Annotated in this window: 46 protein-coding genes and 1 pseudogene; 19 read left to right on the forward strand and 28 right to left on the reverse strand. The window is 38.3% G+C overall.

The window, feature by feature from the left end; genetic code table 11:
* Positions 1-588 precede the first annotated feature (588 nt).
* Positions 589-1821, reverse strand: a complete 1233-nt coding sequence (gene tyrS, locus WBW42_RS17950) for a tyrosine--tRNA ligase (protein WP_025469049.1) — start codon at positions 1819-1821, stop codon at positions 589-591.
* 61 nt (positions 1822-1882) lie between these two features.
* Here tyrS and WBW42_RS17955 point away from each other — a divergent pair, with 61 nt between their 5' ends.
* Complete coding sequence (locus tag WBW42_RS17955) at positions 1883-3010, forward strand: anhydro-N-acetylmuramic acid kinase (protein WP_032057554.1); 1128 nt, start codon at positions 1883-1885, stop codon at positions 3008-3010.
* A 127-nt stretch (positions 3011-3137) separates the two neighbouring features.
* A complete protein-coding gene (locus tag WBW42_RS17960; RefSeq protein WP_032012805.1) occupies positions 3138-3980 on the forward strand; it encodes an alpha/beta fold hydrolase in 843 nt (280 codons plus the stop codon).
* Positions 3981-4040: 60 nt separating this feature from the next.
* On the opposite strand, the gene erpA is transcribed toward WBW42_RS17960, so the two are convergent.
* The 4 genes from erpA to WBW42_RS17980 form a co-directional block, all read right to left on the reverse strand.
* Positions 4041-4376 (reverse strand): iron-sulfur cluster insertion protein ErpA, encoded by a 336-nt coding sequence (erpA, locus tag WBW42_RS17965; RefSeq protein ID WP_002115421.1) that lies wholly within the window; start codon positions 4374-4376, stop codon positions 4041-4043.
* Between the two features lie 124 nt (positions 4377-4500).
* Positions 4501-5505: a putative solute-binding protein gene (locus tag WBW42_RS17970; RefSeq protein ID WP_005804873.1), complete on the reverse strand. Its 1005-nt coding sequence runs from the start codon at positions 5503-5505 to the stop codon at positions 4501-4503.
* 351 nt (positions 5506-5856) lie between these two features.
* Positions 5857-6864, reverse strand: a complete 1008-nt coding sequence (locus WBW42_RS17975) for a putative solute-binding protein (protein WP_002115480.1) — start codon at positions 6862-6864, stop codon at positions 5857-5859.
* Between the two features lie 255 nt (positions 6865-7119).
* Positions 7120-8124 carry a putative solute-binding protein gene (locus WBW42_RS17980; protein ID WP_032057552.1) on the reverse strand — a complete coding sequence of 335 codons (1005 nt, stop codon included), beginning with the start codon at positions 8122-8124 and terminating at the stop codon, positions 7120-7122.
* 253 nt (positions 8125-8377) lie between these two features.
* On the opposite strand from WBW42_RS17980, the gene WBW42_RS17985 reads away from it, so the two are divergent.
* Positions 8378-10306 carry an ATP-binding cassette domain-containing protein gene (locus tag WBW42_RS17985; protein WP_005804875.1) on the forward strand — a complete coding sequence of 643 codons (1929 nt, stop codon included), beginning with the start codon at positions 8378-8380 and terminating at the stop codon, positions 10304-10306.
* Between the two features lie 50 nt (positions 10307-10356).
* On the opposite strand, the gene WBW42_RS17990 is transcribed toward WBW42_RS17985, so the two are convergent.
* The 6 genes from WBW42_RS17990 to dnaA form a co-directional block, all read right to left on the reverse strand.
* The gene (locus WBW42_RS17990; protein WP_032012808.1) at positions 10357-11283 is read right to left on the reverse strand and encodes a TolB-like translocation protein; all 927 of its coding nucleotides are present in this window, start codon (positions 11281-11283) and stop codon (positions 10357-10359) included.
* A 135-nt stretch (positions 11284-11418) separates the two neighbouring features.
* Positions 11419-11811 carry a cytochrome b562 gene (gene cybC / locus WBW42_RS17995; protein WP_032057551.1) on the reverse strand — a complete coding sequence of 131 codons (393 nt, stop codon included), beginning with the start codon at positions 11809-11811 and terminating at the stop codon, positions 11419-11421.
* A 35-nt stretch (positions 11812-11846) separates the two neighbouring features.
* A complete protein-coding gene (gene gyrB, locus WBW42_RS18000) occupies positions 11847-14315 on the reverse strand; it encodes a DNA topoisomerase (ATP-hydrolyzing) subunit B (RefSeq protein ID WP_002115497.1) in 2469 nt (822 codons plus the stop codon).
* A gap of 52 nt (positions 14316-14367) precedes the next feature.
* Positions 14368-15450, reverse strand: coding sequence for a DNA replication/repair protein RecF (gene recF, locus WBW42_RS18005; protein WP_002115479.1), 1083 nt, complete (start codon positions 15448-15450; stop codon positions 14368-14370).
* A 14-nt stretch (positions 15451-15464) separates the two neighbouring features.
* Complete coding sequence (gene dnaN, locus WBW42_RS18010) at positions 15465-16613, reverse strand: DNA polymerase III subunit beta (RefSeq protein WP_002115478.1); 1149 nt, start codon at positions 16611-16613, stop codon at positions 15465-15467.
* A gap of 97 nt (positions 16614-16710) precedes the next feature.
* Positions 16711-18120, reverse strand: coding sequence for a chromosomal replication initiator protein DnaA (gene dnaA, locus WBW42_RS18015; RefSeq protein ID WP_002115442.1), 1410 nt, complete (start codon positions 18118-18120; stop codon positions 16711-16713).
* Positions 18121-18802: 682 nt separating this feature from the next.
* Between dnaA and rpmH the strand changes: the two genes are divergently transcribed.
* The 5 genes from rpmH to mnmE all read left to right on the forward strand — a co-directional run bounded on the left by rpmH (position 18803) and on the right by mnmE (position 22902).
* Positions 18803-18937 carry a 50S ribosomal protein L34 gene (rpmH, locus tag WBW42_RS18020; RefSeq protein ID WP_000831329.1) on the forward strand — a complete coding sequence of 45 codons (135 nt, stop codon included), beginning with the start codon at positions 18803-18805 and terminating at the stop codon, positions 18935-18937.
* Positions 18938-18966: 29 nt separating this feature from the next.
* Complete coding sequence (gene rnpA, locus WBW42_RS18025) at positions 18967-19359, forward strand: ribonuclease P protein component (RefSeq protein WP_005063921.1); 393 nt, start codon at positions 18967-18969, stop codon at positions 19357-19359.
* A 10-nt stretch (positions 19360-19369) separates the two neighbouring features.
* Positions 19370-19690 carry a membrane protein insertion efficiency factor YidD gene (yidD, locus tag WBW42_RS18030; RefSeq protein ID WP_003656027.1) on the forward strand — a complete coding sequence of 107 codons (321 nt, stop codon included), beginning with the start codon at positions 19370-19372 and terminating at the stop codon, positions 19688-19690.
* A 5-nt stretch (positions 19691-19695) separates the two neighbouring features.
* Positions 19696-21456 (forward strand): membrane protein insertase YidC, encoded by a 1761-nt coding sequence (yidC, locus tag WBW42_RS18035; RefSeq protein ID WP_002115440.1) that lies wholly within the window; start codon positions 19696-19698, stop codon positions 21454-21456.
* Positions 21457-21546: 90 nt separating this feature from the next.
* Positions 21547-22902: a tRNA uridine-5-carboxymethylaminomethyl(34) synthesis GTPase MnmE gene (gene mnmE / locus WBW42_RS18040; protein WP_032012812.1), complete on the forward strand. Its 1356-nt coding sequence runs from the start codon at positions 21547-21549 to the stop codon at positions 22900-22902.
* Positions 22903-22950: 48 nt separating this feature from the next.
* On the opposite strand, the gene WBW42_RS18045 is transcribed toward mnmE, so the two are convergent.
* A complete protein-coding gene (locus WBW42_RS18045) occupies positions 22951-23214 on the reverse strand; it encodes a metal/formaldehyde-sensitive transcriptional repressor (protein WP_009392876.1) in 264 nt (87 codons plus the stop codon).
* Between the two features lie 42 nt (positions 23215-23256).
* On the opposite strand from WBW42_RS18045, the gene dmeF reads away from it, so the two are divergent.
* Together dmeF and WBW42_RS18055 are read left to right on the forward strand one after the other, a co-directional pair.
* Entirely contained in the window at positions 23257-24231 is a 975-nt protein-coding gene (gene dmeF / locus WBW42_RS18050; RefSeq protein ID WP_080779872.1) for a CDF family Co(II)/Ni(II) efflux transporter DmeF, read from the forward strand.
* A gap of 95 nt (positions 24232-24326) precedes the next feature.
* Positions 24327-25025 (forward strand): DsbC family protein, encoded by a 699-nt coding sequence (locus tag WBW42_RS18055; RefSeq protein ID WP_005804888.1) that lies wholly within the window; start codon positions 24327-24329, stop codon positions 25023-25025.
* Between the two features lie 52 nt (positions 25026-25077).
* Here the strand turns inward: WBW42_RS18055 and WBW42_RS18060 are convergent, their stop codons facing one another.
* From WBW42_RS18060 to WBW42_RS18095, 8 genes are all read right to left on the reverse strand, one after another.
* Entirely contained in the window at positions 25078-25329 is a 252-nt protein-coding gene (locus tag WBW42_RS18060; RefSeq protein WP_002115476.1) for a GlsB/YeaQ/YmgE family stress response membrane protein, read from the reverse strand.
* Positions 25330-25501: 172 nt separating this feature from the next.
* A complete protein-coding gene (hpt, locus tag WBW42_RS18065) occupies positions 25502-26029 on the reverse strand; it encodes a hypoxanthine phosphoribosyltransferase (protein WP_002115408.1) in 528 nt (175 codons plus the stop codon).
* A gap of 214 nt (positions 26030-26243) precedes the next feature.
* On the reverse strand, positions 26244-27569 hold the full coding sequence (guaD, locus tag WBW42_RS18070; RefSeq protein WP_032057547.1) for a guanine deaminase: 1326 nt from the start codon (positions 27567-27569) through the stop codon (positions 26244-26246).
* A gap of 56 nt (positions 27570-27625) precedes the next feature.
* Entirely contained in the window at positions 27626-28681 is a 1056-nt protein-coding gene (locus tag WBW42_RS18075) for a Rieske 2Fe-2S domain-containing protein (protein ID WP_032057545.1), read from the reverse strand.
* Between the two features lie 291 nt (positions 28682-28972).
* Entirely contained in the window at positions 28973-30133 is a 1161-nt protein-coding gene (locus WBW42_RS18080) for a glutathionylspermidine synthase family protein (protein WP_032012816.1), read from the reverse strand.
* 21 nt (positions 30134-30154) lie between these two features.
* A complete protein-coding gene (locus tag WBW42_RS18085; RefSeq protein ID WP_032012817.1) occupies positions 30155-30520 on the reverse strand; it encodes a hypothetical protein in 366 nt (121 codons plus the stop codon).
* Positions 30521-30708: 188 nt separating this feature from the next.
* The gene (locus WBW42_RS18090) at positions 30709-31665 is read right to left on the reverse strand and encodes a TerC family protein (RefSeq protein WP_017386224.1); all 957 of its coding nucleotides are present in this window, start codon (positions 31663-31665) and stop codon (positions 30709-30711) included.
* A 318-nt stretch (positions 31666-31983) separates the two neighbouring features.
* The gene (locus tag WBW42_RS18095) at positions 31984-32580 is read right to left on the reverse strand and encodes an undecaprenyl-diphosphatase (protein ID WP_032012819.1); all 597 of its coding nucleotides are present in this window, start codon (positions 32578-32580) and stop codon (positions 31984-31986) included.
* Positions 32581-32716: 136 nt separating this feature from the next.
* On the opposite strand from WBW42_RS18095, the gene WBW42_RS18100 reads away from it, so the two are divergent.
* Positions 32717-33967 (forward strand): low temperature requirement protein A, encoded by a 1251-nt coding sequence (locus tag WBW42_RS18100; RefSeq protein ID WP_032057544.1) that lies wholly within the window; start codon positions 32717-32719, stop codon positions 33965-33967.
* 67 nt (positions 33968-34034) lie between these two features.
* Here the strand turns inward: WBW42_RS18100 and mpl are convergent, their stop codons facing one another.
* On the reverse strand, positions 34035-35408 hold the full coding sequence (gene mpl / locus WBW42_RS18105) for a UDP-N-acetylmuramate:L-alanyl-gamma-D-glutamyl-meso-diaminopimelate ligase (RefSeq protein WP_032012823.1): 1374 nt from the start codon (positions 35406-35408) through the stop codon (positions 34035-34037).
* 240 nt (positions 35409-35648) lie between these two features.
* On the opposite strand from mpl, the gene WBW42_RS18110 reads away from it, so the two are divergent.
* The 4 genes from WBW42_RS18110 (at position 35649) to WBW42_RS18125 (ending at position 39920) form a co-directional block, all read left to right on the forward strand.
* Complete coding sequence (locus WBW42_RS18110) at positions 35649-36011, forward strand: DMT family protein (protein WP_075384089.1); 363 nt, start codon at positions 35649-35651, stop codon at positions 36009-36011.
* Positions 36012-36294: 283 nt separating this feature from the next.
* Complete coding sequence (purE, locus tag WBW42_RS18115) at positions 36295-36810, forward strand: 5-(carboxyamino)imidazole ribonucleotide mutase (protein ID WP_002115451.1); 516 nt, start codon at positions 36295-36297, stop codon at positions 36808-36810.
* A gap of 9 nt (positions 36811-36819) precedes the next feature.
* A complete protein-coding gene (locus WBW42_RS18120) occupies positions 36820-37941 on the forward strand; it encodes a 5-(carboxyamino)imidazole ribonucleotide synthase (protein ID WP_002115409.1) in 1122 nt (373 codons plus the stop codon).
* Positions 37942-38627: 686 nt separating this feature from the next.
* Positions 38628-39920, forward strand: coding sequence for a lytic murein transglycosylase (locus tag WBW42_RS18125; protein WP_032057542.1), 1293 nt, complete (start codon positions 38628-38630; stop codon positions 39918-39920).
* A gap of 63 nt (positions 39921-39983) precedes the next feature.
* Here WBW42_RS18125 and WBW42_RS18130 read toward each other — a convergent pair whose 3' ends face one another.
* From WBW42_RS18130 to WBW42_RS18155, 6 genes and pseudogenes are all read right to left on the reverse strand, one after another.
* A complete protein-coding gene (locus tag WBW42_RS18130) occupies positions 39984-40358 on the reverse strand; it encodes a hypothetical protein (RefSeq protein ID WP_014207668.1) in 375 nt (124 codons plus the stop codon).
* 101 nt (positions 40359-40459) lie between these two features.
* Positions 40460-41470 (reverse strand): annotated as a pseudogene (locus WBW42_RS18135) (M57 family metalloprotease).
* Between the two features lie 96 nt (positions 41471-41566).
* The gene (locus tag WBW42_RS18140; protein WP_005072548.1) at positions 41567-42472 is read right to left on the reverse strand and encodes a matrixin family metalloprotease; all 906 of its coding nucleotides are present in this window, start codon (positions 42470-42472) and stop codon (positions 41567-41569) included.
* Between the two features lie 329 nt (positions 42473-42801).
* Positions 42802-44742 (reverse strand): molecular chaperone DnaK, encoded by a 1941-nt coding sequence (gene dnaK, locus WBW42_RS18145; protein WP_002115449.1) that lies wholly within the window; start codon positions 44740-44742, stop codon positions 42802-42804.
* 119 nt (positions 44743-44861) lie between these two features.
* A complete protein-coding gene (gene grpE / locus WBW42_RS18150) occupies positions 44862-45416 on the reverse strand; it encodes a nucleotide exchange factor GrpE (RefSeq protein ID WP_002115470.1) in 555 nt (184 codons plus the stop codon).
* Between the two features lie 162 nt (positions 45417-45578).
* On the reverse strand, positions 45579-46472 hold the full coding sequence (locus WBW42_RS18155; protein ID WP_032006002.1) for a LysR family transcriptional regulator: 894 nt from the start codon (positions 46470-46472) through the stop codon (positions 45579-45581).
* A 106-nt stretch (positions 46473-46578) separates the two neighbouring features.
* Between WBW42_RS18155 and WBW42_RS18160 the strand changes: the two genes are divergently transcribed.
* Both WBW42_RS18160 and WBW42_RS18165 read left to right on the forward strand, forming a co-directional pair.
* Positions 46579-47445 (forward strand): MBL fold metallo-hydrolase, encoded by an 867-nt coding sequence (locus WBW42_RS18160; RefSeq protein ID WP_032057541.1) that lies wholly within the window; start codon positions 46579-46581, stop codon positions 47443-47445.
* A gap of 390 nt (positions 47446-47835) precedes the next feature.
* The gene (locus tag WBW42_RS18165; protein ID WP_000733015.1) at positions 47836-48066 is read left to right on the forward strand and encodes a hypothetical protein; all 231 of its coding nucleotides are present in this window, start codon (positions 47836-47838) and stop codon (positions 48064-48066) included.
* 169 nt (positions 48067-48235) lie between these two features.
* Here the strand turns inward: WBW42_RS18165 and WBW42_RS18170 are convergent, their stop codons facing one another.
* Complete coding sequence (locus tag WBW42_RS18170) at positions 48236-48562, reverse strand: hypothetical protein (protein WP_032057539.1); 327 nt, start codon at positions 48560-48562, stop codon at positions 48236-48238.
* Positions 48563-48772: 210 nt separating this feature from the next.
* Between WBW42_RS18170 and WBW42_RS18175 the strand changes: the two genes are divergently transcribed.
* Together WBW42_RS18175 and WBW42_RS18180 are read left to right on the forward strand one after the other, a co-directional pair.
* Positions 48773-49843: an alpha/beta hydrolase gene (locus WBW42_RS18175; protein ID WP_032057538.1), complete on the forward strand. Its 1071-nt coding sequence runs from the start codon at positions 48773-48775 to the stop codon at positions 49841-49843.
* Between the two features lie 157 nt (positions 49844-50000).
* Complete coding sequence (locus WBW42_RS18180) at positions 50001-50558, forward strand: peptidylprolyl isomerase (protein WP_032057536.1); 558 nt, start codon at positions 50001-50003, stop codon at positions 50556-50558.
* The last annotated feature ends 328 nt before the right edge of the window (positions 50559-50886 follow it).

The raw sequence follows: 50886 nt of genomic DNA on the forward strand, positions 1-50886 counted from the left end.
ACCAACTTACCATCAAATTCATCACTTAAAGCAACCAACTTAATCACAAGTAACTGTTTTTCAACAAGTTTCTATCTGCATCACCGCCGATGGATGTGCATTATAGACCATTACATTCTCTTTGCAAGGGGTATTTCAGCCTTTTTCACTTGAGTGCCGTTTTTTTCTACTATTTTGCGAAAAAAGTCATATATATGGCTTTTTTTTGGGCATTTTTACTGCCTTTTATTAGTTTTATATTTAAGAATTTGGGAAATTTTTAATTTCCTATGTCTTTAATAGACGGTTATAGACATATATAGTCCCTTAAATCTAAAGATTCCAAAGATTCCAAAGATTCCAAAGATTCCAAAGATTCCAAAGATTCCAAAGATTCCAAAGATTCCAAAGATTCCAAAGATTCCAAAGATTCCAAAGAAATAATAGAGTAAACACTCTATTCCCAGCTATATTTCTTCTTGCTTTTAACTTACTTCATTTATTATTAATTATGTTTAGATGGTTCCACGTGGAACGCTTAATTGGTTTTGTGATCCAGAAATAAAAAAAGCAGGATTACTCCTGCTTTTTTAATCTATAAATTTTTTATTAGTCAGTGAAAGTTACACGTGCAATTGCTTTTTTACCTGATTGAATAATAAAGCTTCCGTTTTCTTTTACAGAGAAGCTTGCATCAACAGCATTCCAGTCAACTTTTACCGCACCACGAGCTACCGCATCTTTTGCCGCAGCTGCATTCGGATTTAAGCCTGCTACACGTAAAATCGTAGCAATAAAGATTTCTCCTCCAAACTCACCAAGTGAAATAGTCACTTCTGGTGTGTCTTCAGGTACTTCACCTTCTGTAATACGGTTACCAGCACTCTTATGGGCATTAGCAGCAGCTTCTGCATCATGGAAGCGTTCAACTAGCTCAAGCGCAAGAATACGTTTTACTTCTTGCGGATTACGACCAGCAGCAATTTCATCTAATAGAGCTTTGATCTCATCAAGAGATTTGAAGCTTAATAAATCGAAATAGCGTTCAATTAAAGAGTCTGGCATTGATAAAACTTTTTGGTACATTGCCCCTGGTGTATCAAATACACCAATATAGTTACCTAAAGATTTAGACATTTTATTTACGCCATCTAGACCTTCTAGAATCGGCACGGTGATACACACTTGAGATTCTTGGCCATAACGGCTTTGTAAAGTACGACCCATAAGTAAGTTAAAGGTCTGGTCTGTACCGCCTAACTCAACGTCAGCTTCAAGCGCAATTGAGTCATAACCTTGAACTAAAGGATATAAAAACTCATGAATTGCAATCGGCTGATGATTGCTATAACGCTTAGTAAAGTCATCACGCTCTAACATACGTGATACAGTTTGCTGGCTTGCTAATTGAATAAGGTCAGCAGCAGACTTTTGATTAAACCATTCTGAGTTAAAACGTACTTTTGTTTTATTCGGGTCTAATATCTTGAATACTTGCTCTTGATAAGTTTTAGCGTTGGCTTCTACTTGTTCACGTGACAACGGCGGACGAGTTGCGCTTTTGCCAGTTGGGTCACCGATCATCGCTGTATAGTCACCGATCAAGAAGGTAACTTCATGGCCCAAGTCTTGGAAAGTTTTTAGTTTATTAATAAGAACCGTATGTCCTAAATGTAAATCTGGTGCTGTAGGATCAAAACCAGCTTTAATTTTAAGAGGGCGATTCTCTTTAAGCTTTTTCAGTAAATCTTCTTCTGAAATAATTTCGTGCGTGCCTCGTTGGATGAGGGCAAGCTGTTCTTCGGCGGGCAAGAAATTTGACATCACAAAACCTAAACACATCAGTTATTCAATTTGTGCGATATACTAACATTTTTTCAGCGTCTTGCAGGGGAAGTTGCATATGAGCGCAATCTATATCGGCGTAATGACTGGCACTAGTATGGATGGTGTGGATATTGTAGCGGCTTCATTTGAGCCACTACAGCTTCATGCCACTCTTACAGCTCCATTCGAACCCGAGTTACGTGATGAGCTTATGGCATTGACTTTGCCCGATGACAATGAAATTGACCGCATGGGTAAAGCTGATGTTGCTCTGGCCAAAATGATTGGTGATGGGATTAATACTCTTATTGAGAAGCACCAATTAGACCGTAGCCAAATTAAAGCAATTGGGTCGCATGGGCAAACCATTCGTCACCGTCCAGAACATGGCTTTACGTTACAAATTGGTGATCCAAACATTATTACTGAAATTACTCAGATTCCGGTTGTTTCAGATTTCCGTCGTAGAGATATGGCAGCAGGTGGTCAAGGCGCGCCATTGGTTCCGGCTTTCCATCAAGCATTATTTCAACATCCAAGTATTCATCGTGTAATTTTGAATTTGGGTGGTATTGCTAATGTGAGTATGCTGCCTGCCAATAACAGTGACGGCGTATTTGGTTTTGATACAGGTCCTGCAAATATTTTGATGGATGCTTGGTGCCATCGCCATACAGGTCATCCATATGATGAAAATGGTGATTGGGCTGCCTATGGTCACCCTATTCGCTCTTTACTCGACCGTCTTCATGCGCATGAGTATTTTTCTAAAGAACCACCTAAGAGCACAGGACGTGAAGACTTTAATATTGATTGGTTAGATGATCAGTTAATCGATTGGCGAAATGATTTAACTTATGACGAGTTAGAAGATACACCTGAAAACATCCAAGCTACCCTATTAAAACTTACTGTGCGTGCTATTCAAAAAGCGATTTATCGTTCTGAGATGGAAACAGGCGAAGTGTATGTTTGCGGTGGTGGAGCTTATAACTCTTATTTACTAGAACAGTTACGTTGGCGTTTACGTAAACATAATTGGTCTGTTCAACCTACCGATGTGTTAGGACTTTCCCCTACTTGGGTCGAGGCTACAGCATTTGCATGGTTAGCAATGCGCTTTGTAGATGGTTTAAGTGGAAATTTGCCAGCAGTCACAGGCGCTTCGGATTTCAGAATCCTAGGTACGATCACGGCAGTATAAAACTATTTATTGATTTGTTTGGTTAGATTCGACCTCATAGCACATTTACTGACCCGAAATGCTGTTATTTAAATGAGCATAAAAACTCATGATAAATGCCGATAAAAATAATTTAAGGCATGTTTGTATGGATCTAACTAAACGTATTCATCAATACACACGTGGGGCTTGGACATTCGATGTGATTGATTCAGGCCCTATAGATGGTCCTCTCGTTGTTTTATTGCATGGTTTTCCAGAAACTGCTCATAGTTGGGAGCAGACTTCGGAATTATTGCATGAGTATCAATTTAGAACACTTGCGATTCATCAACGTGGTTATAGTTTAAATGCTAGACCTCAAAGCCGATTTCAATATTCCTTGAGTGAACTTGTAGAAGACGTAGCAAGTTTAATTAAACAGCTTGGCCAGCCAGTTTATTTAATGGGGCACGACTGGGGCTCGGCAATTGCGTCAGGCGTTGCTATGAAGTATCCACAATATATTCAACATCTCACTTTAGTTTCTGTGCCCCACCAAGCTGCATTTTTAAAAGCTTGTTTAAGCAGTAGACAACTTTTTAAATCTTATTATTTTGCAATTTTTCAGTTACCGATTCTGCCCGAACTTTTATTTAAAAAGATACCTAAATTGGGTCGTAAGTTTCTAAAGTCATCAGGCATGACTGAACAGCAAATTGCGATATTTGAGGCTGAGTTTATAAAGGAAAATAGATTAACCACGGCGTTGAATTGGTATCGTGGCTTTTTTTGGGACAAACCTCAAAATCCGTTTAAAGCCATAGATGTCCCCACTCTTTTTATTTGGGGTAAACATGATATTGCCGTTACAGAAAAAAGCGCCGAGCTAAACTCACATTATTTTAAAAATAGTTATGAAGCAGTTTTTATGAATGCGTCGCACTGGATTCCATATCAGAATGCACCTGAACTGGTACAATACTTTTTAGAATCTGTCCGTAAAAAATAATGATTTGATCAATAAAAAAACCTCTCAAAATAGAGAGGTTTTTTAAATTTTAAAATTCTTTTAAATCGAGAATGAAGAACCACAACCACATGTTGTTGTTGCATTCGGGTTTTGTACGATAAAACGCGAACCTTCAAGACCTTCTACATAGTCAACTACTGAACCAATAAGGTATTGGTAACTAAGTGAGTCAACCAGCATTTTTACATCGCCATTTACGAATTCTGCATCATCTTCATTTACGCTTTCAGCAAAATTAAAGCCATACGAAAACCCTGAACACCCGCCTCCTGTTACATACACACGTAACATGAGATCGTCATTCCCTTCACTATCACGGAGTTGGCGTACCTTATTGGCAGCATTATCTGTCAAAACTAGAGCTTGGGCATTCATGATGATTGTTCCTCGGATTTTGCTGTGCCTTTCAAAATAAAAAAGACCCTATATTGAGTATAGCATAATCAATATAGGGTCTGTCTTCGAAGTTTAAAGCGAATCTTGAGTATTTTTATCAAGATTATTTGTAATTCTCATCCTGTAAGCCACATTCGAAGTTTTTAGCATCTTGCTTACAACGGAATTGCCATAGTAATTTCATCATGCGTTTATCGTAGACACCGCGTTGTGTAAGGTTAATTCGAGACTCACGCATAAGCTTTTGGTAACCCGGTTTATCGGCTGCTGGGACATCCATCCAGTATTTTTGTGGAATATCAGCTTTCATCTTACCCAAGATGGTAAAAGCACGTGGTAGCTGACCCGAAACCCATTCCCTAGATTTCTGGCCAAAACCAGCTGGGAACTTATCAGGTCGGATAATAATATTTCCTGTGACCTGTAAGATTGGATAATTCACGATCGCACCTTTTGTTCCTAAACCTTTTTGTAGTTCTAAAGGCTTAAATGCTGCTGCTGGCGCACCAATAATATCAACTTGATGGTTATTAAATTTCGCACCAAAATTTGTTACGTCAGCACTCACAGCCTGTGCACCTACCTGCTGAACCATAATTTTTTGAGCTTCATCATAGTCAAGAACAGCAATTTTCTTACCGGCGGCTTTCGCTACCGTATTGATGCTGCGATCATTTACTAAAAGGTAAGCATCACCAACTGGAATAACACCCACAACCTCATAGCGACCATTAACCATATATTTACTAAAAGTCGGACTCGCTAAACCTTGCATCACTTTTACAGCAAGCTTGAGGTCAGGAATCGCTCCAATTGCGTCTAATGACCCTGTAAATGAGTTAAATTGGCGACCACGCATCCCTGACACGCTAATACCATCACATTTACCCGCTTTAAAATCTTCAGCAATCACGGCTTCATTCTGGTTTACTTTAAGCTCGATATCAGCTCCCCAGTTTTTAGCGGCAAGTTGATAATCCTTCATCAGCGCATAAACATCGCCATTTTTTCCAACGAAGTCAAAAACACATACTGTTTGTTTAGCCTCGGCTGCAAAAGAAACTGTAGTAAGTCCCATCGCAAGTAATAGCGTTTTGGAAAATTGCATATTCTTTTTCCTTTCCTTGTGGAGTTTTTGTTTTTCGATACCAAGAAATTTCACACCATCAGGTATGAATCGGATAGGCTTCATATAAAAATCATGTTGGAATATTTGTATAGACCGTATTTGCTTTTATGATTTTATTTCCCTGAAAAATAGATAGCGATTGATCTATCTATTAGCAATTATTTTAATCACTCAAGTCCTTGATCCATTTTTATACCTTCATGTTTCCTTATGAAGTTTTTATCTAAATTTAGCTTAACGTCTTTCTATTTATCCACAATGGCAGAACTGACAGCTCATATAAAACAAAAAGCCTAGAACTCAGTCTAGGCTTTTTGAAAGAAATTAGGATTATTCACCAGGCATTGAACATTCAAAGTTAGCTTTGTCTACAGAACAACGCGCTTTTTTGAGTACAGACATCATTCCAGCATCGTAAACACCGCGTTTAGTTAAGTCCATACGGCCATCACGCAACATTTTTTGATACTTAAGTTTGTCTTCTGCACTTAAGTTCATTTTGTATTTGCCAGGAATTTGCGCTTCTAAACGGTTGATCATTGCAAAGCTCTTCGGTAACTGTTTAACAAACCAGTCACGAGATTTTTGACCAAAACCAGCTGGGAATTTATCAGAACGTAATACTAGATCTGCTGTAACGTGTAATACAGGGAAGTTCCACATTACACCGTTTGCGCCTAAACCTTTATTTAACTCTAATGGTTTGTAAGCATAAGCAGGCGCACCTACCATATCTACCTGACCATTATTAAATTTAGCAGCAAAGTTTGAGATATCAGAAAGAACTGCTTGAGCTCCTACACGTTGCACCATAATTTTTTGTGCATCGTCATAGCCAAGTACAGCGAATTTTTTACCCGCAGCTTTTTCAACAGAGTTGATGTTTTTGTCGCGTACGAAAATGAAAGCTGAACCTAGCGGAGAAATACCAGCAACTTCGTATTTTTTACCACCCATATTTGTGGTCATTTTTGCTGCATTACGTGCATCTAATACATAAGTAATTGCACGTTGAGCGATTTGGTTATTTGGAACACCACCAAGTGAGTCGATAGATCCTGCGAATTTGTTATATTGGCGTGCACGCATTGCTGTCATTGCCACAGCATCACATTTACCCGCTTTAAAATCATTATCAGCAACAGCCTCGTCCTGACGAGGAACTAAGTTAATTTCAGTACCCCAGCCTTTTGCAGCAAGAGCCCATTCTTCCATCATTTTATATGAGTCGCCTGCTTTTCCTAAGAGGTCGAATACACATACGGTACTCGCTGCTTGCGCTGAAGCAGAAAAACCAACAACAGAAGCGGCAGCCATAGCAAGTACGATTTTTTTCATTTTCTTCATCCTTCCACGGAACAGATTTTTTGTTTGAAGTTTCCTTTCAAACACAGATATTAATCATGTTTTTTAGAAAAAAATAGAGCTTTTACTCAAATATTTTTATCTCATTGAACCATTGTTTGTTGGTTTTAAATTATTTATTAAAAGGAAAAATCACTAATTTTCCGTAAGTTACTTTTTATATTCACAATTTTCATACCCATATTCAGCTTTGAAATATATGTAGCGTTTTTGTGTTTAAAAAATAAACTACTCTCCATTAAGCGTACATTCAAAATTTGTCCGTTCAACTGTACAGCGGGCGCGCTTTAGCACACTCATCATTGTTGCATCGTATACACCTTGTTTTGTTAAGCTGAGACGACCTTCACGTAAAATTTTTTGATATTTAGTTTTGTCTTCTGCTGAAAAATTAATTTTAATTTTTGAGGGTACGCCCATTTCTAGCCGTTTTATCATGGCAAAATTCTGAGGTAATTTTTGTATAAACCAAGCACGTGACTTTATACCGAAATCTGTGGGGAACTTATCACTTCGGGCAATTAAATCACCCGTAACGTTAACTACGGGGAAAGTAAATATTGCCCCTTTCACGCCAACCCCTTTACCAATCTCTAAAGGTTTATAAGCATAGGCTGGTGCCGCAATTGCATCGACTTGGCCACTATTAAACTTTTTCACAAAATCGGTAATTTCTGAAGGAATGGGCTGAGCGCCAACGCTTTCCACCATAATTTTTTGTGCTGCGTCATATTGCAAAATAGCAAACTTAGTCCCACGTACTTTTTCAATTGAGTTGAGATTTTTATCCTTCACAAATAAATAAGCTAATCCAATCTGGACAATACCAACGACCTCGTAATTGGTTCCATTTTGTGCAGTCACCATGCGATGTTTATTACGCTTATCTAAAACATAACTAATAGCTTTTTGAGCAATTGCATTACTGGTTACCCCTCCAATCGCATCAATTGAACCTGCAAATTTATTATAATTTCGCGCCCGCATGGAGGTCATATAAGCGGCGTCACATTTTCCTTCACGCAGTCTCCGGTCAACTAAGCCTTCATCTTGAAATGGAATTAAAGTGATATCTGCTTGCCATTCTTTCGCTGCAAGCGCCCACTCTTCCATCATTTTATAGGACTCACCTGACTTTCCTAATAAATCAAACACACAGACACTTTGCCCAGCATGTACTGTCCCCACAGCACAGCAAAATACTGCACCAATTATCCCCAATCTTTTTTTCATTTGACTTTCCTTAGTCTAGTTTTATTAGTAGCTCATTAATCAACCAAATTTCAAACTGTTTTTATTTTAGCCATATTTTTTTAAAAGTATTCTATCTTATTCAATATTTTGAAAATTTCGGATGAATAGCGAAATTTAGGATGTCTTGATATATCTAATTATTAATACCTGCTCACTAAAATCCGGAAAGTTTTGTTTTCATCGGCAGTTCTCTTTAAAATACAGCATCCCTAACTCACCTCGATACAATAAGATGATTCAATTTGACCAAGTTTCTTTACGCCGCGGTGGACGTGTTTTATTTCAAAAAGCGTCTATGCAATTACACCCAGGTTGGAAGATTGGTCTAACTGGTGTAAATGGCGCGGGTAAATCGACCTTATTTGCTGCACTACTTGGAAGTTTAGGTGCAGATGAAGGTTCACTTACTCGTCCGACAGGCTGGACCGTGGCGCATATGGCCCAAGAAGTGAAAGCCCTAGATATGCCTGCAATTGATTTTGTTCTTTCAGGTGATGAAGAGTTTTGGGATATTCAAAATAAGCTTGCTCAACCAGATCAACTGACTGATTTTGAACTGGCTAAATTGCATGGCCGCTTTGATGAAATTCATGGTTATTCAGCGCCCTCTAAAGCTGCGCAGCTCATGGCAGGTCTTGGCTTTTTAGAAAATCAATTACGTTTGAACGTTGAGAGCTTCTCAGGTGGATGGCGTATGCGTTTAAATTTGGCGCGTACATTGATGAGTCGTTCTGATCTACTCTTACTGGATGAACCAACAAACCACTTAGATTTGGATGCAATTCTGTGGTTAGAAGATTGGCTTAAAGCCTATGAAGGTACACTCATTCTAATTTCGCATGACCGCGACTTTTTAGATGCGATTACAGATCATATTCTTCACATTGAAAATCAAGAACTCACACTTTACACCGGGAACTACTCTACATTTGAAACCACACGTAGTGAACGTCTTGCTCAGCAACAACAAGCTTTTGAGAAGCAGCAAGAAACACGCGCTCACTTACAAAAGTTTATTGACCGTTTTAAAGCAAAAGCGACTAAAGCTCGTCAGGCACAAAGTCGTATTAAACAACTTGAGCGCATGCAGCAACTTGCACCAGCCCATGTAGATACGCCGTTTACTTTTAGTTTCCGTGAACCAACTAAAATGAGTTCACCTTTGCTGACTTTAGACAACGCCAGCATTGGTTATGGTGATAAGCAAATAGCCGAAAAAATTAGATTACAAATTACACCGAACTCACGTATTGGTTTGCTTGGGATGAACGGCGCAGGTAAGTCAACATTGATTAAGAGTTTGGTTGGTGATTTACCACTCTTGGCAGGTGAACGTAAAGCTTCCGAGCTGCTTAATATCGGTTACTTTGCGCAGCACCAGATGGATGCTTTAGATGGTCACGCTAGCCCAATGCTACAGCTTGCCCGTATAGCAGATAAACAAATTAGTGAAGCCACTCTACGTTCATTCTTAGGTAGTTTTGGCTTTAGTGGTGAACGCATGGATACACCATGTGAAAGCTTTTCTGGTGGAGAACGCGCTCGTTTAGCCCTAGCACTCATTGTATGGCAGCGTCCAAATGTTTTAATTCTCGATGAACCAACAAACCATTTAGATCTTGATATGCGTCATGCACTGAGCATGGCATTACAAGATTTTGAAGGTGCTGTTGTTCTGGTTTCCCACGAACGTCAACTTATTGCAAGTGTATGTGATGAGCTTCTTTTAGTACACGGCGGTAAATGTACTGAGTTCGAGGGTGATTTACAGGACTATGCTAAATGGCTACGTGAAGCACGTCAGCAACAAATCAATGCTCAGACTGCTGTGGCACAGAACAATTCGTCCTCTGCCGCTCCAGCGCCTGCTAAAGTTGATAAAGAAGCACAGCGTAAAGAAGCAGCTCGTCGTCGTGAACAGACTCGACCTATTCGTAAAAATATTGAAAAAGTTGAGTCTCAAATTGAAAAGCTACAACCGCAGCTTGCCAAAATTGAAGAATCCTTAGCAGACACATCTTTATATGAGGCTGCACGTAAAGACGATTTACTCAAACTTATGAATGAACAGACTGAGCTGAAGGCTAAACTTGAGCAACACGAAGAGCAGCTTTTGGAACTCATGATGGAATTAGAAGAAATGGAAGCTTCTTTTGATTAATCCATTTTCTAAAATAAAAAAGCCGATTTCTTAATCGGCTTTTTTATTTGTTAATAAGGCGTATAAAAAGCCCCTAATTCATTTAAATTGGTATTTATCGGTAAAGGCCACACATTGCTTGATAAGCTGTCAGCGATATATAAATCGTATCCGCCTCGACTTCCTGTTTGTCCTGCAAGAGACACCACCATGTAACGCTGATCTAAAGGAGCTGGATCGGAAGTATCATAATTAATATTGTTAAATGGCAAACGTGTAGTTTGTTTATTAGCCATATCATAAATATAGATCTGGTCATGAGGATTTGTTGGGCTATACCAGCGCACATATAAGAACCGACTTCCTTGCCACCATACTGGATAATATGAAGCGATATTGGTCAGCTGTGTATCATAAGCACCCGACTGATCAATACTAAAAATTCTAGAATTATTTCCAGCACCTTTTGCATACAAAATTTGAGTGGTATTCACCATCGGATAAGGCATCGATTCTTCTATATCCCAACCATTTTGAGTCACAGAAGTCATCGTCCGATCCGTCATTTTAATGATTTTTAGATCGCCATTTTGTTTAAAAATAATACGCTGGTTATCTATAAATTTAGGGTCTTCATCGCGCTTATTATTGCCTTGAGTTAAGTTAATAGGTAACTCAGTGCTTCCGACCTTCCACACATATACATCCCATGCATCACCATAATGCTGTCCAGAATTCACTCCCATAAACGTTAACCATTTTCCATCTGGAGAGAAATGGCCATTCATCATATGGTCAATTTTCCAATTTGCGCCGAGTAATGTGGTCTGCTGTGTTGTGAAGTTATAAAGATAAAGCTTACTGTCCCATGCCTCATAATTACTATAACGATGAAATACTAATTTTCCATAAAAGGTGGGGGCTATCGCAGCATGCAGTTGAAATAAACAATTAAAAAATATGATTCCAATGCATAAGAGTTTTTGTATTTTTTTCATAATTATATTTCCTATTGTTATTAGTAAGTACCGCATAGAGAATATAACTTCGAATAGTTTACTTGTTAAACAAAATACTTTTTTCGGATACAAAAAAGGGCTAATGATGATTAGCCCTTTACCATAAAAAATCAATTATCTAAATTTTTTATGATTTTCATTACGTATTTTGACTAAATTAATTGCTTCAGTTTTGGCTTGATCTAATTGTCCTTGCTCAACTAAAACAGTTACTTTATCAATTTCGGCAACAAGCTGATCTAAACCAGCTTGATACTCTTTTACCTTTACATTTTCTGATGGCAAACCTTCGAGTTTATGCGGCAAATATTGCTTAGAAGAAACTGCTGCTTCACGCATTACAACAAGTTGTTGTTTCGCATTAGCAGCATCTTTCGCTTCAGCAAATGCTTTAGTACTCTTAGCTAAAGTTTTCATATTCGTTTCTAGGTCTGCCGCCCAAACAGCAGAACTTCCTAAAAACACACATGAAATTAAAAGACTAGCTAATAATTTCTGACTCATCATTCTCTCCCTAGACTGATTTAGAATCATGTTATGAATTAAGCATCAATATCCGCATTTAAAGCATTCTCTTCAATGAATGCACGACGTGGTTCAACATCATCACCCATTAAGCAAGAGAACATACGATCTGCTTCAATCGCATCATCAATTGTCACCTGCAACATATTACGGTTTTCAGGGTCCATTGTTGTTTCCCACAACTGTTCAGCATTCATCTCTCCAAGACCTTTATAGCGTTGGATCATCATACCGCGGCGTGAATCTTGTAAAATATGTTGCCAAACTTGATGGAAGTTAGCCACTTGAATACGGCGATCACCTTTTTGTAAAAAAGCACCGTCTTCAAGTAAAGTGAACCAACTCTTCGAGTTTTTGAGTAAACGTGCATATTCAGCAGAATTCAGTAAAGCTGCATCAAGCAAATACGCATGCGGCAGATTATGAACATAGACAGTAATACGCGGCCAATAATGCGCAGATTTTTCACCTTGAGCATTTTCACGCTCAAATGCCTCTAAAGAGATTTCTGGACGTAAACTTGGCTGTAATCTGGTAATGATATCGCGTACCTGATCTGCCCATTGTTGTACATAAGCTTCATCATGGTTTTGATCACTCTTGAATGCTTCTACTTCAAGTAAAGCATCAAGTAAGCTAGCTGGATAACGTAAAGTTAAGCGCTGTAAGCTCTTTTGTGAAACCTGATAGTCCTGAATCACTTTCGCAAGTGCTTCACCTGTAATTGCAGGTGCTTCAGCATTGGTATGTAGAGATAGCTCATCAATCGCATTTGAGATGAGATAAGTTTCTAACGCATCATTATCTTTGATGTATTGTTCTTGCTTACCTTTCTTCAATTTATACAAAGGTGGCTGAGCAATATAAATATGCCCACGCTCAACCAATTCTGGCATTTGACGGAAGAAGAACGTTAACAACAAGGTACGGATGTGCGAACCATCGACGTCGGCATCGGTCATGATAATGATTTTATGATAGCGAAGCTTATCAGGGTTATATTCTTCACGACCAATACCACAGCCAAGTGCAGTGATTAAAGTACCCACTTCCTGACTAGAAATCATTTTGTCAAAGCGTGCACGTTCAACGTTCAGGATTTTACCTTTCAACGGTAAAATAGCCTGCATTTTACGATTACGACCTTGCTTAGCACTACCACCAGCAGAGTCACCCTCGACTAGATATAATTCAGAAAGTGCCGGGTCTTTTTCCTGACAATCTGCCAATTTACCTGGTAAACCTGCAATATCAAGTGCACTCTTACGACGTGTCATTTCACGCGCCTTACGTGCAGCATCACGTGCACGCGCAGCATCAATAATTTTACCGGCAATCGATTTTGCAGCTTGCGGATTTTCAAGTAAGTAAGCAGAGAACTCTTTGTTCATTGCTTGCTCAACCGCTGGTTTTACTTCACTCGATACTAGTTTCTCTTTAGTTTGAGAAGAGAATTTCGGATCAGGTACTTTTACCGAAATAATCGCGGTTAAACCTTCTCGTGCATCATCGCCTGTCACATTGACTTTTTCTTTCTTGAGAATATTTTCATTTTCAAGATATTGGTTAAGACCACGCGTTAAAGCTGCACGGAAACCTGCTAAATGAGTACCGCCATCCTTTTGAGGAATATTGTTGGTAAAACAACGCACGTTTTCTTGATAACTTTCATTCCACTGTAATGCAACTTCTACACCAATACCGTTTTCTGTATCAGCAGTGAAATGGAAAATCTCGTTTAGATGAGTTTTACCTTCGTTAATGTATTTTACAAACTCAGATAAACCACCTTCGTAGTCATATACGTGCTCAAGGTTAATACGTTCATCACGTAAAACAATACGCACGCCCGCGTTTAAAAATGAAAGCTCTCGTAAACGACGCGCTAAAATTTCAACGTTAAAAATAGTTTGACTAAAAGTTAGTTCACTTGGCCAAAAACGTACAGTTGTACCACTGCTATCCGTTTCACCAATCACACGTAATGGATATTGCGGATCACCGTGGTGATACTCTTGTTCGTGCACTTGGCCAGCGCGATTAATAATTAAATGCAATTTACTTGAAAGTGCATTTACAACTGAAACGCCTACGCCGTGCAAACCACCTGAAACTTTATAGCTGTTGTCGTCAAACTTACCGCCTGCGTGCAAGATCGTAAGAATTACTTCCGCTGCAGACACCCCTTCTTCAGGGTGGATATCTGTTGGAATACCACGGCCATTATCAGAAACACTTACCGATTCATCTTCGTGAATCGTGACAATAATTTCGTCACAATGCCCAGCTAAAGCTTCATCGATTGCGTTATCGACAACCTCGAATACCATATGGTGTAAACCGGTACCGTCGTCTGTATCCCCAATATACATACCCGGACGTTTACGAACTGCATCTAATCCACGTAATACTTTAATACTAGAGGAATCATAAGCCTTTTCATTGGTTTGTTCTGTTTGAGAGGCTGATTGAGACTCTGAACTCATGGTTTCTCCCTAGCAAATATAGGTTTATTCAAAGATGGGTAACATCAAAAAATTATGGTGAAGCAAGACTAACTTGACCGGATTCAACATTGAATAATTGATATGAAATAGACAGATCATGTAAGTGTTTTTTTACCGATGCATGATCTAAAGTTGTCATAAAAACCTGGCTACCAAGTTGGCTTAATCGTTCAATTAAACGTTGTTGTGCGGTTAAGTCTAATTCTGCTGTCAGATCATCTAATAATACCACAGTTTCCTTATTACTCGCATGTAACATTGCAATTTGTGACAGTTTTAAGGCAATAATCAAGAGTTTTTTCTGACCTCTTGATAAAACTACATCAGCATGTCCAAACGGGGTTTTTAAGCGCAAATCTGCACGATGTGGCCCGTATTCGGTATAGCGTCGTTCGATGTCTTTTTGGTGTTGATTCAGCAAGTCTTGCATGAGTCCCTGCTCTGTATGAAAACCGGGACTATATTCCAGTTCAATCTCTAGATCAGGTAGCAATTGACTTAAATCATTTTGAAAAAAGACATTCCATTGTTCCACAATACTTAAACGCTGAGAGTGTAAAATTTCACCATAATCACTCAACATTTTATTCCACGGCTCTAAATCCGCTAGAGAAATATTCCGTCTGGTTTTAAGTAAAGTATTACGCTGCTTTAATGCACGAGAATAATATTGCCAAGCAAAATAAAATTCAGGTTCCACGTGGAACATCAGCCAATCTAAAAGCTGGCGCCGAGGTTTCGCCCCATGGTCAATAATATCTGTACTTTGTGGATCAATATGCTGCAAAGGAAGCAGTTTAGCGAGTTGTCCTTGTGTAGCCACTGTATCGCCATTGACCTTCATCAACTGCTCACCAGAGGCCAACTTTTGCATGCCAATTTTTTCAGTTGCAGATTGCGCGAAAACAATCGCATCTTCAGCAGAGTATTGAATATAATTTTTAGGTATATGGGTACGGAACGACCGCCCTGTTGCAAGCAAATGGATTGCTTCCAGTATTGAAGTTTTTCCTGAACCGTTAGCGCCATAAAATACGTTAAACGGTTGCAACCCTTGGAGTGCAACCGTTTTTAAATTACGCACACGTTCAATATTTAAACGCGTAAGATGCATATTAGATAGCCAGATTATACACGCATCGGCATAACGACATAGGTTTGATCAGGATGTGCCGGATCTTGAACCAATACAGATTGGTTTGCCTCAGTCATGCTCATATTTACATCATCACCATCAAGCACACCTAAAACATCCAGCAAATATTGCGCATTAAATGACATTTCAAGCGGTATGTTTTGATACTGAATCGCTAAATCTTCAATCGCTTCGTCTTGTTCAGGGTTATTTGCACGTAGCTGTAAAGAATCTTGATTAAAATTCAAGAAAACACCACGTAACTTCTCATTACTCAAAATTGCGACGCGTTGTAATGATTGTTTAAACACATCATGGCTAATTAATACATGTTTATCGCCACCACGTGGAATTACACGACGATAATCAGGGAATTTTCCATCAATCAACTTTGTAGTAAAGCGAACAGTGATATCGCCCTGCTCTTTGTCACGGCTTGGCGTATTAATTGTGACATTTAACAATTCACGACCAATCAGCAACGTTAATTGTTCATCTTCAATGCTAAGTAAACGCTGTAATTCACCAACAGCTTTACGAGGCACAATTGCTTGGACCAATTGAGATGATGTAGAAGAAGCAGTAATTTCACAAAGTGCTAAACGGTGACCATCTGTTGTTACTGCACGTAATTGATTTTCATCAATTTCTAATAAAGTACCCGTTAAATAGAAACGTACATCTTGTACGGCCATAGCAAAAGCCGTTTTTTCAAATAAACGCTTTAACTCACGTTGAGTGACCTGTACTTGTGTACCTTGACTATTTTCAGTGGTCAATAATGGATAATCTTCTGCCGGTAAAGTACCTAATACAAAACGGCTATTACCAGATTTTAAAATACATCTTTGATCTTCTGTAATTTGTAAGTCAATCAATGCAGCTGTAGGCAATGATTTACAAATTTCCATCAACTTACGAGCAGGAACAGTTGTTTCACCTGCTTCAATGCATGCCCCTTCTGTTAAAACAGTACTGGCAACCAGCTCGACTTCTAAATCAGAACCGGTAATGGTGAGTGCCTGAGCATTAGTCTGAATTTTGACGTTTGAAAGAATATTCAATGTATGACGACGTTCTACCGCACCGACAACATGCGATAAAACATTGAGTAAGCTTTCTTTAGCGATTTTCAAACGCACGATTCATTCCTCTAGCAACTTGGAGCAAATATTTCATTTTTTAGCTGTGTACTATGCTGCACTTACGTAGACTTTGCAACAACGTCTTATCATTTCATTAACTCTGGAGTAGACGTAATAGATTTTTATAATCTTCGTCAAAAATCGGATCTTCTTCACGTAGACTTACTACTTTTTCACAAGCATGCATGACTGTACTGTGGTCACGTCCACCAAAAGCCATTCCAATTTCGGGAAAACTATCACCAGTCAACTCACGAGCAAGTCCCATTGCTAACTGACGTGGTCGCGCATAGATTCGAGTCCGCTTTGGTCCTACCAATTCTTTTAAAGGAATACGGAAATATTCACTAACCACACGTTGGATATTTTCTACACTAATTGTACGTGCACGGATTGCCAACACATCTTTTAAAGACTCGCGGACAACATCAAGATCAATTGGTGCACCTTTAAAACGAGAAATTGCGACGACTTTATTGAGTGCGCCTTCAAGTTCACGTACGTTGGCAACTACTTGTTGGGCAATAAATAATGCACAATTTCGAGGTAAATCAACGCCGCTATTTTCGGCTTTTTTCAATAGAATTTCGATACGAGTTTCAATATCTGGCGGTTCAACGCCTACTGAAAGACCCCAAGAAAAGCGAGAAACCAAACGCGGGTCTAACTCGGTCAATTCTTTTGGATAACGATCTGAAGTTAAAATAATTTGTTTAGATTCATCAAGTAATGCATTGAATGTATAGAAGAATTCAACCAAACTTGCTTCTTTACCTGCTAAAAGATGAATATCATCGACCAACAATAAATCTAAAGAACGGCAATTTTTCTTAAATTCTTCAACTTTGCCTTTTTGCAAAGAACTTACAAAATCCTGAACGAAGCTCTCAGAGGTCATATACATCACCCGTGCATTAGGCTTGGCTTGCAATAAAGCATTACCAACTGCCTGCATCAAGTGAGTCTTACCCAATCCTGTCGGACCATATAAGAATAAAGGGTTATGCTGTGAAGCACCTAATTGTGTTAATACCTTTCTACATGTTTCAGCAGCCATCTGGTTCGAACGGCCTTCAACAAATAAAGAAAAAGTAAATTGGGGGTTTAATAGTTTCTTTTTCGGTGTTTTTGGGTTCACTACACTATTAGTAGTAGGTGAACTGGAAATAGAATCTGGTTCTTTTTTTACTTTAATACTTTGTTGGGGCGCAGTTTGCAAAGCAGCAGTTGTAGTTGCTGGCTGCTCACCTGATGACAAAATACTACCAGGACGAGAATCAACTAAAATCTCAACCTGACGTACTCGCCCTTCTGATAACTGTTCGGCCAATATAGAAATTAATTCTAGATGGTTCTCTTGAATGTAACGCGTCCAATAAGGATTAGGTGCATAAAGACGCAGTGTCCCTTCTACTTCTTCAGCAACTAATGGGCGAATCCACATCGCAAAGACGTTATCAGAGAGCTCTTGTCGCAAGCGAGTTAAGCAGTCTGTCCAAAGCATGTGTATCCCCTATTTCTGCGTTTTTAAATTCAAATAATCTAAAGATTAACCCTTCCTGATGAGAAGGGGTCGCCATTCTAACCAAGTTATCCACATCTGTCATGACGATTTCAGTTGATTTTGTCTAAAAAGAAATCTCTTGTGAATAAATTTAAATTCAAAATGGCTTGTGTATAACTTTTTGCACAACCTGTGGATAAATTAACACATAAACTTATCCACAATCCATAAATATAGTAAAAACAGAGTTATCAACAACCCAAATATGTGTTTTTTAAATTTAAAAGTGCGAAATCCACAGAAAAAGTTATCCCTAATAAGAATAAATTTAAATTTCTAAATTTGAATTTATTTAATAGGGCGGTGATCTTTTGTGGATAACTGCAAAATATGAATTTAAATTCAAATGCAGCAAATCCAAACCAAGATGGTATCTTGTTTTGTTGATAAATATGTATATAAGGTGTGTATATATTAAAAGTTCTAATAAAAATAGACAATTACTTTGTGTATAACTTTTAAAGCTATATATTGCACTGAATTATGACCGTGATAAAAAAGAAGAGAAGAGATTAAAAATTTGGGTTAAATACAAAACTTTCTTGGTTTTTCATTGACAGCGTAAACATTGCACAATAAAATCGCGGACCTTTATAGAAAGATCATTTTTGGGAGTTTCAATATGAAACGTACTTTCCAACCATCTGAATTAAAGCGTAAACGCGTTCATGGTTTCCGTGCTCGTATGGCAACTAAAGCTGGTCGTCAAGTATTAGCTCGTCGTCGTGCAAAAGGTCGTCATAGCTTAACTGTTTAATACTGTTACGCTGACCAGACTTGGGTGTGATGACACTTTACAGTTTTAGCACAGACGTGCGAATACGCTGTGCTGCAGATTATAAAAGTGTATTTGATGGTGCGCTTTTTAAAGTGCATCAACCCCATTTTTTATTTCTTGCAAAATTAACCGAACAGCCTAAAAGCCGTTTGGGTATTGTTGTTGCTAAGAAAAAAGTGCGCCGAGCGCATGAAAGAAATCGAATAAAACGTCTTGCTCGTGAGAGCTTTCGTCTACATCAGCCGAATTTTGGATCAGACATAGATGTTGTGGTGATGCCGAAAGTTGGTATAGAAACGATTACGAATGCTGAGCTATATCAACAATTAGACTTTGCTTGGCAAAAATTACAGCGCTTAGCAAAAAAACATTCTAAAGTTGGCACAACCTCGCAGAATTAAGAGATAGCCAATGGTCCGTTTTCTACGTTGGTTGATTCGACTGTATCAAATTGCGATTAGTCCGCTTCTTGGACCCCGTTGTCGTTATATCCCGACTTGTTCCCAATATGCGATAGAAGCATTGCAAACTCATGGTGCGATAAAAGGCGTTTGGTTATCTTCTAAACGGATATGTCGTTGTCATCCGTGGGGAGGATCTGGATATGATCCGGTACCGCCAAAAGCAATTCGTTTTATTTCGTTTCATCAAATAGATTCTCAAACGCATCATGTTGCTGTACCCTTTCGTGATCGTTTACTGAAGCAAAATCTCTCTAACCATTTGGGGTAATAGATATGCAACAATGGGCCAGGTTTGCAATTCTCGGGGCCATGTTTGTCACCGCATATTTGCTCATTTTGGCTTGGCAAAAAGATTATGGAAATGCTGCAACTGCTCCGCAACAACAAGCGGCAGCTGTAAGTTCGCATGAAGTATCTGCTGATTTGCCAAATGCTAAAAATGCAACAGTGGCTTCCGATGTGCCACAAGCAAATATTGCGCAGTCACAAACCACAGATGCAACTGCACCTGTGAATCAACAGCTTATTTCAGTACAAACTGACCTTTACCATATTTGGATTAATCCAAAAGGTGGTGATATTGTTCGTATTGAATTACTCTCACACGACAAAAGCAAAGACAGCGATCAACCTTTTGTTATGCTTGAAAATGATGCCAAGCGTACATATGTTGCTCAATCTGGCTTAATTGGTTTGAATGGACCAGATAGTAGTCGTGGTGGTCGTCCATTATATGCTGTTGAAAAGACATCATATACTTTGGCTGATGCTAAAGGTGTACAGGACCAAAAGGGTCAATCTGAAAAAGTTTTAAACGTTCCAATGGTATTTAAAACACCTGAAGGCGTTGAAATTATTAAAACTTTTACCTTTACTCAAGGTCAATATCCAATTGTTGTAAAACATCAAGTCATTAACCGTAGCCAACAAAGCTGGCAAGGTCAGATGTTTGGACAATTAAAGCGCGATAATTCTGAAGATCCAGGTAAATCTTCTCAAGGTATTTTCACTCTAGGAACTTTCTTAGGTGGAGCTTGGGGAACGCCTGATGCACATTACAACAAGCTTAAATTTGCTAATTTCTCAGAAGAAAAAGTAAATACTGAAGCTAAAGGTGGATGGGTTGCGATTGTTCAGCATTATTTTGTAAGTGCTTGGATTCCTGGAAACCTTAAGCTGACTCAAGCTAATGGTCAGCCTTATGTAGCTAAGCTTGAATCTCGTCAATCTGCTGATCACATGAATATCATTGGTTTTACCTCACCAGTGATTAATGTTCCGGCAGGCACTTCAATGGAAGTGGATGCAAAACTTTATTCAGGTCCGAAAGTACAATCTGAATTAAAAGATTTAGCTGTTGGTTTAAATCAGACTGTTGATTATGGTTGGTTATGGCCGATTGCTAAACTCTTGTTCTTAGGTCTTCAATTCTTCCATAGCATTGTGGGCAACTGGGGATGGTCAATCATCTTGCTTACCATTATGGTGAAGATGATCTTGTGGCCTTTATCTTCAAAAAGTTATCGTTCTATGGCGAAAATGCGTGTGATTGCACCAGAAATGCAACGCATGAAAGAAGAGTTCGGTGAAGACCGTATGCGCTTCTCGCAAGAAATGATGGCTTTATACAAGCGTGAACAAGTAAATCCACTTTCAGGTTGTTTACCATTGTTGCTACAAATGCCAATTTTCCTTGCTTTGTACTGGGTACTCATGGAAAGTGTGGAATTACGTCACGCACCATGGTTAGGTTGGATTCAAGACTTGTCAGCAATGGATCCTTGGTTCATCTTGCCGTTAATCATGGGTGCTACCATGTTTGCACAGCAAATGTTGAACCCGCAACCCGCTGATCCAATGCAGGCAAAAGTGTTCCGCATTATGCCGATTATGTTCACGGTATTTATGTTGTTCTTCCCTGCCGGTCTCGTACTGTACTGGATTGTGAACAACAGTATTACTATTTTACAGCAGTCGTTTATTAATAAGAGCGTTGAGAAAAGTCGTATCAATAAGACTGAATCAGCTTCTTAATCGTTGAACTTTTGCTGAATAAATCCGCTTAAGATGGTAATCTTAGGCGGATTTTTCTTTGGCTGGATTTTAGGTTTTTAGGTGAATAATATGCAAAGTCAAACCACGATTGCCGCAATTGCAACGCCACCTGGGCGTGGTGGTGTGGGCGTGATTCGCCTATCTGGACCTAAGGCTTATGAAATTGCTCAAAACCTGACACAAAAAAACTTGCCAGAAGCGCGTATGGCGGGTTTCCGTAAATTTTATGATGCTGATGGCAGTATTATGGATGAAGGGATTGTTCTATGCTTTCCCAATCCTCACTCGTTTACAGGTGAAGATGTTGTAGAGCTACAAGGTCACGGCGGTCCAGTCATCCAAAATACCTTGCTTGGACGTCTATTTGAGCTTGGTGCAATTGCTGCAAAAGCCGGCGAATTTTCCATGCGTGCTTTTGAAAATGGCAAGATGGACTTGGTACAAGCGGAAGCGATTGCCGACTTGATTGATGCGACTTCGCAAGCTGCGGCACGCTCTGCGGTTCGCTCTTTACAAGGCGCTTTTTCAACAAAAATTAATACTGTTTTAGAAAAACTGATTCATTTACGCTTGCATGTTGAAGCAGCAATTGATTTTCCTGAAGAAGAAATCGATTTCTTGGCAGATGGTAAAATTTTAGCTTTACTTGAAGATGTTCAGCAGTCGGTACATGCTGTTCAAACCTCTGCACGACAAGGTCAATTATTACGTGAAGGTTTGCAAGTCGTTATTGCGGGTAAACCAAATGCGGGTAAGTCGAGCTTGTTAAATGCACTTGCTGGTGTTGAGCGTGCAATTGTGACCGATATTGCAGGTACTACTCGTGATGTTTTACATGAAAAAATTAGCTTAAATGGTCTACCAATCACCTTAACAGATACAGCGGGTCTTCGTGAAACAGGTGACATCGTTGAAAAAGAAGGGATTCGTCGTGCAATCAAAGAAATTGAACAAGCTGATTTGTTATTGCTGGTTTATGATTTAAATCAAGGTGATGACCCATTAAAACTCGCTCAAGAGTATTTTGCTGAACATATTGAACCGCGTCGTTTAATGTTAATTGGTAATAAATGCGATTTAACTGGACAATTAGCTGAAATAAGCGATTTTCAAGGGTTCCGTCATATAACTGTTTCTGCAAAACAAGAGATGGGCGTACAAGTCCTCGTAGACGCGATTACAGCGCATGCAGGCTTCCACCCTGAGGAAGACACCTTTATTGCAAGAACACGTCATTTAGACGCAATGAAGCGCACGCAGCTCTATCTTTCAGAAGCACGCGAGCAACTTGTTGTATTTAACGCAGGTGAACTGGTTGCTGAGTCACTACGTCTTGCCCAAAATGCTTTAGGTGAAATTACTGGTGACTTTAGTGCCGATGACTTATTAGGCAAGATTTTTGGTTCATTCTGTATTGGAAAATAATTACAAAATTCTGAATGATGCACATGGCTGTGTCATTCAGTCATTTTGTTAACCGTATCTTTTTAAAACCTTTAAAAACTCATCTAGCTCATTTTGATCAACTTGTGCGTCTTTGAGCACGTGGTGATGTAAATGCTGTTCCATTAATTCACTCATCAAACCGTTTATTGCCCCTTTAATTGCAGCAACTTGTTGTAGTATTTCTATGCATGAAATATCTGGCTGTTCAACAGCATGCTCAATGCTGTTGATTTGTCCTTTTAGTCGTTTTACACGATTAACTATTTTTTTATCCTGACCAATGTGACTCATCTGTGTTCTCTTGTATAATTCAATATACTGGTAGGGAGTATATTGGGTTTAAATATTATGCAGGATCATAGTGTATCACGTCATCATCAACATCAGTTTGATGAAGGAAATCCACTTGCACAAAAACGTATTTTGATTGCAACGATTTTAACGGCATCCATGATGGTTTTAGAAATATTCGGTGGATGGTTTTTCAATTCAATGGCGCTTCTGGCTGATGGTTGGCATATGAGTTCCCATATGTTGGCTCTCGGTTTAGCCTATTTTGCCTATCGCGCGGCTCGTCATTATTCTAAAGATCGTCGGTTTAGTTTCGGAACTTGGAAAATCGAGATTTTAGCGGGTTATAGCAGTGCAATTTTGTTGATGGTTGTCGCCATTTTTATGGCGTTTCAGTCGATACAACGTTTATTTAATCCAGTTGAAATTTTTTATAATGAAGCGATTCCGATTGCAATTTTAGGTTTGGTCATTAACTTGATTTGTGCATGGTTACTTCACGATGATGGGCACCATCACCATCACCATCACCATCACGAACATGATCATGGGCATCATCATGATTTAAACCAAAAAGCTGCATTTTTACATGTGGTTGCAGATGCAGTAACTTCTGTTTTTGCAATTATTGCGCTTTTCGCAGGTAAGTATTTCGGATGGGATTTTTTAGATGCACTTTTAGGAATTTTAGGTGCTATTTTGGTTGCAAAATGGTCTCTGGGATTAATGAAAGAGACAGGAAAAACCCTTTTAGACGCAGAAATGGATCATCCGGTAGTTGAAGAGATCCGTGAAGTCATTGCTGAGTTTCCTAAATATATTGAAATTACGGATATTCATGTCTGGAAAGTCGCGAAAGGTAAGTTTTCTTGTATTTTGGCACTCGAAACTGATGATATTTCTTTAACCGCAGATCAGATTCGTCATGCTTTGTCCATTCATGATGAAATCGTGCATATATCTGTAGAAATTAATACTCTAAAACGTATTTATGTTCCACGTGAAACATTGGCATAAATGAGTGGAAGTTTGGTTATAACTCGGTAATCAGTTCTGTTTTAAAAAGCTGAACTGATTAAAATGATCTCCTCTCCTACCTATGAGTCAGTTTTATGCTTAAAAAATTAGGAATATTGGCGTTATTTAGCCTAACTACAAGTGTGAGTTTCGCTAATGTAGATACTGTTAGGGAAAATATTAAAAAACAATATCCTAATTTGAAAATTAGCAATATTCAGAAAACTGAAATGCCTGGGCTATATAGCGCTAATCTTGATCAGCAAATCATTTATGTTGGTGAAGATGGGCAACATATGTTTGTAGGCTCTATGATTCGGTTAAAAGACCAGAAGAACTTAACTAAAGATCTAGTTTTAGGACAGAACTCAATTGATTGGAAACAACTGCCTTTAAAAGATGCGATTAAAACAGTCAAAGGTAATGGCCAACATGTTTTAGCAGTATTTTCTGATCCAAATTGTCCTTATTGTAAGCAGCTTGAACCTGAACTCGATAAGCTTAAAGATGTAACTATTTATACGTTCATCTATCCTTTAAAACCTCAGTCTATTGTGGTTTCTAGACAAGTTTGGTGTGCACCAAATCAATCTTACTCATGGAAAAAACTGATTCAGCAAGGTGTTAAACCAACAGTTACGAGCTGTGCAAACCCAATTGACCGTAATTTAGAATTAGGAAAAAAACTCGGCTTTAACGGCACCCCTACCCTAATTTTTGCGAATGGTTTCAAACTGGTTGGCGCACGCTCTGCTGAAGAAATTCAGGCCGTATGGAAAGAGTTAGGTCTTTAAAATAAATTAAAAAAAGCACCATAAGGTGCTTTTTTTATAAATGAATTAAGGTTTAGCTTTTTCGTGCAATCAAGTTGTAGATAAAAAGAATAACGATGGCACCAATCACGGATGCGATAAAGCCTGCAGCTGAGTTTTCGCCGTAAAGTCCAAGTAAACGACCACCATAAGTAGCTAGAAGTGAACCTGCAATACCAATCAAGGTAGTTACGATGAAACCTGCTTTATCATCCCCAGGATGCAAAGCACGAGCGATTAAGCCAGCAAAGAAACCAACTACAATAGCGACAATAAGTGACCACATATTTGTTCTCCAGTTGTTTTTTTGATGAAGTTAATGATTTTGCTTCATATTCTATCGTGCGGTAGAGCTGTCTATTTTGTCTGTAGCAGATTGCGACTTTTTGTGTCTTTTTTGTTCAAAGCTAAGGTTTTATATAAAAAAATAGCACCTTGCGGTGCTATTTCTCTGAAATTTATAAACCAATTTCACCAATAAAAGGTAAGTGGCGATATTTTTGGTCGTAGTCTAAGCCGTAACCCACAATGAATCTGTCTTCTACTTCAAAACCTAAAAATTTAACTTCAAGATCAATTTCACGGCGAGACGGTTTACTCACTAATGTGCAGAGTTGGATTGAATTTGGCTCGCGAGTTTGCAACATTTCAACGACTTTGCTTAAGGTATTGCCTGAGTCGATAATGTCTTCAACCACCAATACATCTTTACCGCGAATTTCACCGTCAAGATCTTTTAAGATTTTAACATCTCGACTTGAAGTCGTACCGCCGCCGTAGCTAGACACTGTCATGAAGTCGAGTTCATGCGGTTTGGTAATTGTACGGCACAAGTCTGCCATGAAAATAACAGAACCACGAAGTAGTCCAATAAGAACTAATTCTTTATCACTATTTGCATAGTGAGCGTTAATTTGCTCGCCGAGCTCTTTGACTTTTGCTTGAATTTCTTCGGTTGAAATCATGATGCTCATTGCAACAGTCATGGCAGATTCCTACAAGATATAAAAGAAAAAATAAAAAAGGTGTTGACCTGCAACACCTCGAAAATCTGAGTTAATGGTAAAATTTTAAAGCAAAATGACGTTTCATGCACCCTTTGATGGCTGTGAAATTTTATCATTTTGCGGATTATGTCGATCACGCTTTAATGCAAGAGCGCATATTCCAAATAATAACAAAAACTTAACAATGCCTTTTTTATTTGGCTGTTTCTTTTTGATAAGCACGGTTTCCATAAATATAAGTCGCCTCAATATTACGGTCATCACCTAAAGTGAATAATGCAAACAGTGAATCTTCAACAGATTTGGATTTAGACTGGCGAAGTTCCTGTAATGCTGTTGGCTTAAGATTTAGTACCACAAAGTCTGCTTCTTTACCGACGTTGAAGTTGCCTAACTGATCTTGCAAATCAAGCGCTTTTGCTCCGCCTAGGGTTGCATGATAAAGCGCTTCATAAGCTGAAAGTTTATCACCTTGTAACTGCTGAACCTTATAAGCCTCGTTAACGGTTTGCAGTAAACTAAATGATGTACCAGCACCGATATCTGTACCCAAGCCCACTTTCACTTGTTTTTCCCATGTTTTTTTCAATGGGAATAAACCACTGCCTAAGAACAGGTTTGATGTTGGACAAAATGCGATAGCCGATTGCGTATCATGCATACATTGCCATTCTTGATCTTCTAAGTGAACGCAATGCGCAAATACAGAACGTTTACCAGTCAAGCCATAATGTTGATAAACATCTAAATAGCCAGCTTGTTCAGGAAATAAAGATTTCACCCAAGCGATTTCATCTTTGTTTTCACTTAAATGGGTATGTACATAAACATCTGGAAATTCTTGTTTTAACTGCCCTGCTCTTTCTAACTGTTCAGGTGTAGACGTTGGTGCAAAACGTGGAGTAATCGCATAGAGAGCACGGCCCTTACCATGCCATTTCTCAATCAGTGCTTTGGTGTCGCTGTAAGCCGTTTCTGGCGTATCACAAAGCGCTTCAGGTGCATGGCGGTCCATGAGTACCTTACCAGCAATTAAACGCATCTGAACGTGTTCTGCGGCTTCAAATAAGGCATCAACAGACTCGGGGTGAACTGTACAGAAAACCAGTGCTGTGGTTGTACCGTGTTTCAGTAGCTCTTGAACAAAGAACTGGGCAATTTCACTTGCATATGCTTTGTCCTGAAACTGGATTTCAGTGGGAAAAGTATAGGTATTGAGCCAGCTTAAAAGTTGTTCGCCGTATGCTCCAACCATTTCTGTTTGCGGGAAATGAATATGGGTATCAATAAAGCCAGGTACAATCAATTGTTCTGGATAATGTTGAATCTCAACCCCAGCAGGTAGATGCGCCTGAGCGTCTTCCCATGCACCAAACCATTTGATTTTTCCATGTTCACTAACCAATACGCCATCTTCTAAATAACGCACTTGATTTGGAATATCAGTTGGCTCAGAGACGGTTTGCTGGATATCTAAAAAACGACCACGCACAACGGTGGTATTTGCGATCAATGACATGGAAAGCCTTTATATTTTCACTTTTTTCGATTGATTGTACCCCAGTTAGCCAATATTTAAACGGTATAACGTTTACTTAGTCCCCATTCAGCCAAAATCCGTCGATAAGTTGTTGATGAACGGTCTGCTTCAAAATGTGCTTCCATCATTAAATCAAGCGGCAGTTCTTCTGGTTTTTGTGATTCGACCATCTCTTGGTCTTCGGCAAAAATTTGCGCATTAAATGCATATACTTTTTCTAAATCGCCTGTTTGGTCAAAGTTACGGGTGAGTGGAACAAATAAACGGGTTTTATTGCTTGAAATAGGGCAACAGGCATTCAAGATTTTTAAGACCCCGCCTTCTGGAAAATCGACCGTGAGCACGGCTGAAAAAGGTGGATAAACCTCAAAAGTACGCTTCCATAAAAAACCTTCTGGTTCGAGATGTTTTAGTTCATGCGGATAATTACTGACATTGCTGATATAGACCGTTTTTAAACCATAGTCGGTACGTTCAGTGTGATATTTAGGGACGATGGGATTATCGCGATTTGCAAAGGCATTGTGATGTACCCAAGCAAAATGAGCGACATCGATAAACCCTTCAAGTTGACGTCCGCTAGAACCACCAATATCGACGAAAGGCGGTAAAATTGATTGATGCTCTGCGTGGTCCCAAGTATCTAATATAGGAATATTAGCTTTAACAATATCACGACCATGAATACTGGTCCAAATGAGACCATATCTTTGTACAACTGGAAATTTGGTCAGAGAAAAACGATCAGAAATTTTAGTTAGTTCGGGCTGAGCTGGTATTTGAGTACATTTCCCTTCGCTGTTATAGCGTAGCCCATGATAAGGGCAGACAATCTCCTCACCATCCACCCAACCTTTGGTTAATGGCACCCCACGATGTGGGCAAATATCTCGAACCAGATGAATTTCCCCACTTTCTGTTTTATATAACGCCATATTGACGTCTAGTAGCATGACTCGTTGAGGTGCAGTAGAGACATCTTGTGTACGTGCGACGGGATACCAGTGGTTCGATAAAATTTCCCAATCTTTTGCTTCAAAACTGCTGTTACACGGCATGGCAAGGGGCGTTAAAGTTGGAATCGCATTCATGGCATCACTCCTTAAAAAAATTAGGGCTCTCGCGAGCCCTTAAAATCTAGGCTTTTTTCTTTTTAGGAGATGCAAAGAGCTTGCCAATATTGATTTTTAATAAAGAAAATAAGGAAAAATTATTAAAATACATAAATTTATATTATTGTGTTTTTGAATTTTTGTTCTAATTTAGCTTTAGAAACTAAAGTTCATTATTCGCTATATACGTAAAATGCACTGATTGACCGCGTGGAAGGCACAATAAAAAGGCACCTAAACAGTGCTTTTTAAAATACCTCTAGGCATTTATTACTCGACAAAATAATGTGCTGCAAAGTGAGCATCATTACCAATAATGTCATAGCAATCTTCACGAATAGACATGCCTGAACATTGATGTCCAACCATCCATAAACCGAGTGTAGGTAGTTGCCCTGAAAATAATGGGGTATCTACCCATTTCTGTACGACATAACCATATTTGTCATAGTCATCAAAATGAAAGCTACCAGAAGCTGAGCCTTGGTCATGACCATCTTGTAAAATTCGAATATTGGCCCCTTCCCTTGCCAAAATCGGCTTTTTCACCCATTTGCCAGACAACGCTTGTTGCGGGTCATAGGTATGGGTTTCGACCAACATTGGATGGTTTGGATAACGCTTCCAAAGCTCAACCAAAATCGCTTTATTTGAAAGTAACATTTTCCAGCAAGGTTCAATCCACTGTGTTTGTGGATGGATATATTGAGAAAAGGCTTCTTCCCAGATCCATTCCCATGGGTAGAGCTTAAATATGTTTTGAATGGGCTGATTATGAAGATCGACAAAGTCTTGCCCGTTCCAACCTATGTTTTCCATAGAAAGCTCGGAAACCTGTAGATGAGCTTGATAAGCGGTATCCATCAAGTACTCGAGATTTCCCCAGTCTTCCCTTCCAGCTTCCTGACAAGCAGCAAAATGCACATGGCTACCACGCGGTAAAATTGTCTTCCAGCGTTTAATCAGGTCTTCATGAATGCTATTGAATTGATCTCGGTTTGCAATGCCTGAGACTTGTTCTATCCACAGCCACTGCGCCACAGAGGCTTCGAGTAAGCCAGTCGGCGTGTCGGCGTTATATTCCAGCATTTTGATATTTCGCCCATCGTAAGCGAAATCAAAACGGCCATACAGCATAGGGGCATTTTGTTTCCATGAATGTTCAATATGGTTTATGGCAACTTCAGGAATTTGAAAATAAGCAGGATAGTTTCCCCGTTGAATGAGGTCTCCTACTACTGCTAAACACATCTGATGCAGTTCATTTGCTGCATCTTCAAGTTGTTCAATCTGCTTAAGGGTAAACTCATAAGCAACTCCTTCAGACCAGTAAATTGAGCCATCAAGAGAAGGTAAATTAAAATAATCAAAACCAATATTTTGATGCTCCACTTGCCAGTCTGGTCGTGGAGTAAATATTTTTCTTTTCATATTCAGTGAATGCCTAAAGACTTAGCCGCCGAAAGAAAAACCGCTACGGCCAAAACCACCACGAATTGGGGATGAAAAAGACGAACTTTTCGCTGTACTTGAAATAATTGGTCGGCCTACACTCAAATTGCTGTAAGGATGTAAGGTATTGCCGTGGTAAGAAACTTCCCGATTATTTTGATAATACGCAGGCCCTAAATAGCGACTACTAACATAGCTAGAACCATGTCCACTGGAGCTATTTTCTTCTTCACAGGTTTGGGTATTCCAGTCGCGAGCACAGTCATATTGGTTGTTATATACGTCTTGTACTAAAGGACCATCATTATGGCTACATGCCGTGAGTAATAGAGGGACAACGACAAGATTAATTTTTTTAGAACGCATGAGACTCCACACATTTTAATAAGTATGTTCGGCATAAAATACCGAATAGCTGTTATCTATTATGTTTCTGATTAGGAAAGATAAATTTTAAGTTGGCATATAATATTAATCTGTTTTTTTAAAGTACAGTCTATTTTTAAAATTTAGATAACAAGGCATCTCACGTGTAGATGCCTTGTTGTGATGAATTAAGACTGCAATTGCTTTTTGTTGTGTCGTAAAGAAAGGTAAGCAGTGATTGCTAATACTATTACGATAAAGCTTAACGAGATCCAGATTGGCATGTGGAATACATCAAGCAACAACATTTTCGCACCAATGAACAATAAAATGATGCCTAAGCCGTATGGCAAGTAATGCAATTTAGTCGCAGCGCCAGCAAGTAAAAAGAACATTGCGCGTAAACCTAAAATTGCCATTAAGTTCGCCGTTAAAACAATAAACGGGTCGCTAGTTACCGCGAAAATAGCAGGAATAGAATCTACTGCGAAAATCACGTCCGAAGCTTCAACCAAAATCAAAACTAGAAATAACGGCGTTGCCCACAATAAACCGTTTTGACGTACAAAGAATTTGTCACCTTCAAGCTGTGGTGTAATACGCATATGGTTACGTAACCATTTTAAGAGCTTGATATCTTCAATATTGGTTTCTTCATCTTGGCCTTTTAAGAACTTAAAGCCTGTATATACCAAAAACGCACCGAAGATATAAAGTACCCAAGAAAACTCTTGAACGAACCATGCACCAATAAAAATAAAGAGGGTACGCAGTACGATGGCACCTAATACGCCGTAGAGCAAAATTTTACGTTGTAGTGCAGCTGGAATAGCAAACGCTGCGAAAATCATTAACCAGACGAAAACGTTGTCAATTGCGAGGGACTTTTCGAGTAAGTAACCCGCAAAGTATTCCATAGTTTTTTGGTTTGCTAAGGTCACCCCAACTGTTTGTTGTAGGTAAAGCCATAAACCACCGCCAAATAGGGCTGCGACGCTTACCCACGCCACACTCCAGTAAGCAGCTTGCTTAATTGAGACATCCTGACCTTGCTTTTGCTTAAAGCCTAAAAAGTCAATCAGGAGCATCACAATGACTATGCCAAAGAATGCTATGTACAGCCATAAATTGCCGATCGATTCCATAAATCCTCCATACATCCGGCAATTGGGCATAAAAAAACCTCGACCAGTTGCCAGATGAATTAAACATCTGTATCAACATGATCAAGGTCTTGCCTACACCATGAATTTCACGATGCTCAGATACCGACTTTTTAATAAAAGCGTATTGACGATATCTGACACATAACATTGCTGTTATGTTTGGAGGAGGCTACTCCCCTTGTCAAACTAAATTCTTTTTTGGATAAAACATATCCAAGTCCACATAGAATGGCAGATTTTTTTGTATTACGCAACTGAACTTAATGTCGTGGTTTGAATGCCAAAAAGATCTATGGGTTATTTAATCAAACCGCGGTCTAAAAGTGGTTTGCATATAATTTGATAAAGGTGAATACAGAATGCGGTCAAACTTGTACCGTAAGCATTCCAGAAGTAATAACCTGCTGTATTGACTAGTAGTGCGACAATAAAAGCCCCTAACATGTCTAAAGGGAAATGCACACCTAAATAAATACGTGACCACGCCACTACAAATGATAAAAATATAAGGATAATTCCAATTATTTTGCGCTGAGCAAACAAATAAGATAAAGCAATGGTGCTAAAAATCAGCATATGATTACTTGGAAAAGATGCCGTTGGTGCATGTTCAATAAAAGTCGTACCCACACCCATGACAAACGGTCTTGCGTGATGGTAAAACAGAGAAATAACGTAACCGACTAAAAGCGATACGCAGGTTAAAAAGACAGATTTAATGACCCTATTTTTTAAATCTTGATCGCCATAAAACCATAAAAATGTAAGGATGAATAAGAGAATATAGAGGAGATCATTAGCAAAAAAGATAGCAAGACGAATGATAAATTGACTCGCATCCTGAGCCCCATTAATCACATGGAATAAGCTAAGGTTGAGTGTTTCTAAAGACATTCATATTCCAAACAAGAACAAAAAACGTGGGCTATGATAAAGAATTAAGCCTGTTATCTTGATAAAGAATTGTCACAAAAATGAAATATAGTTTGTTTGTGAGTAAAGATTAAACAGCAGGTCTAGATATTTTTTAATGCGTGTTCTGGGCGTTAATATTAAAGTGTTAACGTGTTGGCACTTTATTCGAGAACGTTATTTTATGACTACTCAAGAAAAACAGAAAAAATTAAGCTTGAGGCCCCTATCCCCAAGAGATCCTGATCAGCAGCATAGAGCAGCGACTCCACTCGAATTATTGTTCGATTTAATTTTTGTGGTCGCGATTGCAACAGCGGGTCAGCAGTTACATCATGCAATTATTGAAAATCACCTCTGGCATGCATTACCAAGCTACTTGATGGTATTTTTTGCGCTGTGGTGGGCATGGATGAATTTTTCATGGTTTGCTTCTGCTTACGATAACGATGATGCATTGTATCGATGCCTTACCTTTGTACAGATTGTAGGGTCATTGGTGATGGCAGCGGGTATCCCTGATGTATTTCGTAGTCAGGATTTTGATGTAATCATTATCGGTTATGTGATCATGCGCATGGCCTTAGTGACTCAGTGGCTCAGAGCAGCAAAACATGATCCTGAACGGCGAGTTACGGCTTATCGCTATGCAATAGGTATAGTCTTAGTACAAATTGGCTGGCTTGTCGCTAACTTTGCTCATGTACTTTCAATACCTCTATTTTTATTTCTGGTTGTCGTGGAATTATTTGTTCCAATCTATGCAGAAAAATATTCACCAACGCCGTGGCATCCTCATCATATTGTAGAACGTTATGCCCTACTCACAATTATTGTGTTGGGTGAGTCGATTGTCGGTAGTTTTAATGCCATACGTGATGCTTTAGCCGCTCAATCAATGAATATCCCTGCTATTTTCTTAATGGTCGGTGGATTGATGTTGATGTTCGCAATGTGGTGGGCTTATTTTGACCGTAGTGAACAACATCATCATATTAAAGGTGTGCGCCCATTTGTTTGGGGATACGGTCATTATTTTGTTTTTGTCAGTATTGCTGCGGTAGGTGCTGCGCTTGCTGCTGCCGTGGATGTTACAACCCATCATGCGCATATTTCTGATTTATATATGGGAATAGTTGTTGCGGTGAGTGTGGTGCTTTATACCACCTGTATTTGGATACTTTATGAGTTTCAATGCTTATCTGGAATCACGAAATGGTTTTATCCAATCACAGCGCTCATTATTTTATGTATTCCGTTTATTTGTAATAACGTGGGATATAGCGTTTTTGCGATGGGCATTGTCTATAGTTTACGTTTAATGGTTTCTAATAAATTTATGGCCAATATAGAGCCAGAAAAGCTTTAAAAGTCACTGATAAAAAAATGGGTTTCAATTTGAAACCCATTTTTTATTGAATCATCTAAAGCGAAATTTAAGCAGCTTTTGCTTTTAATGCGCTCATTAATTTTTGATGTAAGCCACCGAAACCACCATTAGACATAATCACAACGGCATCGCCCTCACCTGCTTCATTGACAATACGCTCAATAATTTCATCAAGTGAACGGCTTACTTGAGCGTGGTTAGAAGCAGCTTCAATTACAGGTTGTAAATCCCAATCTAAGCCTTCTGGCTGATACCAGATCACTTCGTCTGCTAAGCGTGCTGAATGTGCTAAGCCATCTTTATGACTGCCCATGCGCATGGTGTTTGAACGTGGTTCAATAATGGCCCATAAACGGCGTTCACCTAAGCGTTTGCGTGCGCCATCTAAAGTCGTGTCAATTGCTGTTGGATGGTGAGCGAAGTCATCATAAACCTCAATACCATTAACTGTGCCGAGTAACTCCATACGGCGTTTTACGCCGCCAAAGTTAGACAAAGCTTCACAAGCTTGTTCAAGAGCCACACCCACATGCTGAGCGGCTGCAATTGTTGCCAAAGCATTCGCTACACTATGTTGCCCTGTCATGTTCCATTTCACTTCGCCAACGACATTGCCATTTTCGAGTACTTTAAAATGGCTGCCATCAATTGAAATTAGTTCGGCAGATAAAGCTGCTTTTTCATTCGCTTCTAAACTTGTACGAATCACTGGTGTCCAGCAACCCATTTCAAGCACTTCATCAATATGCGTTTCAGTAATTGGCGCAATAATACGGCCTTCACTTGGAATGGTACGCACAAGATGATGGAACTGTTTTTGAATCGCTGCTAGGTCATCAAAAATATCGGCATGGTCAAATTCAAGGTTATTTAAAATCGCCGTCTTTGGGTGATAGTGAACAAACTTAGAACGTTTATCAAAGAAAGCAGAGTCATATTCATCGGCTTCAACACAGAAGTATTTACCACCGCCTAAACGAGCACTTTCACTAAAACCAAGTGGAACACCACCAATTAAAAAGCCCGGATTTAAACCAGCTTGATCAAGTACCCAAGCCAACATGGTCGTAGTTGTTGTTTTCCCGTGAGTACCTGCTACACCAAGTACATGTTTACCTTGTAAAACATGATCGGCAAGGAACTGTGGACCAGAAATATATGGTAGGCCTTCGTTTAGCATATATTCAACAGCATCAATACCACGTTTCATGGCATTGCCGACAATAACCAAGTCCGGATGAGGCTGTAAATGGCTACGGTCATAGCCTTGCATGAGTGTAATGCCTGCATTTTCTAACTGGGTAGACATCGGTGGGTAAACGTTTAAATCGGAACCGGTTACCTTATGTCCTAAATCACGAGCTAAAAGTGCTAAAGAGCCCATAAAAGTGCCACAAATACCCAAGATATGCAGATGCATTGCTCGCCTTCTCCACTGCTTTTGTACACAACATTAAAATGAATTGCTGTGTGTGCATTATTGATAAATTTGCCAGCAACGATAGCAAGGCTAAACTCGAAAAGATAGTCAAAAATCGTTGTTGTTCTATGTGTTTGAGGCCCTGATAAAACTACAGCTTTATTTTTTAGATTTAAGCTGAATTACAGTTTTATCTTTTATAATGTTTTGTATCGTTAAAATACTTAAATCATCGTGATGATGAAGGATGTGCCTTTGAGCCCAACGGTTTTAGCTTTTACGCTATTAATTATTTCTAACTGCTTTATGACACTTGCATGGTATGGGCATCTTAAATTTTTGCACCATGCTCCACTTTGGCAAGCGATTCTATTCGGTTGGATTATTGCCTTACTTGAATATAGTTTTATGATTCCAGCCACTCGTATGCTAAGTGCACAAGGCTGGTTACTCGGTGAAATGAAGATCACTCAGGAAGTGGTTACATTGGTCGTGTTTGTACCTTTTATGATTTTCTTGTTTAAGCAACCCTTTAAACTCGATTACTTATGGGCGATGTTATGCCTATTTGGTTGTGTTTATTTCGTATTTAGAAGCCAATAATCTATGATAGCTTGTATTGAATAATTGGTTCTATACAAGCTATTGATTTTTCAAATACCTGCTTATCTTTCAGATATCTAATTAATTAATATTAATAAAAATTGAGAATGTGTCACTGTTAAACCATGACATTTTTCTATCAAATTAAAAATATTCACAGAGCTGGTCAGTTAAATTTTCGTGAGATGAAAAATCAGTCTATAATAATGGGCTTCCGAACCATTTAAAACTTGGCTCTCGTCGAGATTTATCTTTTTTTACTTTTGTCTCTGGAACATTAGCAATGAATGCGGCCGCAGCACAAGACGCTCAACCTCTCGTTGGAATTATTATGGGTTCTCAATCTGATTGGGCAACTCTCGAAAACACAGCCAATATGCTTAAACAGCTTGGTGTCCCATTTGAAGCGGAAGTGGTATCTGCTCATCGTACTCCAGATCGTTTATTTGAATATGCAGAAACTGCACGTGATCGCGGTATTCAAGTGATTATTGCCGGTGCAGGCGGTGCAGCGCATTTACCTGGAATGTGTGCCGCAAAAACTGATTTACCTGTTTTAGGTGTGCCAGTTAAATCATCAATTTTAAATGGTGTAGACTCTTTGCTTTCAATTGTACAAATGCCAGCAGGTATTGCAGTTGGTACTTTAGCGATTGGTCCAGCTGGTGCAACGAATGCGGCAATTATGGCTGCACAAATCTTAGGTTTAACTCGTCCTGAAATCGCAAAAAATGTTGCTGATTTCCGTGCTGCGCAAACTGATAAAGTTGCAAGCAAAAATATTCCGGGTCAGGTGTAAGAGGCTGAGATGGATAAAACTATCGGTATTTTTGGTGGTGGGCAACTGGGCCGTATGATGGCTCAAGCAGCGTTACCATTAAATATTCAATGTACTTTTTTTGAAGCAAATACAGATTGTCCAGCAGGTGTTTTAGGCCAGGTTTTTTCTAGCCAAGATGAGCAAGGTTTAAAGCAGTTTATTGAAAGTGCTGATGTTTTCAGTCTTGAGTTTGAAAATACGCCAGTTGAAGATGTTGATGTTTTGACACAAACCAAAACATTGCATCCTCCCCGTGTTGCTTTAGCGACTGCGCAAAATCGTTTGTCAGAAAAAGCATTGTTTGATGAGCTTACTATTCCTGTTGCGCCGTATCGTGCTGTAGATAGCTTAGAAAGCTTGAAAAAGGCTGTGGCTGAGCTTGGTTTACCGATCGTGCTTAAGACTGCAACTGGCGGATATGATGGCAAAGGTCAGTTTGTACTTCGTTCAGAAGACCAGATTGATACTGCTTGGGCTGAACTTGGTCCTGCAAAAAGTCTAGTTGCCGAAAGCTTTGTTAAATTCTCTCGCGAAGTTTCAATCATTGCGGTGCGTGGCCAAAATGGTGAAGTAAAAACTTGGCCATTGGCTGAAAACCATCATCATAATGGTATTTTATCGCATTCAATTGTTCCTGCACCGAATAGTGAAGCTTTGCAACCCGTTGCTCAAGACTACATTACTCGTTTGTTGAATCACCTTAACTATGTTGGTGTGTTGACTCTCGAGCTATTTGTAACAGAACAAGGTTTGTGTGCAAATGAGATGGCACCGCGTGTGCATAACTCAGGCCACTGGTCAATTGAAGGCGCAGTTTGTTCTCAGTTTGAAAACCATATTCGAGCTGTTGCAGGATTACCACTAGGCTCAACAGAAGTTGTTCGCCCAACGGTTATGATCAATATTATTGGTCAACATCCTAAAACTGAGGATGTACTTGCCTTAAATGGTGCTCATCTGCATCTTTATAACAAGTCAGAACGTGCTGGCCGCAAATTAGGTCATATCACTTTAATGCCTGTGGATAGTAATGAATTGACGAATTTATGCCGTCAATTGGCGGAAATTTTGCCAGAACCACTCGCTTTAACAGCAGATATGACCCTCTAAAAGTATTTTTAATTCTCTAAAAAGCGATCTTCGGATCGCTTTTTTTATCTTTTAAATTTAAAAAATAATAGAACATGCATATTTTAGGGTTGTGGATAACTTTAATTGGAACTTTTGAATTTAAAAAAGCTACTGTAATTTGAATTTAAAACCACAAAAGGCAGCCTCGGTTGTTTTTGAATTTAAAATTAGTTATCCACAAAAGTGTTTTTAAATTTAAATGAGAGAGTTGGGTATACCTTTTTAAATTCAAAAATAGAAGTCTATTAGTATGAGGTTTTGAATTTAAAAATTTTGGCTGATCTTTAAATTTAAAAAATACGGTTTTGTGGTGATTGGCTACAGCCTGTAATAAATAATAAGGAGATATAGAATAGGATTAAGAAATAGAAGTGCTTTTTGCTCTGTTGTGGATAAAGTTATCCACAATAAAGAGAGGTTTGTAGTTTAAATTTAAAGAGGTACTTTTGAATTTAAACTTGGGTATTGGTTTTGAATTCAAAAGTAATGATTTGGATCTAGAGAATTTTAAATTCAAAAATAAAGTAGAAAATTTGAATTTAAAACATGGGAAATGAATTTAAAGTAGAGATTATGAATTCAAATTTACGTTTTCTCTCTGAAATTTTGGACTCATAATGGTATGGTACTTACAAATTTAAATTTAAAAATCGAACTAGGATAATATGCGACGTTTTTCTTGTATTGTTGGCTCTGTATTTTTAGCGATGTCTCAGGCTCAAGCAGAGCTCGTAATTAATGGTTCTACAATATCTAGCAGTGCTATTGTTCCAGTAGTGACGAGCGAAGATTATACGCCTAATAATAATTTCCAAAGCTGTTTGGCAAATTTACGTTCTCAAGCAATTGCTGCTGGAGTATCTGGTACAACTTATGATCGTTATACCCAAAACTTGACCCCAGATTATTCAGTTATTGATAAATTAAACTATCAACCAGAATTTTCGACACCAATTTGGGATTATCTTTCTGGTCTAGTTGATGAAGAGCGCGTTGAGCTTGGTAAACAAAAACTGGCGCAACATCGAGATGTTTTAAACCGTGCTTCTCAAACCTACGGTGTGCCGCCGGAAACAATTGTAGCAGTGTGGGGTGTTGAAAGTAATTTTGGTGATATTTCTGGAAAATATCCTTTATTACAAGCACTCGGGACTTTAAGTTGTGAAGGACGTCGACAAAGTTATTTCCGCACTGAGTTTTTTGCCACTATGCGTATTTTACAACGTGGTGATTTAACCGAAGACCAACTGAAAGGTTCATGGGCTGGGGCATTTGGTCATACTCAATTTATGCCATCTACTTATGAACGATTAGCTGTTGATTTTGATGGAGATGGTCGTCGAGATTTAGTGTCGAGTACAGCTGATGCGCTGGCTTCAACAGCTAATTTCTTAAATAAAGCAGGTTGGCAAACAGGAATGCCGTGGGGTTTTGAAGTCAAAGTTCCCCAAGGTATGTCAATTGATGGAGAAGGGCGACGTTCAAAGAAAGCTTTAAGTAGCTGGAGTGCACGAGGGGTAACCCGAATTGATGGTTCTCCACTTGTTCAAGGGGCTTTATCTGGCAATACTTCAGCGGGTTTAATGGCACCTGCAGGTGTAAATGGTCCAGTATTTTTAGTATTTAAGAATTTTGATGCTATCTATAGTTATAACGCTGCGGAAAGCTATGGACTTGCGATTGCACATTTATCTGATCGTTTAAAAGGTGCTGGCCCATTTGTTGCGTCTTGGCCAACTGATGATCCGGGAACTTCACGTGCAGAACGTCGTGAAATCCAACAGTTTTTGATTAATCGTGGCTATGATATTGGTGCAGTTGACGGTCTTATTGGAGATAAAACCCGCGTAGCTATTCGTCAGGAGCAGACTCGTTTAGGTTTAAATCCAACAGGACGGGCAGGGCAGCAAATTTTACGTGCATTCCGTCAAGAACAAGCTCAGAAAATGATGCAATAAACTAGAAATAATAAAAAAGGTCTGCTCATGCAGACCTTTTTTATAGGTACTTATATAAGATGATTACTCTAATTTAACTGCTTCCAAAATATCAAAAATAACTGACGTAACATCTTGGCTTAAATCACGATCATTAAAGATTTCATACGCAGTGATCGTGACATCAGTATCACTTGGTAATTGCTTTTGCTCTTCTTCAATTAAATGTTCAATCGGTAACAGAGTCTGTTTTACTTCAAGATGGAGAATATCTTTATATTCGATATTTTCATCCTCAAGCTCGATTTCATGCTCATTGAAAAAGGGGATTAAAATAGAATGGAGGTATGGTTTAATTTCAATAATATCAAACAGTTCAATATCTCGTGTCTGTTCAATTGTGCTGATATGATCATTTACTTCAATCAGGATATGATAATAACTCATCTTGATCTCCATTCTATTTTCGTTAGCTCTTATGACCACAATAACATGACTTTGATATCAATTTCGATGTATCTACATAGAAATAGATACATCATTTTATATCAAGCTTTTAATTATTGAGGTAAAGCACTCAATAGATCGCGGTCAGCATCCGTAAGTCCAGTGATTTTTTTGTCACCATCTTTACGTACTGAGTACATCAATGCATTTGGTTGATCACTATGTTTTAAACCAAGTGCATGTCCTAACTCATGAGCAATTGTTAAGCGTAAATCATCAATAGACTTAAACTCATAAATCACAATTTGTTTGCCGTTGTAGATACCTTTTTTAAAGACATCCGCTTGAGCATTTTGCTTAAATTGGTTCAATGAATTATTAAACTCATTGTTAATCTGATTAAAATGAGTCACTTTGACATTTAAATCTTTAGCTTGCTCATTATATGCAGCAATTTCTTTCTTTAAAGCAACAGTTTGTTTTTGCAAATCTTTCTGAGTTTTAGCCAAAGATTTAGCGCTGTATTCAGGTGCTAATTTGCCTTGGTTAAGTTGCATCATTAGTTGGTCAAGATTTTTCAATTTTCCATTCAAAATCTGCTTCTTATTTTCAAGGTCGGCTTGAGTTTGACCAAGGGTTTGCTTCAATTGCTTAATTTGTTGCTGTTCATCAATTACACGTTGCTGTTCTTGTTGGAACTGAGCTGCAATTTTTTGACGCTGTTCAGAACGGCTTTGACTATTATCGTAAACTAAACGAATTTCTAACTTTGCATTTGGATCATAAGTAAAATAATCCTGTCCAGTACCTTGCTTCCAAATGTCCGCAGCTTGTTGACTAATTTGAATTAATTGGTCTTGGCTTAAACCAAAACGTGGATCAATATCAGCAATTTTGTAAGTCAAATGTTGACCTGCTTTTTGCTGAATTTGAGTATGAGTTGGAGTGGCAAGATTAGCATTAGCCTGAAAATTAGAAAAAGCAAAGGCTACGCCTAATAACAAAGATGTTAAACGCATAATCGAAGGGGGGAGATTTTAAAAAAAACGTATTATAAGAATATAAAATGAAAAATCAATCAAAAAACGTACAAAATAGGAAAATAAATGAGACTTTAGTCTCATTATTTTTTACCAAATGCCAAATTATTTTTTAGGAAAAATTTAATATATTGGGTTTTATTTAGTTTTTTTTAATCAGTTAACTTTAACGATTTTTCCTTAATTTGGTCTATAAATTGAACCTAATAAATCTAAATCTGAATCTGTCAATTTAAAGTTATGAATATCTTGCTCTTTTAAATAGGGATACATTAAAGATTTAGGATCAGTCGTATGTTTTAGCCCTAAAGCATGCCCAAGTTCATGAGCAAGGGTCAAGCGTAAGTCATTTAAAGAAGCATAACCGTAAATCTGAATTTGGTTTTGACTGAATAAACCTTTATGGAAGGGTTGAATACTCGTTTTCTGCTTTAGTTTGAATTGTGTTTTTAAAGCGCTTAAATCACTTTGCTCTCGATTTAGCTCTTTAATTTTTAAGTTAAGTGATTGAATTTTAAAATTTAGACTATTGGATTCATTTTGTAACTCTTCCGATTTTTGCTCTAGTTGTTTTTGCCATTCTTTTAAATTATTGGCATTAGAGTATTGATGTTCTCCTTGATTAAAGCGCGTTACATCTTGTTGATATTGTTCAAACTCAACTTTTAGACTGACCTTTTTCTTGTTTAAATCACTTGATAGTTGAGTAACTTGCTGTTTGTTTAGAACAATTTCTTCATTTTTAATGCGCCAAGCTTCCTGCTTTTGCAAAAGTGCATCCAAATTGTTTTGTTGTTCATCCTTAAGCATTTGATGATCATCATAGATTAAGTTAATTGACAATTGAGCCTGTGAATCATAAATAAAATAGGTCTTTCCAGTTTCTTTTTGCCAGATTTCAGCAGCTTGCCGACTTACCTCAACTAGTTGTTCTTTAGTAAGTTGAAACCGCGGATCAATAAAAGCAATTCGGTATTTTAAAGGCTGATGAGATGAATGAATTGGCAGATTGCTTTGAGCAAAAAGTGTTGTTTGTAAGCCCATGCATAAGCATAAGCTCAATCCCCACCATAGAAATTTTTTCATGGCAAAATAAAAAATATAAATAAATCTTATTGTTAGCTACTTAATTTAATTCGTCAAAACGATAAAAATCTCAATAGATTAGGTGAGGTTTGTGATATTGGTCGAAAAATTAAAAAAGATGTTCTCAGACTTGGCAATAATCAAATAATTAATGTAGTAAATAACAGTGGTTTTTTAACAAAAAAATATTATTTAAAATTAAATATTTAGTTTTTATCATTGATCTTTCTGACAGAAATTTTTGAATAATATTATTAAAAAACTTATTGTTACTTTTTGTAAATAATAAAAAACCGCGCCTAAGCGCGGTTTTTTATTAAAGAAACAAATTATTTTTTGTCATCTTTTACTTCTGTGAATTCAGCATCTACAACGCCATCATCTGCTTTTTGTTGACCCGCATCACCACCTTGGAATGCATTTGGATCAAAGCCTTCAGCACCACCAGCTTGTTGCGCTTGTTCATAAGCACGTTGAGTGATAGGCATCAAGATGTTTTGTAAAGCTTCAGTTTTTGCTTTGATATCTTCTACATCATTTTCTTTTGTTGCTGCTTCAAGTTCAGAAACGGCAGTGCTTACAGCTGTTTTTTCATCTTCAGTAACTTTATCACCAAGATCTTTAACAGCTTTGTTCGAGCTTGAAATTAATGCATCAGCTTCGTTACGCGCTTTTGCAAGTTCTTCAAACTTACGATCTTCTTCAGCATTCGCTTCAGCATCTTTAATCATTGCTTCGATTTCAGCATCAGACAAACCTGAGTTCGCTTTAATCTGGATCGATTGCTCTTTACCAGTGCTCTTATCTTTAGCAGATACTTTCAAGATACCATCAGCATTGATGTCGAAAGATACTTCAATTTGTGGCACACCACGTGGAGCAGGTGGAATATCGCCTAATTGGAAGTTACCCAACAATTTGTTTTGTTGAGCCATCTTACGTTCACCTTGGTAAACTGAAATGTCTACAGCAGGCTGGTTGTCAGCAGCAGTAGAGAACACTTGTGATTTCTTCGCAGGAATCGTCGTGTTTTTCTCAATGATTGGTGTTAATACACCACCCATTGTTTCAATACCTAAAGTTAATGGTGTTACGTCTAATAAAAGAACGTCAGTTTTGTCACCAGACAATACCGCACCTTGAATCGCAGCACCGATTGCAACAGCTTCGTCAGGGTTCACGTCCTTACGTGGCTCTTTACCAAAGAATTCTTGTACTTTTTGTTGTACAAGTGGCATACGAGACTGACCACCAACCAAGATCACATCAGAGATGTCTGAAGTCGAAAGACCAGCATCTTTAAGTGCGATTTTACAAGGCTCAATTGTACGAGCAACCAAATCAGCAACTAAACCTTCAAGTTTTGCACGTGTTACATTGATCACTAAGTGTTTAGGACCAGTTGCATCAGCTGTGATGTATGGAAGGTTGATTTCAGTTGCGTTAGATGAAGAAAGCTCGATTTTTGCTTTTTCAGCAGCTTCTTTCAAACGTTGTAACGCAAGTGGATCATTTTTCAAGTTCACACTTTGTTCTTTCTTAAATTCTTCAACTAAGAATTCAATTAATGCGTTATCAAAGTCTTCACCACCAAGGAAAGTATCACCGTTTGTTGATAACACTTCGATTTGTTGGTCGCCATCAAGGTCTGCGATTTCAATGATTGATACGTCAAAAGTACCACCACCTAAGTCGTAAACTGCAACTTTACGGTCGCCTTCTTTTTTGTCCATACCGAACGCAAGTGCAGCAGCAGTTGGTTCGTTAATAATACGTTTAACGTCTAAACCAGCGATTTTACCCGCATCTTTAGTTGCTTGACGTTGAGCATCGTTAAAGTAAGCAGGAACAGTAATAACTGCTTCAGTAACTGTTTCACCTAAATAGTCTTCTGCAGTTTTCTTCATCTTTTTCAAGATTTCAGCAGAAACCTGTTGAGGCGCTAATTTTTTATCGTTTACTTCAACCCAAGCATCGCCATTGTCTGCTTTGATGATTTTATAAGGTACAAGACCGATATCTTTTTGTACCGCTTGATCTTCATAACGACGACCGATTAAACGCTTGATAGCGAATAATGTATTTTTCGGGTTAGTTACTGCCTGACGCTTAGCACTTTGACCTACTAAGATCTCGCCATCTTTATAAGCAATGATCGATGGAGTTGTACGTGCGCCTTCAGCGTTTTCGATTACTTTTACTTTATCGCCTTCAAGTACAGCAACGCATGAGTTGGTAGTACCTAAGTCAATACCAATAATTTTTGCCATGTGACGTTTTCCTCAAAAATTCTTTTGCAATGTTTTTGCTTGTTATCCGATATGAGAGTGAATCTATTTTTTTCAAGCGTTTTAGCGAAAAAAAAATCTAAAAACTCTCAAAAAATTATTTATTGACCAACCATAACCATAGCAGGGCGCAATAAGCGACCGTTTAATGTATAGCCCTTTTGTAAAACGCTACCGATTTCATTCGCTTTAGCATTTGGGTCAATACCTACAGCTTGATGTAAATCCGCATTGAAGCCATTTTTTGTATCAGCTTCTACAACACCAAATTTTTCAAGTGTGGTTAACAGCGACTTCAAGGTTAGTTTAATACCTTCAAGTACTGGTGTTTCTTCATCGCCAGCTGCTTGAATTGCACGCTCTAAATTATCAACAGAATCTAGTAATTCTTTTGCAAATTTTTCAAGCACAGTCTCTTTATGCTTGTCAGACTCACGTTGAATACGCTCTACACTTTTTTGTGCTTCGTAAACTGCATTTGCAGTACGTGCTTTTTCAAGTTTTAGGCTTTCTTCTAATTTGGTGATTTGCGCTTGTAAAGATTCAACGGTAACGTCGTTTGCTTGCTCTACACCTTCAGCCTGAGTTTGCTCATTAGATTGCTCTGCTTGCTCGTGTTGAATGTCTTGAGCTTGCTCATTTTGCTCATTAGCCATTGATGATCTCCGTTTAAATGGGTTTTTAAACATGTACAGTCCTTTTGGCATCAGCATTTACTGGGTAAAACCTGAACTGCCATGCATATGCTGTAATTCATTAATAGGGATGAAGTATGGGCATTGCCTAAAAATTCAAGCGTACACGGCAATTTAAAACTTTTAATTTTGCGGTTTTAAGTAAAAATCTAAATTTTCGATCATAAAAGCAATAAATTCCTGAGTTATTTTGGGTAAATGTTGTCTTGAAGCATATACCACCGACAAACTTAATTCAGGAGCCGAATAGTTTTTAAATAAAGGAACCAATCGTTTTTCTTTTAAATCTTTTTTAACTAATAAAGTCGGTAACATTGCCACACCTTGAGCATGTACACACATGTCATAAACCGCATTTACATCATTACTTTTAAAGGTGACGTTTAAAGGATAGTTCTGAGGTTGCTGTTCAGTATCAAAAAGTGTCCAAAATTGATGTTGGCTATGGTGGGCTAAACATTCATGTTGAATAAGTTGCCTTGGATGGGAGAGGGGACTGTGTTGCTTTAAATAATCAGGATGAGCACAGAATACAGACTCGATTTGACACACAGGTCGTGCAATTAAACCATCGGCAACTTTTTGCGTTATACGTAAGGCTAAATCGACCTGAGCATCAATTAAGTCCATCGTATTTTCAGTTAGATATACATCAAATTGAATATGTGGATGTTGCTGTTTAAATTGGCGAATACATTCCCCAACCCCTAATTGAAATAAAAATAAACCACAAGTAAAGCGAATCGTACCGTTATGTTGTTCGGGTGCGGCTAACTCTTGTAAAAGTTGCTGTTGTTGTAAAATATTCTCGCAGTAGAGTAGGGCTTTTTCACCCGCTGGAGTGAGAGATATTTTTCGGGTATTTCTTTGAAATAGTCGAGTTGAGAAGGTGTGCTCTAGGTGCTCAAGATAGCGAGAAACCATCGCACGGGAATAATTTAGATGTTCGGCGGCTTTGGTTAAATTGCCATGTTGAGCAATAGAAACAAAGACGTGTATGGCTTTTAATGTGTCCATATGCTTTATCATTATTACAATATATGCAACAGTTTATCTTAATTTAGTGCATTTATCTTACAAGAATTGCAATTTAAAGTATTTCTCATGAAATTGGAGATACATAATGAAATTTTTTAAATTAACTGCTTCAGCCCTAGCAACTGCTACTGCTTTAACGGTAGCTTCCTCAGCCTTTGCGCAAGATTTGAAGATCCAAAGTTTTCTGGCTAAACCCGAACATTTCGGCGTGACTTCTACTTTAATTGAAGGCGATAAAGAAGTTCTGTTGGTGAATGCACAATTCTCAAAATCTGAAGCATTACGTATTGCTGCCGATATTCTCGATAGCGGTAAAACACTAAAGACAATTTTCGTAAGTTATGGCGATCCGGACTATTACTTTGGCTTAGATGTATTTAAACAATACTTCCCAAATGTACAAATCATTGCAACACCAGAAACTGTTAAACATATCCAAGATACTCAAGCGCTTAAAGTAAAATACTGGGGCCCACAAATGGGTGCAAATGCGCCTAGCCAAATTATTGTGCCTCAAGCTTATGCTGCTAAAACTTTAAAACTAGAGAATGAGTCAATCGAGATTAAAGGTAAGAAAGAACTTACTTATTTATGGATTCCTTCTTCGAAAGCTGTTGTAGGCGGTATTCCTGTCTCTTCAGGTATTCATTTATGGATGGCAGATACGCCAAAAGTTAAAGATCGCAATGAAGTGATTCAAGCTTTAGAAAGTATTAGATCACTCCAACCTCAAACAGTTGTTCCAGCTCATATGGTTGAGGGAGCTCCACAAGGTTTGGATGCGGTTAACTTCTCTATCGACTATCTCAAGAGCTATGAGAAAGCGGTCAAAGTAAGTAAAAACGCGAGTGAGCTAAGTCAGCTCATGCAGAAACAATATCCAACATTAAAGAGTGTAGATAGCTTAGAGCTAGGTGCAAAAGTTGTAAAAGGCGAGATGCAATGGCCATAATTTGAATCGAAACACTATAAATTTTTAAAAAAGCCGTGGTCTATCCTCGGCTTTTTTATGAAATAAGGCATTTTCAAGTAAAAAGTCTGTGTAACATTCTACGCACCTTATATAGCGTTTCTATGAAGAGAAAATTTTTAACGAGAGTAAAAGGCTAAGATAAAAATTAGAAATTGATAAAAATAAACAAAAGCTTAAGTTATAGCTTCTATATAAAAGGTAGAGGTGAGGCTAAGGAAGAGGTTTTAATAAAAAATTGCACAATTTGTACTTCTATTACTACAAAAGACAACCAATGATACGCACGCCAGAAAAAAAAATTGTGAATTATAGGCAGCGCGAAGATGAACTTTGCATTTAAATGTTTGTCGTAATGAAAGGAAAGTGATTATGAAAAAATTAGGTCTTATCTCTGTAGTACTTGCTGGTGTTGCTTTTACAGCTGTTGGTTGTGCATCTGAAGCTGGCTTAAATGCATCAGGTTCAGCTCAAACTAGCGCTAGCCCATCTGGCGTACAAGCTGGTGTTGGTGTAGATGCAGGTGTTTCTGGTCAAGCACAACCAGGTCAAGTTGATGCTGGTGCTTCTGGTTCTGTTTCAGGTTCTGCAACTGCTCAGTAATTCTTAGCGATAAGAACAGTTAAAAGATTATAGAGTACATATATTCAAGATGCCGATTTATATATGAAATGAGCTGCTACTCATTATTCTATAGTCAAGAGAATGTGGATTTCTCAACAAAAAAGCCCCAAGAGATTTTTTCTTTGGGGCTTCCATATTCCCATAGATTTTAGTCATCATCATGATAATCTCTATGATTGTGATCACGATCTTCTAATCTTTTCTTCTCCCATTCACGGTGTCTTTTTTCCCACTCACGACGATTTCTATCCTGTTCGCGAGCATCTTTACGTTGTTGTTCGTATATTCTCTTACGCTCTTCCCAACGTTTTCGTTCCCAGTCACTATAGCGACGTCCATCATTGCGGTCATAGCGATCATCATCATGATCATGGTAACCATAACCACCGCGATAATAAGGATCATCTTTATAAGCAACACAACCTACAGTTAAAAGACTGGTTGCTAATAAAGTAACAACTAGTTTTGCTGACATAGCACAATCTCCTTTTGTCTGTTAACAATAATTGGCAAAAAAGTCCTGTTTTAAACGACAGATTTGTTAATGACATTTGCTATAAATCAGATTAGCGTAGATTGGTTTTTACCTTTGTATCTTGATTACATGAGTTGTATGCGAATATAGTCAAACAACAAAGAATTCTGTAGAAAATATGAAGGATAAGAGGAATTCATGGAGATAGGCATGACAGCATTTAATCAAAAAATTCAAACATTGCTAGATAAGGGCCAAGGGCCTGCTGCTCGAGCTCTTGATAAGTTACCTCGATTAGCTCAAGAGTCACTTGCCAAAATCCTTGGATATGCCTACCAATACCCAGAGCTCGACTCGTTTACTAAATGTATGATGGCCGTACAAATTAAACAGGGACGTATTGGTTTCATTGGTTCAGATCCTATTGAGTCTAGACGGCAGTTTGATACACAAATGTTGGCTATACGCCAGAAATCAACTGAAATTGATTCAGTAGAAGACATTCGTTTGCCGCTTCAAAGTGGAACTGTTTTCGCAAGACACTATCATCCTTCACCGAATAAAAAATTACCTCTGATTGTTTTCTATCACGGGGGAGGGTTCGTTGTAGGTGGTTTAGATACTCATGATGAGGTTTGTCGTATATTGGCAAAATATGCAAAAGTACAAGTACTCAGTATTGATTATCCACTTGCACCTGAGGTCTCACCTCAACATTTAATCCAATCATGTGAAGATGCATTAGCTTGGGTATATCAAAATCGCAGACAACTAAAAATATTAAAAAATCGTATTGCTGTAGCAGGGGATAGTGCAGGCGGCAATATCAGTACGGTTGTGGCTCAACGATCAGTAAACAAACCTTATGCTCCACAAGCACAGCTTCTCATTTATCCTACAGTTGATTTTAAAAGTCGACATCCTTCTTTCTATGCCTATAACGAAGGATTGGTTTTAACAGATAATGATATCAATTATGTTACCCAATATTATGCAACTCAGCATAATGTAGAATTAGACGATCCGATTATTTCCCCAACCTATGGTAATTTGAAAAAGAACCCACCAGCTTTCGTGATTACGGCTGGTCATGACGTACTGCATGACGAAGCGAAAATTTATAGCTATAAGCTAAGACAAAATGGCGTCAAAATGCATTATGAAGAATATCCAGATCAAACCCACGGTTTTATAAACTTGACACCTATTTCGAAAAAGGCAAAAAGATATACTATCGAGATCAGTAAGAACTTCAGAAAGTTCTGGGATAAAAATAGTTAAATAAAAGTTTAGTCCATGTTTCACGTGGAACGTGGACTAATACTCAAATCTAAAATATAAAGTACTAAATAAAAGATAATAAATACTCACTAGAATTCTTTTATATAGATGATTAAATTTATCCTTCATTAAGTTTTGCATTTTATTGTAGGAAGATATGAAAAAATTATTAATGTTATGTTGTTTGGGTATAAGCAGCCATTCAGTCTGGGCTGACACTTTAGTTGAAATGCAAACAAATTTAGGCAATATTGAAATACAACTTTATGATGATAAAGCACCAAACAGTGTGAAGAATTTTAAAGACTATATAAAGTCAGGCTTTTATAAAGATACGATATTTCACCGCGTAATTCCTGGTTTTATGGTGCAGGGCGGTGGACTTACTGCAAATATGCAGGAAAAGACTACGCGAGCACCTATCAAAAATGAAGCTGGAAATGGAATTGCTAACACACGCGGAACGTTGGCTATGGCTCGTACTGCAAATCCTAACTCAGCTACTAGTCAGTTTTTCATAAACGTTGCAGATAATAATTTTTTAAATCGTTCTGCGGGTAATGCGGGTTACGCAGTTTTTGGAAAAGTAATTAAAGGAATGGATGTGGTTGACCGTATTGTTCAGGTCCCTACATCAAACTATGGCATGCATCAAAACGTACCAAAACAGTCTATAAAGATAGTAGATATAAAGTTTAAAACTCTTCAAAAATAAATTAACTATATAAATCATATGCTTGTTTGTTTTTGAGATTTTTTTTGGCTGAAAAAGAACCGGTCGAATGTGCATATTTATAAAAGTGCTTGCGTACCAGTTTTTTTTCCCTATAATGCACTCATCCCGACGCGATACACGAGAATATCTTAGCTTACAGGGTTGAGATGAAAGCTTAGTATTGCGTTGAATTCTGTCTCTGACGAAGAGCAGAAAAATCATTAAGAGAATTGAAGAACAACTTGTGTGGATTTTTACTGATTGATTAATCGAAATAATTTTCATTGATTGATTGGTTTAAATTACTCGAAGTTTATTTGAGCGAAAT

The sequence above is a fragment of the Acinetobacter sp. LT1 genome, assembly GCF_059800965.1.

Bases quoted from the DNA above. Each gene is read 5' to 3' on its own strand.
- WBW42_RS18095 (WP_032012819.1), bottom strand. From the start codon at position 32,580: ATGTCTTTAGAAACACTCAACCTTAGCTTATTCCATGTGATTAATGGG.
- WBW42_RS17955 (WP_032057554.1), top strand. From the start codon at position 1,883: ATGAGCGCAATCTATATCGGCGTAATGACTGGCACTAGTATGGATGGT.
- hpt (WP_002115408.1), bottom strand. From the start codon at position 26,029: ATGACTGTTGCAATGAGCATCATGATTTCAACCGAAGAAATTCAAGCA.
- recF (WP_002115479.1), bottom strand. From the start codon at position 15,450: ATGCATCTTACGCGTTTAAATATTGAACGTGTGCGTAATTTAAAAACG.
- gyrB (WP_002115497.1), bottom strand. From the start codon at position 14,315: ATGAGTTCAGAGTCTCAATCAGCCTCTCAAACAGAACAAACCAATGAA.
- WBW42_RS18170 (WP_032057539.1), bottom strand. From the start codon at position 48,562: ATGTCAGCAAAACTAGTTGTTACTTTATTAGCAACCAGTCTTTTAACT.
- WBW42_RS18100 (WP_032057544.1), top strand. From the start codon at position 32,717: ATGCGTGTTCTGGGCGTTAATATTAAAGTGTTAACGTGTTGGCACTTT.
- WBW42_RS18080 (WP_032012816.1), bottom strand. From the start codon at position 30,133: ATGAAAAGAAAAATATTTACTCCACGACCAGACTGGCAAGTGGAGCAT.
- WBW42_RS18055 (WP_005804888.1), top strand. From the start codon at position 24,327: ATGCTTAAAAAATTAGGAATATTGGCGTTATTTAGCCTAACTACAAGT.
- WBW42_RS17990 (WP_032012808.1), bottom strand. From the start codon at position 11,283: ATGAAAAAAATACAAAAACTCTTATGCATTGGAATCATATTTTTTAAT.
- grpE (WP_002115470.1), bottom strand. From the start codon at position 45,416: ATGGCTAATGAGCAAAATGAGCAAGCTCAAGACATTCAACACGAGCAA.
- mpl (WP_032012823.1), bottom strand. From the start codon at position 35,408: ATGCATCTGCATATCTTGGGTATTTGTGGCACTTTTATGGGCTCTTTA.
- WBW42_RS18120 (WP_002115409.1), top strand. From the start codon at position 36,820: ATGGATAAAACTATCGGTATTTTTGGTGGTGGGCAACTGGGCCGTATG.
- WBW42_RS18130 (WP_014207668.1), bottom strand. From the start codon at position 40,358: ATGGAGATCAAGATGAGTTATTATCATATCCTGATTGAAGTAAATGAT.
- mnmE (WP_032012812.1), top strand. From the start codon at position 21,547: ATGCAAAGTCAAACCACGATTGCCGCAATTGCAACGCCACCTGGGCGT.
- yidC (WP_002115440.1), top strand. From the start codon at position 19,696: ATGCAACAATGGGCCAGGTTTGCAATTCTCGGGGCCATGTTTGTCACC.
- WBW42_RS18180 (WP_032057536.1), top strand. From the start codon at position 50,001: ATGAAAAAATTATTAATGTTATGTTGTTTGGGTATAAGCAGCCATTCA.
- WBW42_RS17975 (WP_002115480.1), bottom strand. From the start codon at position 6,864: ATGAAAAAAATCGTACTTGCTATGGCTGCCGCTTCTGTTGTTGGTTTT.
- dnaK (WP_002115449.1), bottom strand. From the start codon at position 44,742: ATGGCAAAAATTATTGGTATTGACTTAGGTACTACCAACTCATGCGTT.
- WBW42_RS18085 (WP_032012817.1), bottom strand. From the start codon at position 30,520: ATGCGTTCTAAAAAAATTAATCTTGTCGTTGTCCCTCTATTACTCACG.
- WBW42_RS18165 (WP_000733015.1), top strand. From the start codon at position 47,836: ATGAAAAAATTAGGTCTTATCTCTGTAGTACTTGCTGGTGTTGCTTTT.
- WBW42_RS18175 (WP_032057538.1), top strand. From the start codon at position 48,773: ATGACAGCATTTAATCAAAAAATTCAAACATTGCTAGATAAGGGCCAA.
- WBW42_RS18125 (WP_032057542.1), top strand. From the start codon at position 38,628: ATGCGACGTTTTTCTTGTATTGTTGGCTCTGTATTTTTAGCGATGTCT.
- WBW42_RS17980 (WP_032057552.1), bottom strand. From the start codon at position 8,124: ATGAAAAAAAGATTGGGGATAATTGGTGCAGTATTTTGCTGTGCTGTG.
- WBW42_RS18140 (WP_005072548.1), bottom strand. From the start codon at position 42,472: ATGAAAAAATTTCTATGGTGGGGATTGAGCTTATGCTTATGCATGGGC.
- WBW42_RS18090 (WP_017386224.1), bottom strand. From the start codon at position 31,665: ATGGAATCGATCGGCAATTTATGGCTGTACATAGCATTCTTTGGCATA.
- WBW42_RS18160 (WP_032057541.1), top strand. From the start codon at position 46,579: ATGAAATTTTTTAAATTAACTGCTTCAGCCCTAGCAACTGCTACTGCT.
- WBW42_RS17985 (WP_005804875.1), top strand. From the start codon at position 8,378: ATGATTCAATTTGACCAAGTTTCTTTACGCCGCGGTGGACGTGTTTTA.
- WBW42_RS18155 (WP_032006002.1), bottom strand. From the start codon at position 46,472: ATGGACACATTAAAAGCCATACACGTCTTTGTTTCTATTGCTCAACAT.
- tyrS (WP_025469049.1), bottom strand. From the start codon at position 1,821: ATGTGTTTAGGTTTTGTGATGTCAAATTTCTTGCCCGCCGAAGAACAG.
- guaD (WP_032057547.1), bottom strand. From the start codon at position 27,569: ATGTCATTGATCGCAAATACCACCGTTGTGCGTGGTCGTTTTTTAGAT.
- WBW42_RS18110 (WP_075384089.1), top strand. From the start codon at position 35,649: ATGAAGGATGTGCCTTTGAGCCCAACGGTTTTAGCTTTTACGCTATTA.
- WBW42_RS18060 (WP_002115476.1), bottom strand. From the start codon at position 25,329: ATGTGGTCACTTATTGTCGCTATTGTAGTTGGTTTCTTTGCTGGCTTA.
- rnpA (WP_005063921.1), top strand. From the start codon at position 18,967: ATGACACTTTACAGTTTTAGCACAGACGTGCGAATACGCTGTGCTGCA.
- WBW42_RS18045 (WP_009392876.1), bottom strand. From the start codon at position 23,214: ATGAGTCACATTGGTCAGGATAAAAAAATAGTTAATCGTGTAAAACGA.
- WBW42_RS17970 (WP_005804873.1), bottom strand. From the start codon at position 5,505: ATGCAATTTTCCAAAACGCTATTACTTGCGATGGGACTTACTACAGTT.
- purE (WP_002115451.1), top strand. From the start codon at position 36,295: ATGAATGCGGCCGCAGCACAAGACGCTCAACCTCTCGTTGGAATTATT.
- WBW42_RS17960 (WP_032012805.1), top strand. From the start codon at position 3,138: ATGGATCTAACTAAACGTATTCATCAATACACACGTGGGGCTTGGACA.
- rpmH (WP_000831329.1), top strand. From the start codon at position 18,803: ATGAAACGTACTTTCCAACCATCTGAATTAAAGCGTAAACGCGTTCAT.
- dnaA (WP_002115442.1), bottom strand. From the start codon at position 18,120: ATGCTTTGGACAGACTGCTTAACTCGCTTGCGACAAGAGCTCTCTGAT.
- WBW42_RS18075 (WP_032057545.1), bottom strand. From the start codon at position 28,681: ATGAATGCGATTCCAACTTTAACGCCCCTTGCCATGCCGTGTAACAGC.
- cybC (WP_032057551.1), bottom strand. From the start codon at position 11,811: ATGATGAGTCAGAAATTATTAGCTAGTCTTTTAATTTCATGTGTGTTT.
- yidD (WP_003656027.1), top strand. From the start codon at position 19,370: ATGGTCCGTTTTCTACGTTGGTTGATTCGACTGTATCAAATTGCGATT.
- erpA (WP_002115421.1), bottom strand. From the start codon at position 4,376: ATGAATGCCCAAGCTCTAGTTTTGACAGATAATGCTGCCAATAAGGTA.